The organism is Streptomyces sp. 12E (assembly GCF_055633275.1).
In genome coordinates this window covers 6,899,700-6,955,732 of sequence record NZ_JBVNCJ010000001.1, presented here as the reverse complement: position 1 = coordinate 6,955,732, position 56,033 = coordinate 6,899,700, and the positions used below count along the sequence as shown (strand labels likewise).

The 56,033-nt window shown below is 70.0% G+C and carries 50 protein-coding genes and 8 pseudogenes (1 of these 58 only partly in view); 35 read left to right on the top strand and 23 right to left on the bottom strand.

Annotated features, from left to right (window positions below):
- Positions 1-414 precede the first annotated feature (414 nt).
- On the top strand, positions 415-894 hold the full coding sequence (locus ACZ8ZB_RS31980; protein WP_470741060.1) for an SsgA family sporulation/cell division regulator: 480 nt from the start codon (positions 415-417) through the stop codon (positions 892-894).
- Here the strand turns inward: ACZ8ZB_RS31980 and ACZ8ZB_RS31975 are convergent.
- A complete protein-coding gene (locus tag ACZ8ZB_RS31975) occupies positions 891-1,043 on the bottom strand; it encodes a hypothetical protein (RefSeq protein WP_470741059.1) in 153 nt (50 codons plus the stop codon). The genes ACZ8ZB_RS31980 and ACZ8ZB_RS31975 overlap by 4 nt on opposite strands.
- A gap of 486 nt (positions 1,044-1,529) precedes the next feature.
- Here ACZ8ZB_RS31975 and ACZ8ZB_RS31970 point away from each other — a divergent pair, with 486 nt between their 5' ends.
- From ACZ8ZB_RS31970 to ACZ8ZB_RS31950, 5 genes are all read left to right on the top strand, one after another.
- Positions 1,530-1,808, top strand: coding sequence for a hypothetical protein (locus ACZ8ZB_RS31970; protein WP_437076893.1), 279 nt, complete (start codon positions 1,530-1,532; stop codon positions 1,806-1,808).
- A 75-nt stretch (positions 1,809-1,883) separates the two neighbouring features.
- The gene (locus ACZ8ZB_RS31965; RefSeq protein ID WP_437004275.1) at positions 1,884-2,495 is read left to right on the top strand and encodes a cysteine hydrolase family protein; all 612 of its coding nucleotides are present in this window, start codon (positions 1,884-1,886) and stop codon (positions 2,493-2,495) included.
- 86 nt (positions 2,496-2,581) lie between these two features.
- Positions 2,582-4,267: an FAD-dependent oxidoreductase gene (locus tag ACZ8ZB_RS31960; RefSeq protein ID WP_470741058.1), complete on the top strand. Its 1,686-nt coding sequence runs from the start codon at positions 2,582-2,584 to the stop codon at positions 4,265-4,267.
- Between the two features lie 345 nt (positions 4,268-4,612).
- The gene (locus tag ACZ8ZB_RS31955) at positions 4,613-5,377 is read left to right on the top strand and encodes an MBL fold metallo-hydrolase (protein ID WP_470741057.1); all 765 of its coding nucleotides are present in this window, start codon (positions 4,613-4,615) and stop codon (positions 5,375-5,377) included.
- A 165-nt stretch (positions 5,378-5,542) separates the two neighbouring features.
- A complete protein-coding gene (locus ACZ8ZB_RS31950) occupies positions 5,543-6,379 on the top strand; it encodes an alpha/beta fold hydrolase (protein ID WP_470741056.1) in 837 nt (278 codons plus the stop codon).
- 33 nt (positions 6,380-6,412) lie between these two features.
- Here ACZ8ZB_RS31950 and ACZ8ZB_RS31945 read toward each other — a convergent pair whose 3' ends face one another.
- Positions 6,413-6,769: a winged helix-turn-helix transcriptional regulator gene (locus tag ACZ8ZB_RS31945; protein ID WP_470741055.1), complete on the bottom strand. Its 357-nt coding sequence runs from the start codon at positions 6,767-6,769 to the stop codon at positions 6,413-6,415.
- A gap of 140 nt (positions 6,770-6,909) precedes the next feature.
- Between ACZ8ZB_RS31945 and ACZ8ZB_RS31940 the strand changes: the two genes are divergently transcribed.
- Both ACZ8ZB_RS31940 and ACZ8ZB_RS31935 read left to right on the top strand, forming a co-directional pair.
- On the top strand, positions 6,910-7,941 hold the full coding sequence (locus ACZ8ZB_RS31940) for a zinc-binding alcohol dehydrogenase family protein (RefSeq protein ID WP_470741054.1): 1,032 nt from the start codon (positions 6,910-6,912) through the stop codon (positions 7,939-7,941).
- Between the two features lie 224 nt (positions 7,942-8,165).
- Positions 8,166-9,017 (top strand): MBL fold metallo-hydrolase, encoded by an 852-nt coding sequence (locus ACZ8ZB_RS31935; protein ID WP_470741053.1) that lies wholly within the window; start codon positions 8,166-8,168, stop codon positions 9,015-9,017.
- Positions 9,018-9,032: 15 nt separating this feature from the next.
- Here the strand turns inward: ACZ8ZB_RS31935 and ACZ8ZB_RS31930 are convergent, their stop codons facing one another.
- Entirely contained in the window at positions 9,033-11,822 is a 2,790-nt protein-coding gene (locus ACZ8ZB_RS31930) for an ATP-binding protein (RefSeq protein WP_470741052.1), read from the bottom strand.
- A gap of 408 nt (positions 11,823-12,230) precedes the next feature.
- On the opposite strand from ACZ8ZB_RS31930, the pseudogene ACZ8ZB_RS31925 reads away from it, so the two are divergent.
- Positions 12,231-13,655: pseudogene (locus ACZ8ZB_RS31925) on the top strand (AfsR/SARP family transcriptional regulator); the annotation flags it as partial.
- Positions 13,656-15,203: 1,548 nt separating this feature from the next.
- Here the strand turns inward: ACZ8ZB_RS31925 and ACZ8ZB_RS31920 are convergent.
- Complete coding sequence (locus ACZ8ZB_RS31920; RefSeq protein WP_470741636.1) at positions 15,204-16,619, bottom strand: sugar porter family MFS transporter; 1,416 nt, start codon at positions 16,617-16,619, stop codon at positions 15,204-15,206.
- 287 nt (positions 16,620-16,906) lie between these two features.
- On the opposite strand from ACZ8ZB_RS31920, the gene ACZ8ZB_RS31915 reads away from it, so the two are divergent.
- The 3 genes from ACZ8ZB_RS31915 to ACZ8ZB_RS31905 all read left to right on the top strand — a co-directional run bounded on the left by ACZ8ZB_RS31915 (position 16,907) and on the right by ACZ8ZB_RS31905 (position 18,894).
- Positions 16,907-17,371 carry an SsgA family sporulation/cell division regulator gene (locus ACZ8ZB_RS31915; RefSeq protein WP_157951246.1) on the top strand — a complete coding sequence of 155 codons (465 nt, stop codon included), beginning with the start codon at positions 16,907-16,909 and terminating at the stop codon, positions 17,369-17,371.
- Positions 17,372-17,561: 190 nt separating this feature from the next.
- A complete protein-coding gene (locus ACZ8ZB_RS31910) occupies positions 17,562-18,224 on the top strand; it encodes a response regulator transcription factor (RefSeq protein ID WP_470741051.1) in 663 nt (220 codons plus the stop codon).
- 106 nt (positions 18,225-18,330) lie between these two features.
- Complete coding sequence (locus ACZ8ZB_RS31905) at positions 18,331-18,894, top strand: GNAT family N-acetyltransferase (protein ID WP_470741050.1); 564 nt, start codon at positions 18,331-18,333, stop codon at positions 18,892-18,894.
- Positions 18,895-18,913: 19 nt separating this feature from the next.
- On the opposite strand, the gene ACZ8ZB_RS31900 is transcribed toward ACZ8ZB_RS31905, so the two are convergent.
- Together ACZ8ZB_RS31900 and ACZ8ZB_RS31895 are read right to left on the bottom strand one after the other, a co-directional pair.
- On the bottom strand, positions 18,914-21,673 hold the full coding sequence (locus ACZ8ZB_RS31900; protein ID WP_470741049.1) for an AAA family ATPase: 2,760 nt from the start codon (positions 21,671-21,673) through the stop codon (positions 18,914-18,916).
- 211 nt (positions 21,674-21,884) lie between these two features.
- Positions 21,885-22,460, bottom strand: a complete 576-nt coding sequence (locus ACZ8ZB_RS31895; protein WP_470741048.1) for a TetR/AcrR family transcriptional regulator — start codon at positions 22,458-22,460, stop codon at positions 21,885-21,887.
- Positions 22,461-22,941: 481 nt separating this feature from the next.
- Here ACZ8ZB_RS31895 and ACZ8ZB_RS31890 point away from each other — a divergent pair, with 481 nt between their 5' ends.
- From ACZ8ZB_RS31890 to ACZ8ZB_RS31860, 7 genes and pseudogenes are all read left to right on the top strand, one after another.
- Complete coding sequence (locus ACZ8ZB_RS31890; RefSeq protein ID WP_470741047.1) at positions 22,942-23,418, top strand: SLAC1 family transporter; 477 nt, start codon at positions 22,942-22,944, stop codon at positions 23,416-23,418.
- Between the two features lie 9 nt (positions 23,419-23,427).
- On the top strand, positions 23,428-23,583 hold the full coding sequence (locus ACZ8ZB_RS31885; protein WP_470741046.1) for a hypothetical protein: 156 nt from the start codon (positions 23,428-23,430) through the stop codon (positions 23,581-23,583).
- Between the two features lie 303 nt (positions 23,584-23,886).
- Complete coding sequence (locus ACZ8ZB_RS31880; protein WP_470741045.1) at positions 23,887-24,438, top strand: hypothetical protein; 552 nt, start codon at positions 23,887-23,889, stop codon at positions 24,436-24,438.
- A gap of 110 nt (positions 24,439-24,548) precedes the next feature.
- Positions 24,549-24,788, top strand: a pseudogene (locus ACZ8ZB_RS31875) (integrase core domain-containing protein); the annotation flags it as partial.
- Positions 24,785-25,453 carry a RecB family exonuclease gene (locus tag ACZ8ZB_RS31870; RefSeq protein ID WP_470741044.1) on the top strand — a complete coding sequence of 223 codons (669 nt, stop codon included), beginning with the start codon at positions 24,785-24,787 and terminating at the stop codon, positions 25,451-25,453. The pseudogene ACZ8ZB_RS31875 and the gene ACZ8ZB_RS31870, both read left to right, overlap by 4 nt.
- A 262-nt stretch (positions 25,454-25,715) precedes the next feature.
- Positions 25,716-26,080: pseudogene (locus ACZ8ZB_RS31865) on the top strand (transposase); the annotation flags it as partial.
- Positions 26,081-26,135: 55 nt separating this feature from the next.
- Positions 26,136-26,825, top strand: a complete 690-nt coding sequence (locus ACZ8ZB_RS31860; protein ID WP_470741043.1) for a hypothetical protein — start codon at positions 26,136-26,138, stop codon at positions 26,823-26,825.
- A gap of 64 nt (positions 26,826-26,889) precedes the next feature.
- Here the strand turns inward: ACZ8ZB_RS31860 and ACZ8ZB_RS31855 are convergent, their stop codons facing one another.
- Positions 26,890-27,030, bottom strand: a complete 141-nt coding sequence (locus tag ACZ8ZB_RS31855) for a hypothetical protein (protein WP_470741042.1) — start codon at positions 27,028-27,030, stop codon at positions 26,890-26,892.
- 387 nt (positions 27,031-27,417) lie between these two features.
- Between ACZ8ZB_RS31855 and ACZ8ZB_RS31850 the strand changes: the two genes are divergently transcribed.
- The gene (locus tag ACZ8ZB_RS31850) at positions 27,418-27,609 is read left to right on the top strand and encodes a metal-sensing transcriptional repressor (protein ID WP_470741041.1); all 192 of its coding nucleotides are present in this window, start codon (positions 27,418-27,420) and stop codon (positions 27,607-27,609) included.
- 45 nt (positions 27,610-27,654) lie between these two features.
- Here the strand turns inward: ACZ8ZB_RS31850 and ACZ8ZB_RS31845 are convergent, their stop codons facing one another.
- Genes ACZ8ZB_RS31845 through ACZ8ZB_RS31835 form a run of 3 tightly spaced genes read right to left on the bottom strand, consistent with a single transcriptional unit; the run spans position 27,655 to position 29,484 of the window.
- A complete protein-coding gene (locus ACZ8ZB_RS31845) occupies positions 27,655-28,050 on the bottom strand; it encodes a ubiquitination-like system serine protease family protein (protein WP_470741635.1) in 396 nt (131 codons plus the stop codon).
- Positions 28,051-28,052: 2 nt separating this feature from the next.
- Positions 28,053-29,234: a ThiF family adenylyltransferase gene (locus ACZ8ZB_RS31840; RefSeq protein ID WP_470741040.1), complete on the bottom strand. Its 1,182-nt coding sequence runs from the start codon at positions 29,232-29,234 to the stop codon at positions 28,053-28,055.
- The gene (locus ACZ8ZB_RS31835; protein ID WP_470741039.1) at positions 29,209-29,484 is read right to left on the bottom strand and encodes a multiubiquitin domain-containing protein; all 276 of its coding nucleotides are present in this window, start codon (positions 29,482-29,484) and stop codon (positions 29,209-29,211) included. The genes ACZ8ZB_RS31840 and ACZ8ZB_RS31835 overlap by 26 nt, the downstream gene beginning before the upstream one ends.
- Before the next feature lie 129 nt (positions 29,485-29,613).
- On the opposite strand from ACZ8ZB_RS31835, the gene ACZ8ZB_RS31830 reads away from it, so the two are divergent.
- A complete protein-coding gene (locus ACZ8ZB_RS31830) occupies positions 29,614-30,462 on the top strand; it encodes a hypothetical protein (protein WP_354758730.1) in 849 nt (282 codons plus the stop codon).
- Between the two features lie 24 nt (positions 30,463-30,486).
- Positions 30,487-31,083, top strand: coding sequence for a MarR family transcriptional regulator (locus ACZ8ZB_RS31825; RefSeq protein ID WP_470741038.1), 597 nt, complete (start codon positions 30,487-30,489; stop codon positions 31,081-31,083).
- Positions 31,084-31,513: 430 nt separating this feature from the next.
- Here the strand turns inward: ACZ8ZB_RS31825 and ACZ8ZB_RS31820 are convergent, their stop codons facing one another.
- Positions 31,514-31,957, bottom strand: a complete 444-nt coding sequence (locus ACZ8ZB_RS31820) for a GNAT family N-acetyltransferase (RefSeq protein ID WP_470741037.1) — start codon at positions 31,955-31,957, stop codon at positions 31,514-31,516.
- Positions 31,958-32,007: 50 nt separating this feature from the next.
- Here ACZ8ZB_RS31820 and ACZ8ZB_RS31815 point away from each other — a divergent pair.
- Positions 32,008-32,870 (top strand): IS5 family transposase gene (locus ACZ8ZB_RS31815; protein ID WP_107115281.1). Its coding sequence is split into 2 segments (ribosomal slippage): positions 32,008-32,364 and positions 32,367-32,870, totalling 861 coding nucleotides; the frame shifts between segments, so codons are not numbered across the junction.
- Between the two features lie 124 nt (positions 32,871-32,994).
- On the opposite strand, the gene ACZ8ZB_RS31810 is transcribed toward ACZ8ZB_RS31815, so the two are convergent.
- Complete coding sequence (locus ACZ8ZB_RS31810; RefSeq protein ID WP_470741036.1) at positions 32,995-34,260, bottom strand: IS701 family transposase; 1,266 nt, start codon at positions 34,258-34,260, stop codon at positions 32,995-32,997.
- A 111-nt stretch (positions 34,261-34,371) separates the two neighbouring features.
- On the opposite strand from ACZ8ZB_RS31810, the pseudogene ACZ8ZB_RS31805 reads away from it, so the two are divergent.
- Positions 34,372-35,234: pseudogene (locus tag ACZ8ZB_RS31805) on the top strand (IS5 family transposase).
- Between the two features lie 39 nt (positions 35,235-35,273).
- Here the strand turns inward: ACZ8ZB_RS31805 and ACZ8ZB_RS31800 are convergent.
- Positions 35,274-36,002, bottom strand: coding sequence for an SAVMC3_10250 family protein (locus ACZ8ZB_RS31800; protein WP_470741035.1), 729 nt, complete (start codon positions 36,000-36,002; stop codon positions 35,274-35,276).
- A gap of 133 nt (positions 36,003-36,135) precedes the next feature.
- Between ACZ8ZB_RS31800 and ACZ8ZB_RS31795 the strand changes: the two genes are divergently transcribed.
- The gene (locus ACZ8ZB_RS31795; RefSeq protein ID WP_470741034.1) at positions 36,136-36,555 is read left to right on the top strand and encodes a hypothetical protein; all 420 of its coding nucleotides are present in this window, start codon (positions 36,136-36,138) and stop codon (positions 36,553-36,555) included.
- On the opposite strand, the gene ACZ8ZB_RS31790 is transcribed toward ACZ8ZB_RS31795, so the two are convergent.
- Positions 36,545-37,788 (bottom strand): IS3 family transposase gene (locus ACZ8ZB_RS31790; protein WP_470741033.1). Its coding sequence is split into 2 segments (ribosomal slippage): positions 36,545-37,506 and positions 37,506-37,788, totalling 1,245 coding nucleotides; the frame shifts between segments, so codons are not numbered across the junction. The genes ACZ8ZB_RS31795 and ACZ8ZB_RS31790 overlap by 11 nt on opposite strands.
- A 91-nt stretch (positions 37,789-37,879) precedes the next feature.
- On the opposite strand from ACZ8ZB_RS31790, the gene ACZ8ZB_RS31785 reads away from it, so the two are divergent.
- The 5 genes and pseudogenes from ACZ8ZB_RS31785 (at position 37,880) to ACZ8ZB_RS31765 (ending at position 42,841) form a co-directional block, all read left to right on the top strand.
- The gene (locus ACZ8ZB_RS31785; RefSeq protein WP_470741032.1) at positions 37,880-39,268 is read left to right on the top strand and encodes a hypothetical protein; all 1,389 of its coding nucleotides are present in this window, start codon (positions 37,880-37,882) and stop codon (positions 39,266-39,268) included.
- Positions 39,269-39,370: 102 nt separating this feature from the next.
- Complete coding sequence (locus ACZ8ZB_RS31780; RefSeq protein ID WP_470741031.1) at positions 39,371-39,667, top strand: protein kinase domain-containing protein; 297 nt, start codon at positions 39,371-39,373, stop codon at positions 39,665-39,667.
- 25 nt (positions 39,668-39,692) lie between these two features.
- A protein-coding gene (locus ACZ8ZB_RS31775) for an IS5 family transposase (RefSeq protein WP_470740441.1) occupies positions 39,693-40,510 on the top strand; the annotation gives its coding sequence in 2 pieces (ribosomal slippage) (positions 39,693-40,040 and positions 40,043-40,510; 816 coding nt in all).
- 10 nt (positions 40,511-40,520) lie between these two features.
- Positions 40,521-41,348 (top strand): annotated as a pseudogene (locus ACZ8ZB_RS31770) (serine/threonine-protein kinase); the annotation flags it as partial.
- 291 nt (positions 41,349-41,639) lie between these two features.
- Positions 41,640-42,841 (top strand): annotated as a pseudogene (locus tag ACZ8ZB_RS31765) (IS110 family RNA-guided transposase).
- Between the two features lie 26 nt (positions 42,842-42,867).
- Here ACZ8ZB_RS31765 and ACZ8ZB_RS31760 read toward each other — a convergent pair.
- The 4 genes from ACZ8ZB_RS31760 to ACZ8ZB_RS31745 all read right to left on the bottom strand — a co-directional run bounded on the left by ACZ8ZB_RS31760 (position 42,868) and on the right by ACZ8ZB_RS31745 (position 47,816).
- Positions 42,868-43,101, bottom strand: a complete 234-nt coding sequence (locus tag ACZ8ZB_RS31760) for a hypothetical protein (RefSeq protein WP_470741030.1) — start codon at positions 43,099-43,101, stop codon at positions 42,868-42,870.
- 1,393 nt (positions 43,102-44,494) lie between these two features.
- Positions 44,495-45,400, bottom strand: coding sequence for a tyrosine-type recombinase/integrase (locus ACZ8ZB_RS31755; RefSeq protein ID WP_470741029.1), 906 nt, complete (start codon positions 45,398-45,400; stop codon positions 44,495-44,497).
- Between the two features lie 322 nt (positions 45,401-45,722).
- The gene (locus ACZ8ZB_RS31750) at positions 45,723-45,893 is read right to left on the bottom strand and encodes a helix-turn-helix domain-containing protein (protein WP_442648474.1); all 171 of its coding nucleotides are present in this window, start codon (positions 45,891-45,893) and stop codon (positions 45,723-45,725) included.
- Positions 45,894-46,844: 951 nt separating this feature from the next.
- The gene (locus ACZ8ZB_RS31745; RefSeq protein WP_470741028.1) at positions 46,845-47,816 is read right to left on the bottom strand and encodes a pirin family protein; all 972 of its coding nucleotides are present in this window, start codon (positions 47,814-47,816) and stop codon (positions 46,845-46,847) included.
- Between the two features lie 184 nt (positions 47,817-48,000).
- Between ACZ8ZB_RS31745 and ACZ8ZB_RS31740 the strand changes: the two genes are divergently transcribed.
- Positions 48,001-48,834, top strand: coding sequence for a pentapeptide repeat-containing protein (locus ACZ8ZB_RS31740; protein ID WP_470741027.1), 834 nt, complete (start codon positions 48,001-48,003; stop codon positions 48,832-48,834).
- 225 nt (positions 48,835-49,059) lie between these two features.
- Here the strand turns inward: ACZ8ZB_RS31740 and ACZ8ZB_RS31735 are convergent, their stop codons facing one another.
- Both ACZ8ZB_RS31735 and ACZ8ZB_RS31730 read right to left on the bottom strand, forming a co-directional pair.
- Positions 49,060-49,473: an SRPBCC family protein gene (locus ACZ8ZB_RS31735; protein ID WP_470741026.1), complete on the bottom strand. Its 414-nt coding sequence runs from the start codon at positions 49,471-49,473 to the stop codon at positions 49,060-49,062.
- Between the two features lie 73 nt (positions 49,474-49,546).
- On the bottom strand, positions 49,547-49,741 hold the full coding sequence (locus tag ACZ8ZB_RS31730) for a DUF2795 domain-containing protein (protein WP_470741025.1): 195 nt from the start codon (positions 49,739-49,741) through the stop codon (positions 49,547-49,549).
- 204 nt (positions 49,742-49,945) lie between these two features.
- On the opposite strand from ACZ8ZB_RS31730, the gene ACZ8ZB_RS31725 reads away from it, so the two are divergent.
- A complete protein-coding gene (locus ACZ8ZB_RS31725; protein WP_470741024.1) occupies positions 49,946-50,605 on the top strand; it encodes a lysophospholipid acyltransferase family protein in 660 nt (219 codons plus the stop codon).
- Positions 50,606-50,612: 7 nt separating this feature from the next.
- Here the strand turns inward: ACZ8ZB_RS31725 and ACZ8ZB_RS31720 are convergent, their stop codons facing one another.
- Positions 50,613-51,056: a DNA-binding protein gene (locus ACZ8ZB_RS31720; protein ID WP_470741023.1), complete on the bottom strand. Its 444-nt coding sequence runs from the start codon at positions 51,054-51,056 to the stop codon at positions 50,613-50,615.
- Positions 51,057-51,198: 142 nt separating this feature from the next.
- Between ACZ8ZB_RS31720 and ACZ8ZB_RS31715 the strand changes: the two are divergent.
- From ACZ8ZB_RS31715 to ACZ8ZB_RS31705, 3 genes and pseudogenes are all read left to right on the top strand, one after another.
- A pseudogene (locus tag ACZ8ZB_RS31715) lies at positions 51,199-51,630 on the top strand (SRPBCC domain-containing protein); the annotation flags it as partial.
- Positions 51,631-51,728: 98 nt separating this feature from the next.
- Complete coding sequence (locus ACZ8ZB_RS31710; RefSeq protein ID WP_470741022.1) at positions 51,729-53,207, top strand: glutamate-cysteine ligase family protein; 1,479 nt, start codon at positions 51,729-51,731, stop codon at positions 53,205-53,207.
- Positions 53,208-53,471: 264 nt separating this feature from the next.
- A pseudogene (locus ACZ8ZB_RS31705) lies at positions 53,472-53,876 on the top strand (AIR synthase-related protein); the annotation flags it as partial.
- Positions 53,877-53,925: 49 nt separating this feature from the next.
- Here the strand turns inward: ACZ8ZB_RS31705 and ACZ8ZB_RS31700 are convergent.
- Both ACZ8ZB_RS31700 and ACZ8ZB_RS31695 read right to left on the bottom strand, forming a co-directional pair.
- Positions 53,926-54,648 carry an FAD binding domain-containing protein gene (locus ACZ8ZB_RS31700; RefSeq protein ID WP_470741021.1) on the bottom strand — a complete coding sequence of 241 codons (723 nt, stop codon included), beginning with the start codon at positions 54,646-54,648 and terminating at the stop codon, positions 53,926-53,928.
- Between the two features lie 134 nt (positions 54,649-54,782).
- A protein-coding gene (locus tag ACZ8ZB_RS31695) for a WGR domain-containing protein (RefSeq protein ID WP_470741020.1) crosses the window boundary here: on the bottom strand, positions 54,783-56,033 show its 3' portion. 201 nt of this gene lie beyond the right edge of the window; only the last 1,251 of its 1,452 coding nucleotides appear in the window; its start codon lies off the right edge, out of view — the gene reads right to left on this strand; it ends in the stop codon at positions 54,783-54,785.

Sequence of the window (56,033 nt, the reverse complement as noted above, 5' to 3'; positions counted from 1 at the left end):
GAGGCTGTTCACGTGTTCCCCTGACATCGGGTTGCGCGCGCGAGGGGCACGGCTCGGGCTGGGCCCCTGTCGCGCCGGTGCGGATCGGATCTCGCCGTCCGGGTGCCGGCCCGCGGGCCGCCGCAGTGGGCGGGCCGGGGCCCGGGAGCCGGACCGGCGGTCGCCTCCGTCGCCGCCACGGCGGGCGGGGCGGGACGACGGGCCGGGGCGTCACGGACGCCGCCGATGGCCAAGATTAGCCCCTTGCCCGCCGGCCCGGCCCGGCCCCCGCGTGCGTCACGGGACCGGTGTTCGCACCGATTCATCCGCAGTCGTTCTACCGATGCGCGGCCGGGCGGGGGTTGCCCAGGATGAAGGACGTGAACACGCGCACCTGACCGAAAAGCGCGCACCCGACGGGAGAGAGAGCACCCGATGAGCGACAGAAGTGCCTTCGCCGGCTCCGGGACCCGGGACGGCCGTGTTCCGCCGGTCCTCGTCACGGCGGTCCGGCGGCTGTTCGTCCCCACGGGTCCCGACACGTTGCGCTGCCGCCTGCGCTACACCCTGGACGACCCCTACGCCGTCGCCCTGGACCTCTTCGTGGACCCGGTGACCGACCTGCGCGTGACCTGGGTCGTGTCCCGGGAACTGCTGGACCGGGGAACGCGGGGCGCCAGCGGGGTCGGCGACTTCCGGGTCCGGCCGGTCGGCGACCGGTACGGGACGGCCGGTGCCCTCCGTCTCACCCTTCTGCGTCCCGAGGGCCGGGTGTGCCTGGAGACCAGGCTGAGCGGTGTTCGGCGGTGGCTGGATGCCACGTACGCCCTGGTACCGGCCGGCCACGAGAGCCGGCTGCTCGACTGGGACGCCCTGGAAGCCTCTCTCCTGGGGCGCGGCGGACGGTCGGCCTAGTTGTTGTGGACCACTCGGTAACTGACCACGGGCAGCGGGAACTCCGCGCTGTGCAGGCTGCCGACGATGAAGTACGAGTCGCCGCTCTGTCCCGGCAAGCCGGTACGGCAGCCCGGGTTGTAGTAGGCGTACAAGTCGGAGGCCGACACGTCCACGGCGGATAGGGCGGCGCGGAGAGGTTGTGGCACGAGGTGTCGTCGAGGTCCACGATGGTCTGCGTGCCCGTCAGGCCGGAGCTCGTGTAGAGGGAGATGCCCCAAGGGAAGGCGGCCGCCGAGGCCGACTGGCCGGTCGCGGTGAGACCGGCCAGGGTGGCCGCCCCGAGGGCGGCCTTCGCGAGGACGTGGCGGGTACGGCTTCGCGTCATGGGGCCACCTTGCTGTCGGGCTGCCAGGGAAGAAGGCGGCCTGGGCGTTCCGTGGACGTGTGCCCAGGCCGTGTCCATCGGGTCAACTCACACGTGTGTACATAAAGGGGATTGAGACATGTGCCCGTGCCGAGGGGCATGGGTCCGGTCCGGAACGTCGGTCGATCGACCGAAGCGCGGTGATTCGCCCCCCGGGTTCACTCGGTCCCTGATCACCGACGCGGCTGCCCCAGGTACGGGGTGGCCGACAGCCAGACGGGAGCCTTCCGTGCCCGCCCCCTCCGCCTTCTCCGCGCTGCCGCCCGACGGCCCCGGCCGCCGTGCCATCCCGCGCCGCTTCTCCACCGCCCGTCAGCAGCTCGCCGCCATGGGCGGCATCACCCTGCTCACGGTCCTCGCGGCCACGGCCAACGCCACGGCCCCGGCCGCCTCGACGGCTCCCCCGGCACAGCACCGGGCCCGCTTCCAGGTGTCGCGTGGTGCGGAGACGTACAGCGTGGGACCGGTCGGCAGTCAAACAACCGATGCCGCTCCCGCCGCCCGCTGACACGCTGGCGGCGGCAGGCCCCCAGGTCCGCCCGTCCGCACCGCCGCGGTGCGGCAGAACGAAAGGAACAGCCACATGACCAGTACATCCGCCCCGACCGGTCTCGTCCTGATCGACACCGTCAACGAGGTCTTCGCCGAAGGAGGCAAGGGCTACCCGGGCTTCAAGGCGGAGTTCGAGCGGATCGGCACCCTGGACAACCTCAGGCGGCTGCTGGCCGGCTTCCGGGACAAGGGCTACCCCGCCTTCTTCTCGCCGATGTCCTACACCGACGAGGAGTACGACAACTGGAAGCACCGCTCCGGCATCCACCACATGATGTTCGACAACCGCATGTTCGAGGCGGACAGCTGGGGCGCCGAGTTCCACCCCGACCTCCGGCCCGGCCCCGGTGACGTGACGATTGCCCCGCACAAGAACCTCGACGTCTTCGCCACCACCGACCTCGACATCCAGCTCAAGCGCCGCGGCATCGAGCACATCGCCGTGGCGGGCATGATCGGGACGATGTGTGTGGAGTCCACCGCCCGCAGCGCCATGGAGCGGGGCTACCGGGTGACCCTCGTCAAGGACGCCACCGCGCCCGACGGCGGCGCCGACTCCTACGAGCAGATGGTGAACCGTTACGCGCTCATCGCCCACGACGTGCTCACCACCGAGGAACTGCTGTCCCGCGCCGACTTCTGAGGCACGGACGCGTCCGTCCCCTGACCGGCCCCACCTCCCCGACAGCACGAGCAAGGCGCGCGACGCGCGTCGAAGGGATCACCTCCATGGCGACCTCCTTTCCCGAGATCGGCGACCGACCCGAGGACCTCGTCGGCCTGGCCTCGGTCCGGCTGACCGAGGAGCAGCTCGCCCGTGCGGTCCGGTACGCGGAGCCGGAGGAGGTCGCCGCCGGACAGGTGCTGTTCGACGTCGGGGACGACTGCGGTGACCTCCTCCTGTGCGGCAGCGCCCGGCTGGAGGCGGTGCGGCCGTCCCCGGCGCCGGGCCGGGACGAGGTCCTGCTGCGGTACGGTCCCGGTCAGTTCGTCGGTGAGCTCGGGCTACTCACCGGTCAGCGCCGGCACCTTCGGGTACGGGTGCGCAGGCCGGGCACCGTGCACCGGGTGGCCGCCGAGTCGTTCCGGCTGCTGATGGCGCGGGAGACCGAGCTGTCGGACCTGTTTCTGCGCTCCTTCCTGGCCCGGCGGCGGCTGCTGCGGCAGGCGACCGCCCAGACGCTGCGGATGGTGGGCGACCCGGATTCGGCCGCAGGCCTGCGGCTGCGCACCTTCCTGTCCCGCCAAGGCGTCGCTCACTCCTGGGTGCCGGACGGCTCGGCGGAGGGAACGGCCCTGCTCGGGGCCGCCGGACTGACCGCGGCCGACCTGCCGGTCGCCTCGATCGGGGCCGAGGTGCTGACGGGCGTCACCCCCGGCGCGCTCAGCGAGCGCCTGAACCTCTCCTTCCGCGACACCGGCGGCGGTACGGCCGACCTGACCGTGGTGGGCGCGGGGCCCGCCGGGCTGGCGGCCGCCGTGCACGGGGCCTCCGAGGGGCTGGAGACGTTGCTGCTCGACGCGGTCGCCACCGGCGGCCAGGCCGCCACCAGCGCGCGCATCGAGAACTACCTCGGCTTCCCGTTCGGGCTGAGCGGCGCGGACCTCACCGCGCGCGCCGCCGTGCAGGCCCTGAAGTTCGGCGCCAGGATCGCCAGTCCGTGCACGGTCGTCGCGCTGGAGCCGGGCACCCGGGAGCACGTGGTCACCCTTTCCGACGGGGCACGGATCCGGACCCGGGCCGTGGTCCTCGCCACCGGCGCCGCCTACCGCGCCCTGCCCGTCGACCGGTGGAGCGAGCTGACCGGGCGCGGCATCCACTACTCGGCCACGGACATGGAGGCGCAGATGGTGGCCGGAGCCCCGGTCGCCGTCGTCGGTGGGGCGAACTCGGCGGGACAGGCGGCGCTGCACCTCGCGCGCCACGCGCGGACGGTCACCCTGGTGGTGCGCGGTGCCGACCTGGGGTCCCGTATGTCCGCCTACCTGGTGGACCGCATCCTCGGAGACCCGCGCATCACGGTCCTGACGGGCACCGAGGTGTCGGCGCTGCACGGTGCCGAGCGGCTGGAGGCGGTGACGCTGGCCCGGCACGGCGGCCCGGTGCGCCGGATCTCCTGCGCCGGCCTGTTCTGCTTCATCGGCGCGGAGCCGGCCACCGACTGGCTGAGGGGGGTGGCGCTGGACGACAACGGGTTCGTCCGCACCGACCTCGCGCTGTCGAACACGGACCTGGGGCCCCGATGGCGGGACGCGGGGCGTGCGCCGCTGCCCTACGAGACGAGCGTGCCGGGTGTGTTCGCCGCGGGTGACGTGCGGACCGCGTCGCTGAAGCGGGTGGCCGCCGCCGCCGGCGACGGTGCGAGCGCCGTCCGGTCGGTGCACCAGTACCTGGCCCTGTCCGCCCGGGTCTGACCGGTCACCGGCGCGCCACCCCGGAGCGCCTGCGTGCCTCGCGCAGCAGGTTGTTGTGTACGGCGCAGGAACTTCGCGGCCTGGCACTCCCGTGCGTCGACCGCCTGGTCGAGGCGGTCCTCGGAGGAAGACATGGTGCTCCCGGTGAGAACCGTACTGCCATGGGTGGGCAGCGAGAAACGTGTTTCGCTTTGATCTTGTCACCGGAAGTATGGCAAGCTCCGGGCCTTTGATACATATGCTGATACATATGCGCCCTACGCACACGTGCCGGCTTTCCGGACCGCGTGCCCGCCGGCCGTGGTCGTGCGGTGTGCGTGCGGTGCGCCGACAGGAGGAGGGCTCATGCCCGACATCCCGCTCAGTGAGAGCATCGTCCGCGTCGACGACCGGGTGTTACTGGTTTTGGGGAGCAACACCAACTGGGTGATCGTCAAGGAGGGCGACGCGGCCCTTCTCATCGACACCGGTTATCCCGGTGACCACGACCGGGTCGTCGCCTCGCTCGGCGCCGTGGGCGTCCGGCCGGGCGGTCTCACGGCGATCCTCGTCACCCACGCGCACAACGACCACATCGGCGCGGCCGAGCGGCTGCGCACCGCGCACGGCGTCCCCGTCCTCATGCACGAGCGTGAAGTGCCTCACGCGCGGCGCGAGTTCCTGCGGCAGGTGTCGGTCGGCGCGGTGCTCGCCAACGCCTGGCGCCCCGGCGTGGTGCCGTGGGCGGTGCACGCCATCCGCTCGGGGGGTACGGCACACGTGCCGGTGGCCGAACCCCGGGCGTTCGGCACGACGGGCGCCCTCGACCTGCCCGGCGCGCCGGTGCCCGTGCACACACCGGGGCACACCGGCGGCCACTGCGCGTACCACCTCCCCTCGCTGGGCATCGTGGTCAGCGGGGACGCGCTGGTCACGGCCCATCCGACGTCCCGGAAGACCGGTCCGCAACTGCTGCCGGGCATGTTCCACGCCGATGTGCCCACCGCCCTCGACGCCCTGTCGGCGCTGGAGTCACTGGACGCCGACACAGTCCTGCCCGGCCACGGGCCCCTGCACCGTGGTTCCGTCCGCGACGCGGTGGCACGGGCCCGTGAGCAGGCCGGGCGGTAGGGACGTCCCCTCCTCAAGGCGCCGCCCACTAAGTGTCCACAAGGCGGCTCCATGCTGGTGGTACGGCCGGCGGGAGGGCGTTCTCCGCCCCGGCCCGGCCGTCCGCCGGCGCACCTGACCGCCCGGCCCCACGGCCGGGCACCACCCGAACCGACAGGAGATTCCGTGTCCGCCTACCTGGCCGATCAGGCCGAGACCCAGTACGTGACGGGGCCGCGCGGCGAACGCTTCGCCTACCGCCGCTTCGGACGGGCCGGCACCCGGCCGCTAATCCTGCACATGCGTCTGCGCGGGACGATCGACCACTGGGACCCGGCGCTGCTGGACCTGCTCGCGGCCGAGCGGGAGGTCGTCGTCTTCGACAACCGCGGCACCAACTTCTCCACCGGTGAGCCGCCGTCCACCGTGGAGGGCCTGGTCGACGGCTCCCTGGCCTTCATCGGCGCCCTGGGGCTGGAGGACATCGACGTCCTGGGCTGGTCGATGGGTGGCATCGTCGCCCAGGGCGTGGCCCTGACCGCGCCCGGTCTGGTGAACCGGCTCGTGGTGGCCGGCAGTTCGCCCGGCGGCGTGCCCGACCTGCCGACACCGCCGGCGCGCGTCGCGCAGATCACCGGCAAGGGAGCCAACGACGACGAGGACTTCCTCTACCTGTTCTACCCGGACACGGAGAAGGCGCGGGCTGCCGGACTGGCCTCCCTGCGCCGCCTGGACCGGCGGCTGAGGGAGTCGAAGGCCGTGGTGGGTCCCGAGGCGTTCCGCGGCCAGATCGCGGCCATCGGCGGTTTCCGCGGGTACTGGGACCGGCAGGCCGAGCTCACCCTCCCGGTGCTGGCCGCCAACGGCGCCCACGACGTGATGATCCACGCCTACGCCACGTACGCGATGTCCCAGCGGCTGCCGGACGCCAAGGTCGTCCTCTACAGCGACGCCGGGCACGGATTCCTCTTCCAGCACCCGGAGGACTTCGCCCGCGAGGTCAACGATTTCCTGGGCCGCTGACCGGCAGCCGGGTACCCGGGCCGCGGGCAGCCGTCAGGCGATCTCGTCCATGTGGTCCTCCACCCAGCCGCGCAGCTGCCCCAGGGGCTGCGCCACGCTGCGCCCGAGCGCGGTCAGTTCGTACTCGACGTGCAGGGGCACCGCGGGGTAGACGGTCCGCTTCACGAAGCCCCGGTCCTCCAGGCGGCGCAGCGTGGCGGTGAGCACCTTGGGGCTCACCCCTTCGAGTCGCTTCTGCAGGGCGCCGAAGCGCTGCGGCCCCTCCTCCATGGCGCCGATGGCCAGCGCCGACCACTTGTTGGCCAGGAGATCGAGGACCTCTCGGCACGGGCACTGGGCGGCGTACACGTCGTGATGGTCGTGCCGCTGGGACTCGCAGAGTGTCACCATAGGGTCCCCCTTTCCTGAATTACCTCTCCCACCAGCTTACTTCCCTTAGGGAAGTAGTATCCCTTGCAGGTTACTACCTCCTCAGAGCTACGTTACGGGCACAGCGGAAGTCCGCTGTGACATCACCAGGAGGAACAGTCATGAGCCAGCTCCCCGAGACCATGCCGGCCGTCGCCTACCGCAAGAGCCTGCCGGTGGACGACGCGGAGAGTCTCCTCGACACGACCCTGCCGGTGCCGCAGCCAGGGCCGCGCGACCTGCTCGTGCGGGTCGAGGCCGTCGCGGTCAACCCGGTCGACTACAAGATCCGGCAGAGCAACGACCCGGGCGGCGAGCCCAAGGTCCTCGGCTGGGACGCGGCGGGCACGGTCGTCGCCGTCGGCGCCGAGGTTGAGTCCTTCCAGGTCGGCGACGAGGTGTTCTACGCGGGCGCCCTCGACCGGCCCGGCGCCAACTCCCTGTTCCACACGGTGGACGAGCGCATCGTCGGTCACAAGCCCACCTCGCTCTCCTTCGCGGAGGCCGCCGCCCTGCCGCTGACCTCGCTGACCGCCTGGGAAGGCCTGTTCGAACACCTCGGGCTGCACACCGACGCCCTGAAGCAGTCGGGCACCCTGCTGGTCACCGCCGCCGCGGGCGGTGTCGGCGCCATGGTCTCCCAGCTGGCCCGCGCCCTGACCAGCCTGACGGTGATCGGCACGGCGTCCCGCCCCGAGACCGTCGAGTTCGCCCGGCGGATGGGCGCCGCGCACATCGTCGACCACCGCCGGCCCCTCGCCCCGCAGGTGCACGAAGTGGCCCCGGATGGCGTGGACTTCGTCTTCGGCACCACCGGTACGGAGCAGAACCTGGCCGCCTACGCCGACATCGTCAGGCCCTTCGGCCGGATCGTGGCCATCGACGACTTCGGCCCGGTCGAGATCGGACTGCTGAAGTCGAAGAGCATCTCCTTCCACTGGGAGTTCATGTTCACCCGCTCGCTGCACCGGACCGCCGACCAGGCCGAGCAGGGCCGCATCCTGGACCAGATCGCCCGGCTGGTGGACGCCGACATCCTCACCACCACGGCCACCACCGACCTCGGGAAGATCACCGCGGAGAATCTGCGGGAGGCGCACCGCGTCCTGGAGTCCGGCAGGGCCATCGGCAAGATCACGATGACCGGCTTCTGACCGTCCCGAGGCCGCCCTGGGCACCACGGGGAGGGCGAGGACTCGGGACTCCACAGTCCTTCCACTTCTGGTGCCTAGGGTGGCCGAGGCGGCGCACCCGCGCCGTATCCCCCCGACCGCCGCCCCGTGTGCGGCCGTCGGGGACGACCCGGTCACCGCACCGTGCGCCGTCGGCGGACCGGCACGCGCGGCCACGCCGGTCCGCTACGAACGGAGCCAACGCCATGCTGACGATCGACGTCTTCACCAGTGACTACAAGCCCATCGCCGCCACGGCACCGGGCTGGGACAGCGGCGTGGGCGCGACCTGGCCGGCCAGTACGGCGACGCTCGTCCACGGCCGGCGGGAGGCCGTGCTCGTCGACGCGCTCATCACCGTCGCCGAGGCACACCGCCTCACCGACTTCGTCCGCGCCACCGGCAAGGTCCTCACGACCGTCTACGTCACCCATGGCCACGCCGACCACTTCCTCGGCCTGCCGGTCGTGCTGGACGCCTTCCCGGAGGCCGTCGCGGTGGCGCTGCCCGAGGTCGTGCCGCACGCCGAGGAGCAGCTCACCGGGCCGGTCCTGGCGTACTGGGAGTCGCTGTTCCCCGGGGCTCTGCCGGCCGTGCCCGTGGCGCCCCGGGCGCTGACGGGGGACGTCATCGAGCTGGAAGGGCACGAGCTGAGGCCGGTACGGGTCGGGCAGAGCGACACCGATCCGTCGACCGTGCTGCACGTCCCGGACCTCGACGCCGTGGTGGGCGGCGACGTCGCCTACAACGGCATCCACATGTGGCTGGCGCAGACCGACAGCCGGGCGCGCGAGCGCTGGCTCGGGGCCCTGGACACGCTGGAGGCGCTCCGGCCGGCCCGGCTGGTCGCCGGCCACCAGCCCCCCGGCGCCGACGACCGGGACGCCGCCTCCGTCATCGCCTCCTCCCGCCGCTACCTGACCGACTTCGAGGCGGCGGTGGAAGCCGGCGCCGGTGCCCGCGACGTGGTCCGGGCGATGAACCGGGCGCATGGGGACCGCGGCAACCCGTACACCCTGTACGTCTCCGCGGCCGCCCAGTTCCCGTCGCGGGACTGACCTCCCGCGACGTCCTCAGGGCGTCCCCGTGTCACCGAGCGCGTCGCGCAGCTGCGCCCGGTTGGTGATGCCCAGTTTCGGATACGTCTGGTACAGGTGGAAGCCGATGGTGCGGGCGGAGAGCAGCAGCCGCTCCCCTATCTGCCGGTTGGTCAGGCCGGTGGCCGCCAGCCTGGCGATCTGCAACTGCTGGGGCGTGAGCCGATCGATCCCCCGCGAGGCACCGTCGCCCCCGCGGACGGTGACACCGCAGGCCCGCAGTTCGGCGGAGGCCCGCTCCTCCCACGGCCGCGCGTTCAGCTGTTCGAAGACGGTGAGTGCCCGGGACAGCTCCGTGCGGGCCTCTCCCGTACGCCGTCTGCGCCGCAGCCACTGCCCGTACTCCAGCTGGACGACCGCCCGCTCGAAGGGCCACTGCTCCGCGGCGGGGTCGCCGAGCGCGGCCTCGAACAGCTCCGCCGCCCGCTCGTCGTCGGCGAGGACGGCCTCGGCACGGCGGGTGAGCAGCAGCAGCCGCGGGGACATCCGGCCGTCCAGCCGCCGCCGCGCCGCGGCCAGCACCTCCGCCGCGTCCCGCCGCTTGCCGACCCGCACGGCCGCCGCGGCGAGATCGCCGAGCGCGTAGTAGGACGCGTGGTAGTGCACGGGGCTCGGTTCGGGTCCCACCGTGAACAGTCCGCGCAGCAGTTCGTACTCCAGTGGGTGGTTGCCCTCCACTCCGGCCACGAGCGCGCGGACCCAGCGGGCGCGGACCCAGAGGGCGCGGCCCTGGGCCGGGTCCACCCCGGCCACGGCCCGGTCGATCATCTCCCTGGCCTCGTCGGCCCGGCCGCGCAGCGCCAGCAGGGCCGAGGTGACGTACATCGCGGCGCGGCCCGCCATGTCGAGGCCGTTCTCGGCGGCGACCCGCCGGGCGTCCTCGGCGCAGGACCAGGCGGCCTCCCAGGCGCCGGCCTCGAACTGGGCCAGTGCCAGCGCCTGCCCGAGGGTGGCGTTGGACCCGGCCGTGGTCACGGCGTTGAGCCGTTCCATCGCCTCGCCGAGCAGCCGGACCGCGACGGTGGTGTCGTCCAGGATCCACGCGCCGGCGCCCAGCACGGTCAGTTGCTCGGCGTCCCGCTCGGACCGCGCCAGACAGTTCCGGAGGACCGCGAGCAGCCCCTCGCGGTCCCCGTGGGGGTCGCAGCAGGCGCGGGTCCAGAGCTGGTCGTGGTCGTTGCCCACGTCGACGGGGATGCGCGCCAGGAGCCGGAGCATGCGCTGCCGGTAGGTCTCGTCGCCGGTGTTGTAGGCGATGATGGCGGCGTGCCCGAGGGCGACCAGCGCCGCGTCCGGCGCCCGGTCCACCGTCTCGTCCGCCAGTGGCAGCAGGTGGGACAGCGCGGCCTTCTGCCGGGTGGTGGCGGCGAGCGCCCAGCCCGTCCACAGGGTGGCCGCCCGGAGCATCGCCTGGTCGTCGGTGGCCGCCGCGACCCCGCCCGCCAGCTTCTCCACCCACAGGGGCTCACCCGCGTTCATCGCCAGGTCGCAGGCGTCCAGCAGCCGCCGGGCCCGCGCCTGACCGTCCGGGCTCAGTTCCGCGGCCCGCTCCAGGGCCGCGGCGGCCACCCGGTAACCGCCGCGTCGCCGTGCGCGCCCCGCCGTCCGCACCAGCGCCGCCGCGATGTCCTCGTCGGGGACCAGGGTGGCGGCGGCCCGGTGCCAGGCCTGCCGGTCAGGATCGTCGCTCAGCAAGTCGGCGAGTGCCAGGTGCGCCTGCCGGCGTTCCCCGAAGGAGGCCGATCCGTAGACGGCCGACCGCACCAGCGGGTGCCGGAAGACGACCCGACCGCTCTCCACCCGCACCAGGCCGGCCTGCTCCGCCACCGACCACGCGTCCGGCCCTCCGGAGGCGGAGGCGGCCAGGAGGGCGGCCGGCATGTCCGGGGCGTCCGCGGCGGCCGCGTACAGCAGGAACCGGCGGGTCTGCGGCGGCAGCCCTGCCAGCCGCTCGGCGAACACGCTCTCCAGGCGTTCGGTGAGCGGGAGGGCGCCGGCCGGTCCGCCGGGCCGGGGCAACGGGGACCCGGCGCCGGCACGGGCCAGTTCCACCAGCGCCAGCGGATTGCCGTCGGCCTGCCGCAGGACGCGCTCGCGCAGCGGGCCGCGCGGGGCGTGGGGCTGGGCGTCGAGCACCCGCTCGGCCGCCCGGTCATCCAGTGGCCGTAGCGGCAGGCGCGCGAGGTCCGTCCCGAACTGCCGGGGCACGGTGTCGCCCCGTACGCCCATCAGCAGGGTCACCGGCTCACCGGTCACCCGGCGCGCGACGAAGGCCAGCGCGTCCAGGGAACAGGCATCGGTCCACTGCGCGTCGTCGGCGACGAGGAGCACCGGCCGCCGGGCGGCGGCATCGGACAGCAGGGTGAGCGCGGCGAGGTTGATCAGGAGCCGCTCGGGACGGTCGTCGGCCGCCGGCGGCGCGTTCTCGGCGCGTCCGAAGGCGCCCAGCAGCGCACGGCGCTGGGCGTCCGGCAGGCCGGCCGCCTCCGGCAGCAGGGGGGCCAGCATCTGGTGCAGCGCGGCGAAGGCGAGTTCCCGCTCGCCTTCGTGCCCAGTGCACCGCAGTACGCGTCTGCCGTGCGCCGCGGCCTCCTGGGCCGCCGCGTCGAGGAGGGTGCTCTTGCCGGTCCCGGCCTCCCCGAGGAGGACCAGGGACGGGGGCCCTTCCCGCCGGGGAGTGAGGACGAAGTCTCGCAGACGGGACAGTTCGGCGTCGCGGCCGAAGATCTCCGTCTTCGGCGGGGCCTGCTCGCCGCCGGTCACCATGGCTCCTCCCAGCCGCGTCCCGGAAGACTCGAAGATCGTTAAGGGCGCGACACTATCAAGTTGTTTCCTACGGTTCGCCACCACTCGACAACCTTCGATGCATACGCGAGGAACGTCCCCCCGCACCTCGGGCGGCCGGGAGCGCGGGGCCGGGACACGGCCGGAGAACCGGTGGGCCTCCCGGGCCGGCGGCAGACCAGTCAGGTTACTTATACAACCGCTGTCCGACCGACCTATGTTCGCACCTGAGGCCGGGGAAGCCGTGCGCCCGCCGGGCGCGGACGACGGGATCCGCGGCAGTGGCGGACCATTTGACACGAATCAAACTGACCGGCCATATTCGCATCACCACGCTCGCGTTCACAGCACTGCCCGGCACGGCCGTCTCCACCCGGTCGAACAGCGACTGTGCACCAGCCGACGTCCGAGGGGAGACCATCGTTGCCCAGGCCCCATCCCGTGACGGGCGATCCGCGTGTCCGCTTCTCGGTCCTCGGCCCGGTCCGGGTCTGGCGCGGCGACGACGAACTGCCGGTCCGCCCGAAGCAGCAACGGCTCGTCCTGGCGGCGCTGCTCGCGCGCGAGGGCCGGCCGGTCCCTCTGGCCGAGTTCATCGAGCTGCTGTGGGAGGGCCGGCCGCCGGTCAGTGCCGCGAACGCGGTGCACCGGTACATCGGTGCCCTGCGCCGGCTGCTGGAACCGGATCTCCCCGCCAGGTCGGCGGGGCAGTGGCTCACCCGGCAGGCCGGCGGCTACCGCCTCCGGGTCGACGCGGACAGCCTCGACCTGCTGCGGTTCAGGGACCTTGCCGACCGGGCCCGCAAGGCAGGCAGGGCCGGCGAACCGGCCGCGGCCGTGGACCTCTACGTCACCGCCCTCGGGCTGTGGCAGGACCGCTGCGCCGCGGGTCTCGAACCCGTCGGCCGGAGCCATCCCACGTTCGTGATGCTGGAGCACGAATACGTGTCCGTGGTCTGCGAGGCGGCCGAGACGGCCGTCCGCTGCGGGCGCGCGTCGGCCGTCCTGACCCCGCTGCGCCAAGCCGTGGAGCGCCATCCGCTGGACGAGGCCCTGGTCGTGCACCTGCTGCCCGCCCTCGCCGACGACGGAAAGCAGGCCGAGGCCGTCTCCCTCTACCAGGACGTCCGCCACCGTCTGGCGGAGGAACTGGGGGTCGACCCCGGCCGCGAACTGTCTGCGGCGTACGAACACCTCCTGCGGGGGCGGGCGGCCACGGAGGCCGGGGCGGGCGGTCACGACGACGGCACGGGCCGGAACGACCGGCCGGCACAACGGCCCGCCGCCGCTCCCCTGACTCCCTCGCAGCTCCCGGCCGACCTGGCCTGCTTCACCGGCCGCCGGGAGGCGGTGCGGCAGGCGGTCGCGATGGCGGGGGAACGCGGCGGTGCCCTGCGCGTCATCGCCATCGACGGCATCCCCGGCGTCGGCAAGACCGCTCTGGCCGTGCACGTGGCGCACCGCGCCGTGCCCGACTTCCCCGACGGACAGCTCTACGTCGACCTGCGGGGCTTCACCCCCAACGGTGATCCGGCCGACCCCCATGAGGTCCTCGCCGGGTTCCTGGGCGCCTTCGACGTCCCCCGGCAGCGGATGCCGGACACCCTGGACGCACGCGCCGCGCTGTACCGCAGCGTCCTGGCCGGTCGCCGGGTGCTGGTGGTCCTGGACAACGCCTGGAGCGCCGAGCAGATCGCACCGCTGCTGCCCGGCACGCCGGAGTGCATGGTCATCGTGACCAGCCGGGCCCGGCTGACCGGGCTGGCCGCCTCGCACGGCGCCCGGCTGACGACGCTGGAGGCGCTCTCCGCCGACGAGGCCGCGGCGGCCTTCGTCGAGCGAGTCAAGGGGGTCAGGACGGACGTGGACGACGCCTCGGTGCGGCGGATCGTCGACCGCTGCGGCAGGCTTCCCCTGGCCGTGGCCATCGTCGCCGCCCGCGCCGCCTCGTACCCGGAGCACCCGCTGCCGCAGATCGCGGCGGAACTGGCCCGCGCGGGCCGGAGCCTGGAGGGCTTCAGCGACGACCACCTCGACAACGACGTGCGCGCCGTCTTCTCGTGGTCCTACCGCACGCTGTCGGAACCGGCCGCCCGCCTCTTCCGGCTCCTGCCGCTGCACCCGGGCGACGATGCGAGCGTGAGCGCCCTGGCGAGCCTCGCGGGCACCACCCTGCCGGACACCGCCGCGGCCGCCGGCGAGCTGGTACGCGCTCGGCTGCTGACGGTACTACGACGCGACCGGTACCGGTTCCACGACCTGATCCTCGCCTACGCAAGCGAGCTGGGCGGATCCGACGGCGCGGCGCGCACGGCCGCGCTGTCCCGGCTGCACGACCACTACCGGCAGACGGTGAGCGCGGCCAACCGGCTGCTGCGGTCCAGGGTGTACGAGCCCGAGCCGCCCCCGCCGCTGGACGGCGTCCAGGTCGAGTCCCTGTCCGACGAGGCCGCCGCCATGGCCTGGTTCGGCGCCGAACGGCCGGTCCTCAACACCCTCGTGCAGGAGATGGCGGCACGTGGTGACGCCCGTGCCGCGTGGGAGACGGCCGTGTCGATGCAGCTCTTCCAGCAGCGGCTCGGCCTGTGGCAGGAGTGGGCGGCCGGCATGGGCGGCGCGTTGGTGGCGTCCCGGCGGGCGGGGGACACCGAGGGGATCGCGCGGACGTGCCGGGGGCTGGCGGGTGCCCTGCTCTTCCGGGGCGACACCGACGCCGCGCTACCCCTCCTGCACGAGGCGGAACGCGAGTTCGCGGGCCTCGGCATGACCCTCGAACTCGTGCACACCCTCCGCAACATCGGCTCCGTGTACATAGCCCGGGGCAGCTCCGCGCAGGCTCTCGCACACCTGAACCGGGCCCTGCGCCTGCTGCGCGTCCATCGCCATCCGTACCTGGAGGCGACCACCCTGGTGTGGGCGGGCGAGGCACACCTGGACCTGGGGAACGCGGACCGGGCCCTGGAGCTGGCCGAGGAATCGCTCGGCATCTCCCGGCCCCTACGCCTGGTCGACGGAGAGGGACCCGCTCTGGGCGTGGTGAGCAAGGTGCACCGGCGGCGCGGGGACCTCGGGGCGGCGATCGTGGCCCGGCTGCGCGCCATCGAACTCGCCCGCCGCCAGGGCCATGTGAGCGGAGCGGCGGAGGACCTGCTGCTCCTCGGGGACCTGCACCTGGAAGCCGGCGCCCCGGAGGCGGCACGCCGCGCGTGGCACGAGGTGCTGGAGCTGACGGACGATCCGGACTCGCCGGTCGCCGCCACGGCCCGGGAACGGCTGGCCCGGACGCCGCCCTGGCAGGGACCGCGGCCCCGTCCCGGGCCGGTCCGCACGGGTGGGCGGAGCACGGAACGGCCGGGGCCCGCCTCAGCCGCCGCCCAGCCTGGTGCCCTTGGTCTCGGTGACCGCGAAGGCCACGAAGAAGGCCGAGAGCAGGGCGAAGGCAGCGTAGATCACGTACCCGGCCGACAGGTTCCACTCGGAGAGCGCCGGGAACGACTCGCTCACCGCCCAGTTGGCGATCCAGTTGAAGGCCGTGGCCACCGAGATCGCCGCCGCGCGGATGCGCAGCGGGAACATCTCACCCACCATGACCCACAGCACCACACCCCAGGACGCCGCGAAGAAGAACACGAAGGTGTGCGCGGCGACGAGCGCGACGCCCGCCTGGAGGTCCGGAAGACCGATGTCGTCACCGCTGCCGGTGGTGCCGGAGAAGGCCCACGCCGCGAACGCCAGGGAGACGGCCATGCCCAGGGAGCCGGCCAGGGCCAGCGGCCGGCGGCCCACCCGGTCGATGAGCAGCATGGCGACGGCCGTGCCCACGATGTTGATGATGGACGTGGACAGGCTGATCAGCAGCGACCCGGACTGGTCGATGCCGACGGACTGCCACAGCACGGACGAGTAGTAGAAGATCACGTTGATACCGACCAGCTGCTGGAAAACCGCGAGGCCGATGCCCGCCCACACCACCGGCAGCAGCCCGGCGCGTCCGCCGAACAGGTCACGGACACGGGACTTGTGGGTGCCGCGGAGCGAGCAGGCGATCTCGGCCAGCCGGGCGTCCGCGTCGGTGTCCGGGCCCTCGATGTCCCGCACCGCCCGTCCGGCCTCCGTGAGCCGGCCCCGGGCCACGAGGTGGTGCGGGGACTCGGGGATGCGGGTGGACAGTACGAAGTACAGGACCGCGGGGACGAAGGCCGCGAGCAGCATCCACTGCCAGGCGTCGAGGGGGCCGAGCGCGCCCTCGCTGCGCCCGCCGGCGCTCTGGGCGATGGCCCAGTTGACGAGCTGGGAGGCGGTGATGCCGAGAACGATGGCGGCCTGCTGGAAGGAAGCGAGCCGGCCCCGGTACTCCAGTGGCGCGACCTCCGCGATGTAGGTGGGCCCGATCAGGGAGGCCAGGCCGATGGCGATGCCTCCCACGAAACGCCAGGCGCCCAGGTCCCAGGCGGAGAACGGCAGGGCGGAGCCGACGGCGGACACGGCGAAAAGGACGGCAGCCACCCGCATGACGCGGAGCCGTCCGACGCGCTCGGCCAGCCGGCCCGCGACGGCCGCGCCCAGTGCCGAGCCGAGGAGGGCCACGGCGACGATGGTGCCGGTCCGTCCCGCGCCCACGCCGAAGTGGTGCTGGATGCCGGTGACCGCGCCGTTGATGACGGCACTGTCGTAACCGAACAGGAAGCCGCCGAGGGCGGCCACGGCGGCGATGAACGTGACGCGGCCCAGTCGCGCGGCGGGCGGTACCGCGACCGGCGGCGGAGGAGAGGAGACCATGGGTGACGAGCCTTTCGCTCAGGAGGTGGGGAGCCGGCGTCGGCGGTGGGACGCGGACGGCGTCCGGCCTCCCAGCCTGGGCGACCCGCGGTTCGCCGTGATCCGTCACATGACTGCGAAGGGACCACCGCGTCCCGCCGGGGCACACACCCGGTACGCACCGCCCCCGGGACGACGCTTCACACGTGTGCCGGCAGCCCGGACGGGCAGTCTTTCAACCGATGCGCCCCCGGCCTGCGCACCGGAGGATGACGTCCGTCATCAGCACACCGAAGGGCGGAGACCGCATGGGCACACAGGAGTCGGGGAACGAGCGCGGAAGGACCGCCGGCGGTTTCCGCCCCGTCCACCGCATGCGGGTACGCCGCCTGTTCACGGAGAGCGGGCCGGCCTGGCAGACCTGTTCCCTGCGCTACGACCCGGACGCCCCGTACTCCGTGCTGGTCGCCCTGCACCAGCTGTGGCGGGCCCCGGTCCGGTGGGAACTGTCCCGGGACCTGCTGGCGCAGGCCGCCCATGGTCCCAGAGGGGCGGGGACCTACCGGATCTGGCCGTCGCGGCGCTCCTTCGCGTCCTCGCGGCCCAGGCTGTACTTCAGTTTCCAGACGCCGGCGGAGCTCGTCACTTTCGAGGCGGACCGGGCCGAGGTCTTGAACTGGCTGGACGGAACGTTCGCACGGGTGCCCAGGGGCACCGAGTCGGACCGGCTGGACTGGGACACGCTGGAGGGGAAGCTGCTGGGCCGGCCGTGAGCGAGGCGGCCTTGCAGACTCACACGTGTGATCCTCTCGGGACATGCCACATATCATCGGGGTGTTAGTCGTATGACAGATGGCTAGTGTGCATCGGTCGCCTAAGGTGCGATCGTCCGGAGACGCCACCGACACCGGTGCCCCCGGTCACGCGATCACTCGACTATGTCAACAACGCGGTGATGGGCAGATGAACACGAACTTGGCGCACCCCTGGGGGCCGGCGCACTCACGACCTGGTGACGCGTCGCCGCTGACACTCGCCTCGACGGGCGATGACACCGACGCCGCGGAGGATGCCGCGGCGTTCCTCTCCACGGTGGAGGGCGTGCGGCTGGTGGCTTGGGCGGACCGGGACGACGCACGCGTCGCCGTCGTGTTCGCCGACGCGGCCGGAGACCGGGCCCTGCACCTGGTCGGCGAGGCCGCTGGCGCCCCGGGCCGACCGGTCCTGCTGGTGGTGGGCTCCATCGACGAGGACACGCTCTGGCGAGCGGTCTCCCTCTGCGTCACCGGAGTGCTGCTGCGGGACCGGCTCCACCCCGCCCAACTGGTGCAGGCTGTGTGGAACGCGCTGCGCGGCGAGCCGCCGATGTCCCCCTCTCTCGTGTTCACGCTGCTGGATCGCATGCGGGCGGTCCGGGCACAGTGCGCGCGGGCCGCCGGGCTGTCCCCCCGTGAGGTGAGCGTGCTGCGCATCCTGGCGGAGGGCATGACCACGTCGGAGGTAGCCCAGCGGCTCAACTACTTGGAACGGACCATCAAAGGCGTGCTGCACGACGTCATCACGCGACTCGGCCTGCGCAACCGCACGCAGGCCGTGGCGTACGCGATCCGCAGCGGTGTGATCTGACATAGGGGGCCGCTCACCGGCGCGCACCGCCTTGCGCAGCGGCGGGGGGCTGGTCCCGTCCCCCGCCCCCGAGCGACTGGAGCACGACGTGTCCCCCTCCGCCCCCGTGACCTGTCAGGTACCGTCCGGCCGGGCCTTCACCTTCTCGACCCCCCGCGGTTCCGTCACCACACGCCCGGCCGCGATCAACGACCACGAGGCCGTCGGTGCCATGCACACGCGCTCCAGTCTGGAGTCCCGCTACAACCGTTACCAGAGCGCCCGTGGTGGCCCCAGCCGACGTGAGTGGTCCGCCCTCGTCCGCCCCGGCACCGGGGAGAGCTACGTCTCCCGGCCGGACACCGAGCCGCTGCGGGTCGTCTCCGTCTGCCACCTGCTGCACACGCCCACCGAGGGCGTCGGCGAACTCGGCATCCTCGTGGAGGACGCCTGGCAGGACCTCGGTCTGGGGACGGCCCTGGTACGGCACGTCCTGGACCGGTCCCGGTGCCTGGGCCTGCACACGGTGCTGGTGATGACCGACTGGTCCAACCACCGCATGCGGGCCATCTGCCGCACACTCGGCTCCCGCACCCTGCGCGTCGACGGGAACATCCTCGAACTGGCCCTGCCAGCGGCCCCGTCGACGACGGGGCCGTGCACGCGCGGACGCGGTCGCCGGGCTCGATGAGCCGTCCCGCCCCCCTGTGTCACCGACTGCGCTGCGGTGTCCCCCACGGCGTGCCGCAGGACTCGTCGTAGGCGTCCAGAGCGTCTCGGAGCGCGGCGCGCGAGGTGACGCCGAGCTTGGGGAAGACCCGGTAGAGATGCGCGCCGGCGGTGCGGGGCGAGATGTTGAGCTGGCGGCCGATCTCCTTGTTCGACAGCCCGCTGGCGGCGAGTTCGGCGATACGGCGTTCCTGCGCGCTCATCGCGACGCCGTTCCCCGAGTTGGGCATCCCGACACCCACACCGGCGGCCCGCAGTTCGTTGCGGGCCCGCTGGGCCCACAGCGGTGCCTTCAGCCGCTGCTCGAACAGTTCCATGGCGGTGCTCAGGTGGACCCGGGCAGCCGTGTACTCCCGGCGACGGCGCAGCCATTCGCCGTACAGCAGGCGCAGACGGGCGTAGTCGTACGTCCACAGGTCGGCGTCCGGCAGTGCCAGCGCGGCCTCGTAGAGGGGGCCCGCCTCGTCGTCGGGGGCGGCGACGGCGGTGGCCAGGGCGAGGATGACCGCCAAGTGGGGGGAGACGGTGTCCAGCCGGGCCCGCTGTCCCGCCGCCACGTGTGCCCGGGCCTCGGCAGTGCGGCCGGTCCGCATCGCGGACTCGACGAGGTCCACGAACACCCGCTGGTAGTGGGGGAAGTGGGAGGGCAGTTCGCCCGGCGGGGTGACGGCGACCGCCTGCTGATACGCCTCCTCGAAGTCGCCCCGGCCGATCGCGGCGCGGGCCCGCGTCTCCGGTACGGCCGCCAGCAGGAGCTGCATGCGCCGGGGCTGTGCCCAGGCGATGATGGTGTCACAGTGCTTGCGCAGCGCCTGCTCGTCGCCGCGCCCGGAGGCGACCATGGCCAGGGCGTAGGTGAGGATGACGTGGATGAGCTGGTAGTCGTGTTCCGTGGCGTCCGCGATGCCCCGGGAGGCGATGGCCTCGGTCTTGTCCCATTCGCCCCGCATGAACGCTTCGTGGGTCCGTGCCACCGGCCCGAAGCGCAGGCTGTCGTACCGGGCGGGCCCGATGCGCTCCCGCCACTGGGCGTCGTAGAAGGTGAAGCAGTCGATGTACATCGCCGTGTAGATGAGCCAGTTGACGCGCCACAGGGAGGTGGTGGGCGACAGGGTGCCGGCCACTCGTTCCAGTCGTTCGCGGACGCCGTGCGCGGTGCGCGCGGGGTCGGCCACGGCGTCGAAGCACATGCGGGCGGCCTCGGACATCCTGTCGCGCACCTCGTACACCCCGGGCCACAACTCCGCGCGCCCGCCCCAGACAGCGGCGTTGAGCAGGACGTAGAAGGCGTCGTCCGACACCTCCGGGTCCTCGGCGGACTCGCTCGTGGAGGCCGTCCGCATGAAGGGCAGCAGAATGCGGAAGACCGCGTCCACGTCACCCTCGCGGTGGAACTGCACGTACGCCGCGGTCGTGGCGGCCCGGAACGACTCCGTGCTGTGCGCGGTGGCCAGTTCGTGCGCCGTCTCCAGCAGGCCGCCGATGCCGGCCGCGAACGCGGCCTCGTCCACGCGGCGGGACCGTTCCGCGGGGTCCTGGCTCAGTTCGGCCGCCCGGCGGAAGGCCGCGGCGGCCTCCGCCGCACCGCCGCGGGCCAGGGCCCGCTGGGCGGCCCGGGTCAGCTCCACGGCGACGGCCTCGTCCGGTGCGTCGGCGGCGTGCGCCAGGTGCCACGCCCGGCGCTCCGGGTCGGTCTTGTGCGCCTCGGCCAGGGCCCGGTGCGCCGCCCGGCGCCGTCCTCCCGGCGACATGTGGACGACGCAGGAACGCGCCAGGGGGTGCCGGAAGGCGATCTGCTCGGCGAGGTGGTCGAGGCGGACCAGCCCGGCACGCACACAGGTCTCCAGCATGCCGTCGTCCCACTTCTCGCCGGCCTGGGTCGACGCGGCGAAGATGTCCCGCAGATTGCCCCGGCGCTCTCCGGCGAGGGCAGTCAGGAGCAGTGCGAAACGTGCCTGGGGGGTGAGCGCGCGGATACGGTCGGCGAAGACGCTCTCCAGCCTGCTGCTGAGCGGCAGCATCATCGGGAGGGACTCCTCGCCGTCCCGCTGCGCCTCGGTGAGCTGGGTCGGCAGTTCCACCAGGGCCAGCGGGTTGCCTTCCGCCTCGTCCAGCAGGCGTCGGCGGGTCGACTCCGCGAGGCCGGGGTGGTTGCTGTCCAGCAGCGTCAGGGCGTCCGCCGCCGGCAGCGGGCCAACGGGCAGGACACGCAGGCCCGTCGCGTCGAAGGCTCCGCCCGATCCGCTGCGGCCGGCCATGACGAAGGCCGCCCGGCAGCCGGTGAGCCTGCGGGTGATGAACGTCAGGACCTCGGCGCTGGAGCGGTCGATCCAGTGCACGTCGTCGACCACCACCGACAGGGGCCGGCGCCGGGCGGCAACCTGGATCAGCGCCAGGGCGGCCGCCGAGATGGCGAAACGTCCCGGCGCCGCCCCCTCCCGGACGGAAAGCACCTGCTCCAGCACGCCGCTCTGGAAGTCCGACAGTTCTGTCACGTGCTCGAACAGGGGGTGGAGCAGTTGGTGCAGAGACGAGAACGCCAGTTCCTGCTCGCTCTCGACGCCGACCACGTGCAACAGGCGCAGCCCGCGCTCTTTCGCCCTGTCCGCCACGGCTTCCAGCAAGGCGCTCTTGCCGACTCCGGGGTCGCCCTGGAGCAGTAGGGCCGCCCCCTCGTTCTCCGTGTCCGCCAGCACCGCTTCCAGCGCGCTGAGTTCGGACGCACGGCCTACCAAAGACACCGTTCCTCCCGCGCCGGCGGGCGTCTTCCCCGCCGACACGCCATTGTGGGAGGGCTCGGGATCACGGCGCATCTGTCAGTCGACTGGCGACTCCCACCGGTCCGGACGGTGGGGGGCACCTCGCGGTCACACGTACCCGCACGTTCCCAGGTTCAGCCGGAGTACGACCAGAAGCCGCCGAACGGTGCCCGATGGGGCAGTCGGCGGGGACTCAGCGTGTGAGGACGCCGAGAGCCAGGTCCAGTGACCGCATGGAGGCGTCGGCGTCCCCGGTGGCCTTGCCCCGCAGGGCACCGCCCTCGAAGGCGTCGATGAGGAAGGCCGCCAGGTCGCGGGCGGGCTCCGAGGAGGTGATCTCCCCTGCCTCGCGCCCTTGCTCGATGATGTCGGCCAAGGCGTCGGTCCATTCGCTGAGGCTGCCGCGAACGGCCGAGCCGACCTCGTCGCCCGCCGTCGGCGTCTCACTAGCCATGGTGACCAACAGGCAGCCGAACTCCACACCGGTACCCCTGGTCCGGGCCGCCTGCCCGGCGAAGTGGGTCCGCAGCCGCTCCACCGCCGGGCGGCCGTCGGCCGCCTCCAACATGGTGAAATCCGTACCGTCGCCGTAGCGGCGGACGATCTCCGCGGCCAGCTCCTGCTTGCTCTTGAAGTGGTTGTAAAACGATCCCTTCGGCACCCCTGCCGCGCTGGTGATGTCCTGCACGCTCGCGCCGTTGAAACCTTGGCGACGGAACACGGTCTCCGCGTGTTCGATCAGCTTTCCTTTAACGCTCACCTGGGGCATCTATTCAATATGGCCGGTCGGCTTGGCTTCGTCAAGACTCCCGTCGCCGAGCGGCGGGTGACACCCGCTTGACCACTAATACGACCGGTCATATTGTCTGATCATCGATCGGCCGAACGCTGTCGCCGCCACCCGGAAAGGACGTGATCATGGCCAGTGACACTTCCGCCCGCCCCAGACTTGCGCTGAACACCCTCGGTGTCGCGCTGGGTCTGGCCGGGCTGACGGGGACGTGAAGCGCGGCAGGCGATCTCCGCGGAGCGCCCGGCGCGGTCGGTGACGCGCTGTGGACGGCAGCGGCCGGGGCATGGCTCCTGATCCTCGCGCGTTACCTCGTGGCCGCCGGTCCCCACGGCGTCGCCGAGGACCTGCGCCACCCGGCCACCGGCCCGTTCGCCGTTCTGGCACCCGTCGTCGGTTCGCTCCTCGGCGCCCGGCTGGCGCAGGAGCAGCCCGCGCTGGGCCCTTCCTGGTTTGGTCCATGCTGGTGCTCAGCGCGGCGTTCGGCGCCTGGTTCGTGGCCACACTGCTCACCGTGCCGCGCGAGGCGAGGGCCTTGCACGGCGCCTATCTGCTGCCGACCGTGGCGGCGTCGTTGATCTCGGCGCAGTCGGTCGCCGCCACCGGCCACCGGAGGGTCGCCACCGCGCTGTTCGCCGCGGGTGTCCTCTTCCGGCTGCTGATCGGCGGGCTGCTGCTGGTGCGGTTCGCCACCGGGCCCGCCGTTCCGGAGCAGTTGCTGCCGACGCTCGCGATGTTCTCCGCGCCGCCCGCCGTCGCCGGCAACGCCTGGCGGGCGATCGCCGGTCCCGGCCGGGACGAGGGCCAGCTCACCCTGTTCGGCGCCCTGGCGGCCCTCCTGCTGCCGCACCTCTTCCTGCTCACCAGGTACCTGCGGATGAGGTTCACCCTCGGCTTCTGGGCGTTCACTTTCACCCTCGCCGCCAGCGCGACCTAGGGGGTGCGCATGCTGTCCCTGTCGCCGTCGACCTGGCACACCGCCCTGAGCTGGACGGTCGTCGGAACCGCCACCGCGCTGATCGGCGCCGTGGCCGCCCGCTCCCTCGCGTTCCTCCCCCGGCCGCGCCGTCTTGCCCGTCCCGGACGCGTCCAGCACACCTGACCGACCCGTGTCACCTACACGTGGGTGCGTCCCCCACGGACCGCTCCCTCTCGCAACAACCTGAGGCCACGACCTCCAGCCGGACCACGCGGCCTCCGCGCTACGGCGGCCCGGCCCGCACGGTCGTAGCCCGTCGCGTACCCCTGACATGTGACATGTGCGCCCACAGAAGGGCCCCGGCGGGCCATGATGGTCGTGACAGGTGAGCATGTCCGGAGTGTCACCCGCGCAGACACCTGCCCACGTGTGCTCCCGAGGTGGGTAGCATGCGCACCACCGTCCTTAACGAGGGAGTGAAACGTCGTGACCAGCCAGTCGACAGCCACCGTCCGATCGCGGCTGGTGGAGCAAGCCGCGTCGGACCTGGAGGAGAACCGCCGTCAGCAGCGTGAACTGACCGAGCGGATGGCGGTATTGCAGCAGGAGGAAGCCCTCCTGACGGACATCCTGGACCTCGCCCGGCGTTACGAGGGCATCGCGGACCGGTCCCCGCTCCCCGAGCAACTGCGGGACGAGTCGGTCACCGCGAAGACCAAGCGGACGACCGGAGGCACGGCTTCGCGACGCTCCGGCGGGGCCGCCGCTCCGGTGGGTGGGAGGACGAAGACCGGTGCGAAGAGGAAGACGCAGCGGCCCCTCCTCGGCGACCTGCTGCTGGAGCTGCTCGGCCGGCACGACGCCCCCTGCGCAGCCGCGGACCTGCGCGACGAGCTGCTGGAGGCGCACCCGGATCGCAACCCGACGCCGCAGGTGGTGCGGAACACCCTGGAGTCGCTGGTCGCCAAGGGCCGCATCCGCCGCCACAAGGAGCAGCGTTCCGTCATGTACACCGTCGTGCCGGAGGCGAAGAGCTGAGGAGCGGGCCACGGCTCCGGCGCATACCATGAACGGGATTCCCCACCAGGCGACCGGACCTCCCGCTCCACATGAGTAGAGGCGCGTCACTTGACCGCCACCGGATGGCCGGCTCGATAGGAAGAGTCGGGGCGGCCGGCGACAACGCGGCCTTGGAGTCCTTCTTCAGCCTGCTGCAGAAGAACGTCCTCGACCGCCGGACCTGGACCACTCGCGAGGAACTCCGGATCGCGATCGTGACCTGGATCGAGCGGACCTATCACCGCCGCCGCAGACAAGTCGCACTCGGCCGACTGACCCCCGTCGAATTCGAAACCGTCATGACCACACCGGCCCTCCACGCCGCGTGACCGAACCTGTCACCCAAACCTGCAGCAGACCCGAACTCGGGTACGGCAAGTCGCTCCATGACGTGATGGTGGAGGTACACAAGCGCGCCGTGAAGGGCGACATCGTCGATACGACGGAGGTGGAGGCGCTCGTTGACCGGCACCTGCACGTTCCGTTCGCACCGGAGCCGCTCAAGGAACAGCTGCGCAACGCAGCCATCCGCTCTGTCCACCGTTACCTCCGCGAGAACGGCTCGCGACTGTCCCTCACCGAGCACTCCGAGCAGCCCGTGGAGGTGCACCTCACGCCAGGGGTGACGGTCAGCGGGCGAATCGACCTGATCCGCCGGATCGCCACCGGTGAGCAGTCGATCGTGGACTTCAAGTCCAAGGAACGCGCCCAGGCTGACGCTGTCACCCGCGATCAACTACACATCTACGTCGCGGGGTACGAGGAACTGAGCGGCAAGCGCGCCGACCTCGTCGAGGTCCTGAACCTCGACGAGGGCAGCCGCAGCAGCCGCGAGGAGGTCAACGACACCCTGTTGAAGGAGATCTCCGGCAAGGTCGCCAAGGCCGGGGACCAACTCCGCCGCAACGACATGCCCCGCAAGACCTCCTGGTGCAGCACCTGCGCCGCCTGTGACTTCGCCGCGATCTGCCGGGACCGACCCGGCGCTCCATAGCGCCGCCCAGCCACATCAGCCCGTCGGACCGCGGCGTTGTGCGCTACCAGCGCCACGGTCCAACCTCCGCACCGCCAGTCCAACCAGTGAGATCGTCCCCACCATAACCTCAGCAAGACGCGGCCGAGGGCGCCGGGAGCTGGTCTGCGGTGCCGCCGCCGAAGGTGGAGCCGGAGATACCGGCGCAGGATACACAGCGCCTTCGTCCCATCGCCGTCCACGGCCTGGGCCAGGTCGGCGATGGAGGCGGGCGTGTCCTGACGGTATCTCCGCCGTCAGCCTCCACGACAGCCAGGCCCTCATCCCGCTGGTCCGCGGCGTCCCGCCCATCCGCTCCCGCCGTGGCCCGCGGCGCAGGCAGCCCGGGAAACTGCACGGTGAGAAGGGCTACAACTATCGCCACCTGCGCCGATGGCTCGCTTTCCGCGGCATCCGGCACCGCCTCGCCCGCAAGGACATCGAGTCATCCCGACGCCTGGGCCGGCACCGCTGAGTGGTAGAGCGGATCGTGTCCTGGCTGTCTGGCTGCCGACGCCTGCACCGCCGCACGAGCGCAAGCCGGAACACTTCCTCGCCTTCACAGCCATCGCCGCGACCCTCATATGTCACCGCAGACTCACCAAGTGAAATGACATCCAAGAACGGTATCGACCCAACGTGGAGATGACGTAGCCTCTTGTCCGTGAGCGACCGTCTTCCGAGCGACCCTGTTGCGGAGCAGTACAGCAGCCTACTGGTGGCGACCAACCTGCTGTCCGTCGGCGTCGATCGAAGCCGTGTGGGCCTTCTGCATTCAGCCGCCGTTCGTCTGCGCGAATTGATGGACGTGCCCTGGCTCATCGTCGGGCCGATGGCCAACTCCAGCCTGCCAGAAGGTCTGGACATGGCTCGCTTCCTTCTCCGTACCGCGGAAGAAGCCTCCGGCTTCCCGTGCAGCACTTCCGGCCTGCTACACAGACCGGAGTCAACGCTGGCCGCCAGCGCCTCGGCAATGGCCGGCGGCCACCACCGGCTCTCGGAACTGAAGTCCGTGATTCACCACGCCGCAGGCTCCGGTAAGACAGCAACGATAGCGCTGACGCTCGTCGACCTGCTGACTCAGCGGATGGGCCGCCTCAACGGCCACGGACACCGTCCCACAGCGGCTGAAGTCGGGGACATCGCCAACGCCGCACGGGCCATCTCAGATCTGTTGCTGGTTCTCACGCAACGCCTTCTCACCGGCTGCGTCGGGTTTCTCGGAGAAGTCGTCGCTGTCCCGCCCACCGCGTCTTCACCGTGCGGTCTCCTGCGACTGGCCGCCCCACGAGTACCCCGGGCTCCGGGATCGCCACAGGTTTCCGGCCCAACTGGATTCGCCCTCGCCGCATAGCCTTACGCGAGGGTGCCAAGACCCTCGTGAGGTTGATCGTGCAGTTGTCCCCCTGGCTAATTCTTTACCTGCTGCTGTTGCCTATTGCAATCTGGTGGTACGGCGTCCGTGCGCGTCGGCTCTCACGGTGCTTCAGGTCGTGGGTGTCGCGTTCGAAGTTGAGGTTCCTCGCCTCACTCCGGCGCAGGTTGTTGAGCCTGCTCACGGAGCCTTCGACGAGCGAGCCCAACGACGTGGAGGAAGCCCGGAAAATTCCAATTCGGCCGCGGTCTTGATCCGACAACGTCTCACCCATGGGAAAGGTGCCTCCTCCCGGGCGGAGGTACCTCTCCTCGCGCAATTGCTACTTCACCGGCCAGTCGCCGACAGGGCACTGGCATCTGCCCAGTGGCTTCGCGTACGGCCTCGTCATGAGTACAGGCAAAGACGTCGCGGTCGGTGCAGCCGAGAGCGCGCCGGCCGGTTACCAAGCGGATGGCGCAGCGGGTGTCTGGCACGGGGTCACGCCTCGGGGTGTTCGCGGGCGGACTTCAGGATCAGGTTCCAGACTGCGCGGGAGTACGTCTTCTCCGTCTGCGCCTGGAGGGCCTTGATGCGGTCGGGCTGCATCAACGTCCTCGCCCAGGTCGCCGCCGCCAACGCCGCACTCCAGTCCTGCGCTCTCGCTCTGCTGAAGGAGCACCTCAACAGCTGCTTCATAGAGGCAATGGTGGAGGGCAGCGAGCAGGCCCAGGCAAAGGTCAGCAAGGCGTCCCAGGCCATCGCCCGGCTCGTACGGGCCTGACCACCGAAGTTCCGGGCCCCGGCGGATCGACCGCCGGGGCTCGGACTATTGCCGTAGCCACCGCTGCACGAACTGTCGGAAGCGAGCGATGAGTGGCCAGCGCCTGCCCTCGGATTGTCCTTGGCCGGACTGGCCGGTGCCAGTGCGTGCCGCTTCGATCTGTCTCGGTGTCCACCGTTCGGCCCACTGGGCGGTGTTAGCGCGGATCCAGTAGTGCGATCGGCAAGGGTAGCTCCAGTTCCCAATGGAAGGGCTGAGGCTGATGGAATCACCGTCGAACGTGAGGCTCCAGTCGGTCGGGCTGAGCGGGGTCACGACCTTGTTGCCGCACCCGCAGCAGCACAGGTGAACCACCGTTGTGAAGGGAAGGGACACGTAGAGGACGCCGAGTTTCAGCTTTTCGGGGATGTAGTGGACGAACTCGTGGGTGAGCCGTACCACTCTCACGGGGTGTCCTCGTTGGTCAGGACGTTGCCGTCGATCTGGTACACGCTGTGGAACTCCTGCTCAAGGTCCAGGTAGAACCCGCACAGTTTTTTCCACTTGATCACGGCCAGCGTTGCGTTGAGGGCGTTGAGGTCGGCGATCTGGATGTTGTGCTGGTAGTCGTTGGGGCCGACACCGTCTGCCGCCGGGATGCGCTGGTGGTCGTGCGCGTGCTTACGCCTGGCCGGAGTGCTGGTGGTGACCCTTACCAGGCCGGACAGTTGTCCGTCAGTCTCGTACACGCCCATCCCCACGTCGATGAACGCCACCTGGTGCCGTTCGAGTTCCTCAACGATCCGTCGACGCGCGGTATTGTCGTCTACCGACAAAAAGACAAAGTCCGCTGTACGAAGCGTCTCGGCGTTGGTCTCGTCCACGTATACGGGGTGTGTGATGACGCCGGGGTGCATCCGACCGTAGACGGCAGCGAAGTGCTCGGCCTTGTTGGGGGTTTTTTCAAGTTCTTCGCGTGAGACAGCGCCAGGCGAGCGGAAGGCGTTATGCTGCAGGAACTTGTCACCGTCGTAGAGGTGGATCTCCGCCACGGGCGTCTTCGCGACAAGGTCGAGGATGTAGCTCCCGGTCCCTCCCAACCCCACGATGACAACACGCAGGCCGTGCAGGCGGCGTGAAACAGTTGCGATGCCGGCCCTACTGGAGGCGGTGTCCGTGTATCGGAACACCGAATCCTCGGCAGCGTCGTCGAGGACGGGGAATGTCGTCGCGGTGGCCTCGGGGTCCAGCTGCTGGGCCTCGGAGGCCAAGATGGCGGCGTAGGTCGTCATCTTGGCGTAGTAGTCCGGGTAACCGGACGCCGGCTTGCTCGAGAAGGTGAGGTCAACCTCGACCCCGAGCGCCGGGGTCTGCCGCCCGCGGCTGTTGATGAGGGCTTCGAGCGGCTGTCCCAGGTGGTTGCAGGGCTCGGCGCCGCTAAACATGACGACGTGCGTGCCCGGGGTCACGGTCACGTCACCCGCCAGAGACAGCTCCGAAACGAGAACTCCGTAGCGGACCCGTCGCTGGGTGTCCACGTATGGCACGTGGTGCATCAGCAGGAGTCCGGACCGGACCTCGATCTCGTATCCCTCTTCCTGCAGGCGGCGCAGGTCCGGGCTACGACTTGTCAGTTGCGGTGACACTGAAGACCGTCCTGTTCTTGATCTGCACGCTGGTGCCTGCTGTGAGCGTGCCCTCGGCCGGCTTCTGGTCGGCATGCCGGAAGCTGATCGTGACGAGGACGTAAGGGCCGGTGGGCACCGGGTTGAAGGCGAAAGCGACGACCTCCTCGAAGGAGAGGGTGTCCGTGGACACGGTCCGCTCCTGCCCGTTGACGATGATCTTGTAGGTGCGTGGGCGCGCCATCTCGCTCGGGGTGTCGGGGTGACTCACGGCCAGCTCCTTCCTCTTCGTTTTCATTGACGACAGTGAAAACGTAGCACGAGAGGGGCTGAAGGTACATGGTTCCGCCCGCGTAGGTGACCTCGCGCCAGATCCCTGCGACTGGCATGCTGTTCAGCCGTGCTACTGGAACTCGCCGGACGTCACCCGCTGCTGCGCGACAGCCTTGCCATTCACAGCACCGACGACGGCCGAATCGTCCTGGACGCCCGGCGCCTGCTGTTCGCCAGCCCGCTCGACCTGACAGCTACGGCCGCCGCCGCACACACCCATGTAGCCGTGGATGCACACGCGACCCTGCTGCTCCCCGACTCCAAGGACGTCACCGCCTACGTGCAGCGGATGGACCTGCTCAAAGCCCTGCCGCCAGGCACGCACGTCGAGGGGAAGGTCCCCGAGGACATTCGCAGCGACTGCTCGGCCACCCTGCTCGAAGTCGCGGCCCTGCGCCCCGACACCGCCGACACCATCAGCGAACGACTCGGACGAGTTGCCACCCAGCATCTCGGACCACGCGACGGACGCCGTGTCTTCAAAGGCATCGGCGAACTGATCGACAACGCCATCAGCCACGGCGCCAGCACCTGTGGTGCGTTCATCGCCGCGCAGGCATACAGCGGCAAAACCACCGGCTATCGGCGTCTGGAGATAGCCGTATGCGACACCGGCATCGGAGTCCTTACCCACCTGCGCCGTAACCCGGAACATGCCCATATGACGACCAGCGCCCAAGCCCTTGAGCACGCTGTGCGGCCCGGGGTCAGCGGCACCCGCGACATGCGCGGCAACGGCCTCCCCGACCTGCTGGCCGGCACGAGCGACACCGCCGCCACCCGCCTCATCCTGCGCAGCGGCGACGGCCTGCTGCGCGCCGGTCGCCTTCGCCGCGCAGCGGTCACTCGCGGCATCTCCACACGAACCCCTGTGCAGGGAACATGGTCCTGGCTGAGAGTCTCGTATCGCCCATGACCGACCTGTGCTTCAATGAATGAAATGAAACCGCAGAAACGCGAGACGCTGCTCGCCTACTCCGTGAAAGAGCACGGCACGTTTCTCGCCACCAGGGTGAAGGGTGCCGATGCTCGCCGAGCTCTGGAAGAGCAACTCACGGCCGCTACTCGCACCCCCCTGCTGACCATCGACTTCAGCGGCGTGGAAGCGATGACCAACAGCTTCGTGGACGAGTTCCTCGGCAAGTTCTATCTCCAGCTGGCTGCCGGAGACGTCAGTGCGGACGGCGTCCAGCTGGTCGGCCTGGACGAGGAGACCCGCGAGGGAGTCGCTGTCTGCCTGGCGCGCCGTAAACAGGTCGCTCTCGACGGCGACACCCACGAACTGCTGGGTGACGCTTCGATACTTGCTGGCACTTATGCCGAAGCACGCCGGTTGACTGACTTCCGGGCCACCGAGCTGGCTGAGGCGCTCGGCATCTCGTTGCCGAATGCCAACAACCGACTCAAACGCCTGGTCGAGGCAGGTGCCTTGTACCGGGAGCGTTCTGCTGGACCCGAGCGTGGCGGGAAGGAGTTTACCTACCGTCTACCCTCGGCCGGAGACGGGCGAGGGGACGCAAAGCGAGCCAAGAAGTAATTCAGGCAGCTCCCTGCTGGTCTGGTCCGCAGCGTCGGACCGCCGTCACAGACCCAGAGAGAACACGACCTGCCAAAAGAGACAACCGCTGCCCGGTCCAGGGCCGGGCAGCGGTCGTCTCTGTGGTCTTTTGCGCGTTGTGCTGCAGGCCGCGGGCCGGCTGAGCAACTACGCGCGGACCCGTTTGTCCTGCGCGATCGGATCTGCACCGGCGCCAGGGAGCGTGGAGGAGGCCGACGGTAACTGGCCACCGTCGCCGGAAAGGCCACAAGGCCCCAGGTCAACCCGGACCGTCGTGTGCATGGTCGGCGGCCAAGCCCGCGTGAATCTTGGGGTATTGTAACAGCAGCCGCAACACTTCCGGCGTACATGTCTTGAGCGGGCAGGTCTACTGCTGCCCGAGGCACGCGGCCTCGGACAGTCGGCAGGACTAAACTGCTATCGGTTGGCGCACCATGTCACCGTAGTAGCTGCCTGGCGTTTCACCGGGTTCAGGAACGTAAGTAAATCCGAGCTTGAGCCACACCTCGTACAGCTCCCGATCCCACGCAGACAAGATGATCTCCTGATCGGGCACCCGAGCAAACAACTCATCGATCAAGGCGCGTGCCACTCCCGTTCGTCGAAACTCGGGAGAAACGTGGAGCTCATAAAGCCTGACGTAGCCGGGATCGCCGCCTGTCGCGCGCCGCAAGCTGGAGTGCAGCCATCCCATACGCACGCCTTGGTCGGGATCCTCTGCGATCAGGGCGTGCAGCGCCTCCGCGAGGGAGGCGGCACTCTCCTGCTTCTCGACGGTGACCGTCCAGCCCTCGGTGTTGTTGCTCATCCATTCGACGTCGGCTGGATGAGCGTCACGAACCCTGATCTTCATGCGTCCTAGGGTCCGTCTTCAAAGATCATCAGATCGTGGATCATGGTGGGGTGGTACGTCGTCATGAACTCACTGACCAGGAGTGGGAGTTGCTCGCTCCGCTGATACCGCGGGCCGCGACGGGCCGGCCGCGGGTGTCGGACCGGCAGGTCATCAACGGGATGGTCTACAAGATCCGCACCGGCATCTCGTGGCGTGACCTGCCCGAACGCTACGGGCCTTGGCAGACGGTCTACACCCGCTTCCGCCGCTACGCGATCGACGGGGTGTTCACCCGGGCCCTGCAGCAGATCCAGGCCCGGGCCGACGCCGCCGGTGACATCGACTGGCTGGTCCAGATCGACTCCACCATCGTCCGCGCCCACCAGCACGCCGCCGCCACCGGCCGAAAAGGGGGAATCAGCGGCCGGACGAACCGGACGATCACGCCCTCGGCCGATCCCGGGGCGGACTGACCACCAAGGTCCACCTCGCCTGCGACGGCAAGGGCCGTCCTCTGGCCCTCCTCGTCACGCCGGGCCAGCGCCATGACAGTGTCTGCGCACGCATCCTGCTCGAACGCATCCGCGTTCCCCGCAGCAGCCTCGGCCGGCCACGCTGCCGACCCGACCAGGTCATCGCGGACAAGGCCTACAGCTCCCGTGGTTTCCGCGCCTACCTGCGGCGACGCGGCATCGCGCACACCATTCCCGAGAAGGCCGACCAGCGGCGACACCGACTGCGGCGCGGGAGCCGCGGCGGTCGACCGCCAGGGTTCGACCGGGAGACTTACCGCCGGCGCAACCTCGTCGAGCGCTGCTTCAACCGGCTCAAGGGCTTCCGCGGCATCGCGACCAGATACGACAAGACCGCCACCTCATACGAGGCAGCGGTCAGTCTCGCGTCGCTTCTGCTCTGGGCAAGATCCGTTTGAAGACGGACCCTAGTAGGGCTTGGTCAGGTTCGTATAGGTGTGGGTATTTCGCGGTGGCAGGTGGGGCAGGCGCCGGTCCAGGTGGCGAGGAGTGTCTGGAGCTCGCGGACGACTTGGTAGAGGCTCAGGCCGGCGCCGGATCTTTTGGGTCCCGCGTCAGTCGTTGCAGGGTGCAAAAGGCATGGGCGGTGGAGACGAGGGTGACGTGGTGGTGCCATCCGGCCCAGGTGCGACCCTCGAAGTGGGCCAGGCCCAAGGCCTGTTTCATCTCGCGGTAGTCATGTTCGATGCGCCAGCGGAGCTTGGCCAGCCGCACCAGGGTGGCCAGCGGCATGCCGGAGGGCAGGCTGGAGAGCCAGAACTGCACCGGTTCGCTCTCACCGGCGGGCCACTCGGCCAGCAGCCACCGCTCGGGCAGCTCCGGATCATCGACGGCCCTGCGGACGCCGCGTCCGGCCGGGCGGATGCGCAGGGCGACGAAGCGCGAGTACATGCGCTTGACGCCACTGCGGCCCTTGCCCGGCCGGGATCCCTCCCGCCAGGACACCGGCCGGGCCGCCGCCTTCCCGGCCGCGATGACCAGGTCCTTCACGGTCTGCGCAGGCTCGGGGTACTGCATCTTCGGCGGCCGGCCGGTGCCCGCATAGACCGGCTTCACGGGCCGGGCCTCGGCCGGATGCGCGGTGTGACGGAAGGAAATCCCGACCACGTAGGGCAGGGCCCGTTCCTCCAGGCCGAGGCGGAAGGCTGCCGCATCGCCGTAGCCGGCGTCCGCGACCACCAACGGAACGTCAAGGCCCCACGAGCGGGTCTCGTCGATCATGTCCAGAGCCAGCTGCCACTTCTCCACATGCCCCACATGATCGGGAATCCCGCAGCGAGTACGGCGGGCGACCTTGACCGCATCGGCCTCCGGCGAGGCCGGGTCCCAGGAGGCCGGCACGAACAGCCGCCAGTCGATCGCGGCCGAGGCACGGTCGGTGGCCAGGTGCACCGAGACGCCCACCTGGCAGTTGGTGACCTTGCCCGCGGTGCCGGTGTACTGCCGCGACACACACGCCGAGGCATCCCCGTCCTTCAGGAAACCGGTGTCGTCCACGATCAGTGCTTCCGGACCGATCACCTCGTGCATCCGCCAGGCCAGCCGGGCCCGCACATGCGCCGCATCCCACGGACTAGAGGTGATGAAGTGCGCCAGCGCCTGCCGGTTGCCGTCCTCACCGAGCCGGGCCGCCATCGGCTCCACCGACTTGCGTCTGCCGTCCAGCAGCAGCCCGCGCACATACGCCTGCCCCCACCGCCGCTGATCCGCCCGGAAGAACCCGTCGAACAACTCCGCCGCGAACGCCTCCAGGTCCTCCCGGACCCCGGCCAACTCCTCAGGTGTCACACCAGCCCAACGACACCGACGAACAAGCAGACACGCCACTTACGAGTGAAGATGACCAAGCCCTACTAGGGTCCGTCTTCAAAGATCATCCGGGTGGTAGATCATGGTGGGGTGGTACGTCGTCATGAACTCACTGACCAGGAGTGGGAGTTGCTCGCTCCGCTGATACCGCGGGCCGCGACGGGGCGGCCGCGTGTGTCGGACCGGCAGGTCGTCAACGGGATGGTCTACAAGATCCGTACCGGGATCTCCTGGCGTGACCTGCCGGAACGCTACGGACCGTGGCAGACCGTGTAGACCCGCTTCCGCCGCTACGCCCTGGACGGGGTGTTCACTCAAGCCTTGCAGCAGATCCAGGCCCACGCCGACGCGGCCGGCGACATCGACTGGCTGGTCCAGATCGACTCCACCATCGTCCGCGCCCACCAGCACGCCGCCACCACCGGTCGAAAAGGGGGAATCAGCGGCCGGACAAACCGGACGATCACGCCCTCGGTCGATCCCGAGGCGGACTGACCACCAAAATCCACCTTGCCTGCGACGGCCGCGGCCGCCCCCTCGCGATCCTGCTGACCCCAGGCCAACGCCACGACAGCATCTGCGCACGCCCCCTCCTCGAACGCATTCACGTCCCGCGCACCGGTCCTGGCCGACCTCGCTGCAGACCCGACCAGGTCATCGCCGACAAGGCCTACAGCTCTCGCGGCTTCCGCGCCTACCTGCGCAAACGCGGCATCGCACACACCATCCCGGAAAAGACCGACCAGCAGCGCCACCGGCTGAACCGGGGCCGCCGTGGCGGCAGACCACCCGGGTTCGACCGGGAGGCCTACCGTCGGCGCAACATCGTCGAGCGCTGCTTCAACCGGCTCAAGGGCTTCCGCGGGATCGCGACCAGATACGACAAGACCGCCACCTCCTACGAGGCAGCGGTCAGTCTCGCGTCGTTTCTGCTCTGGGCAAGATCCATTTGAAGACGGACCCTAGTGGCGTTGTCGCCCGAACGTATAGGTTCACTCGATGGCAACTGCCGCGTACTCCACAACGAGAGGACTTGCGACCAGGCATCGGGAGGTGGTGTCAGTGCTGGGAAGAAGCCCTGTGACACGCGCATACCCGGTCATCACTGTGGATGTGTCGATGCCGGTGTCTTCCTCGTCCAGGGCATGCAGCAATGCCTGAACACCCCGCCTGTGCAGGTCGGCGGCTGTCGGCTGGTCCTCGGGCAGCGGCTCACGGTGCCTGGTGAGTTCCTGGACGACCTGTCCGGCTCGGGTGACGAAGGACGCGCCCAAACTGGATGCGGAGTTCACCACCTCGAGCTCGGGGCCGTCCACCGGCATCGGCGTCCAGCCCCGCAAATGCCGGGCCGATCCGTGCATCAGCAGTCGACAGTCCCCGGCTGTCGCGGGGTTCGCGTGCTGTTCCCGCGCCGAGTCCACGAACAGCACGAGGTCCTGGTGGGCGCCGCTGAGCGTCACGCACCGTAGCGGGGCTTCGAACTGTACCCACTGGCCGGGACGCAGCTCTGGTGCGGTGTACCACTCCGCAACGATCTCCAAGTGTCGGTACACCTGCTGCAGGTGCCGCTGCTGCCCGAGCTCACCGTCCGCAGATGGCGTGTCTATGTCGATGCCGCCGAGCGGTGTGGTCAGGCGAAGAGCACTCGTGCGCGGCACACGTCGGGGCGCAGCCACGAACTGCCGCAGTTTCCCCTTTGATAGGTAAGCGATCTCACGCAAGGCTCGTCCCCGTCCGTGTGCTGGCTTCGACGGGTCATACTGCCACTGCGCGCCCCTTCGTCACCGGCGGTCGGTAACCAATCAACGCACATTTTAGGCCAGTTGAGAGTGCAAAGTACGTACGCACTCAATAATGGGCGAGAACGTCAGGGCCGCGATGACCATGGGGGACGTCATGGAGGACCGGAGCGAGACGGGCTCAGCCCTGGACCGGATCACCGAACGGCTGGAGGGTGTAGGAGAAGAACAGGTTCGTCATGGCGGAAGGTTGAATGCCTTCGAGGTCGGTCTGCACGGCGTACGCGCCGATGTAGTCCAACTACGGGAAGGCATCACCGACGTCCAACAGAAGGTAACGGGACTCGAGAGCGCAGTCAGCGACACCCGACAGGTCTTGGACACCTTCATCGAGCAGTACGGCCGCGACCGCGAGGTAGCCCGGGCGCAAGCCGAGCTGGCCCGTCTGACCACCGTTTTTCACGCGGACTTCGCCCAGCGCAAGCAGACCCGCACCCTGAAGCGCTCCGGGATCGGTGGAGGCTCTATGCGTTGACTCCAGCGGCCGGTTGGGGCTGGTGTTGAGCGTAGTGGTTGGTCTCGTGTTCGTGGGGCGGGATGCTCCCGATGGCGGTATGGAGGCGCTGGTTGTTGAACCAGTCGACCCATTCCGCGGTGCCGAGCTCGACGTCGGCTAGGCCGTGCCAGGGCCTGCGGGGCTTGATCAGCTCCGTCTTGAACAGGCCGATCTGGGACTCCATGAGCGCGTTGTCCAGGGCGTCGCCGACGGTGCCGATCGAGGCATCGATGCCGGCCTCGAGCAGGTGGGCGGTGAACGCGAAGGACGTGTACTGACTACCCGCGTCCGAGTGATGAACGAGCCCGGGACCCGCGGGAGTTCCGGCCCGGTCGCGGCGCCATAAGGCCATGTCGAGGGCGTCGAGGACGAGCTTGGCCCGCTTGCTGGTGGCGGCCGACCAGCCGACGATCGCCCGGGAGAACACGTCCACGACGAAGGCGACGTAGACGATGCCGGACCAGGTGGCGACATAGGTGAAGTCGGCTACCCAGCGTTCGTTCGGACGGGACGCGGTGAAGTCACGTCTGAGCAGGTCACAGGCCCGCTCATGGCCGTCGTCGCGGATGGTGGTGCGGATCTTCTTTCCGCGTCGGGCACCTTCGAGACCGAGGTCGCGCATCAGCCGGGCGACCGTGCAGCGGGCCACGGATATGCCTTCGCGGTGCAGCTGCCGCCAAACCTTCCGCACTCCGTAAACGCCGAAGTTGTCGGCGTGGACGCGGCTGATCTGCGTTTTCAGCTCCGTATCGCGGAGCGACCGCGGGCTGGGGGTGCGGTTCTTGGCGGCGTAGTAGGTGCTCGTCGCGATCTTCAGTCCATGGCTGGTCAGGACTTTGCAGATCGGCTCGACTCCGAACACCTGCCGGTGGGCGTCGATGAACGCTACGAGCGCTTCGACGGCCGGTCGAGCTCGGCCGCGAAGAAAGCTGAGGCCGCCTTGAGAATCTCATTTGCCCGGCGCAGCTCGGCGTTCTCGGCCCGCAGCCGCTTGATCTCCGCGGCCTCCTCGGACGTCACTCCGGGACGCCGGCCGGTGTCGACTTCAGCCTTGCGGACCCACGTCCGCACCGTCTCAGGGGAACCGATGCCCAGCTTCGCGGCGACCGCCTTCATCGCGGCCCACTCAGTTGGGTAGTTGGGGCGGACCTCCGTGACCATGCGTACCGCACGCTCACGAAGCTCGGCAGGGTAAGGGGACGGACGGGCCATGACTCGATCCTCTCAGGGAATCGAGCCTCCATCAGACCCGGAGCGCTTCACCCTGGCCCGCGGGCTGGTACACACCCTTACCGCACACGCTGTGCGCAGGAACTTGGTCAACAAAAGCACGGTACGGTCCTGCGTCGAAGAACGGCTGCTCCTCGAACCGACCTACTGGCTCGCCCCGGCGATCATGGCGGTGGCTGCCAACTTCCGTGACGAAACCGCGCCGGGCGAGCGCGCCCAGGCGCACGCCTGCACCCTGGACGCGGCCAAAGCCAATCTGTTCTTCGCCCTGACTGCTTCCCGCCTCGGAAACGAGGCCGAGGCAGCTGCGTGGATGGACACCTACCTCCAGTCGCTCAATCCTGAGGAACTCGGTCAGGACTTCTGTGTCGTCCTGGACGCCATCGCAAGCAACGAGCTAGGGGAAGACGCGCTGAGTTACACCCGGCAGGCCATGGCGGGCTGGAACCAGAGCATGCACCACCCATTCGCCGGCGGCGCTCAATGGGGAACCCGGCTGCGCAACCTGCGCCGACAGATGTCCGACAAGGAGTACACGGCACTGCGTGAGACATGCACGGAGCAGTGGAACGACCTCAAGTACGGTTGGGAACTCGCTACCGTGCCCGACAGAGCCCTCGCCTACCTCCGCCTCACTTTCCCCGACGGCCCGGATGGAGTCGACCGGCCTGTCAGCGACGGCCGCCACGTCGAAACCGCCCTCGAACGCCTCATCAACCAGCTCGAACCCGACGAGGCACACCTGCATGAGCAAATGCGTCAGCTCGAACGCATCATCGAACACGGGGGAGACCTGGAAGCAGCCGCACAGGCACACGAGTCGCCGCTGGGCCCGGAAACCGAGCCGGTGCCCTTCATGACGCTCCTCGACCAGGCCATCTTCGCCCCGGACACCGCATCGCTGGGCACTCCGGCCCGCCACATGGCCCTCCGCGCCATCTGGCCGAGCCTGGAGAATGCCGCCGACCGAGTCGTCGCAGAATCACGGAATCACCTCCCCAACAAAATCACCCTGAGCATCGCGGGCTACTCGTGGACTCTGCCAACGCACCCACAGCAGACCGTGGAACCGGGCCCGCTCATTGACGACCTGGCCGCGCGCCTAGAGCAAGAGACGCAGGCGCGGTCGGACGCTGTGGTGCGCCGCTGGCCCCGTGTCTGCGTCGCCCTGCTGTTCGGAATCGTCACCGGGACGCTTGTAGTGCCGTTTCTCGACGGCACATCGCAGTATCTGTTCCTCCTTCTCACCTTCATTACTGTCGTATGGGTTTTATGGGAAGTATGCGGTGTTTCCATACGGAAGAGGCATGTGCGTGAGCAGGGTGACCAAATGCGCCATGCCGCCGTCGCAACGCTGGCAAGGGCACTGCGGCAACGGGAGGACTTCTTCACAAAATGGCACGAGGGCATGCAGGACCGGGAAGCCCTCACCCGCTGGGGCGGGCACTCCGAGCAGCACTGACCGCCGGCGAGGCGACCGGTCAAGCAGGAGGAGCGAGTAGTGAAAACTTCATCGCTGATCGGTGGGCGTTACAGGCGAAGGGGTGAGCCCACCAGTGGCGCCATGGGAGATGTGTGGATTGCTGAGGACACGAAGCTGGACCGCATCGTGGCCATGAAGTTCCTCGCTCACCGCCGTCTCATGCAACAGGGTGCCCCCACGGATTTTGCCGAGTCGACCGCGAAAATGTTCCAGCGGGAAGCCCGGGCCATGGCTCGGATAAATAATTCACGCGTCGCCCACCTCTACGACAGTGACGAACACGAGGGCGACGTCTACATCGTCATGGAGTATGTCGAGGGAGAATCTCTCGCCGAGCACCTCAGGACCGGGCCTAAGAGGGTGTCTCACGTGGTGTGAGGTGGATGCGGCATGATGTTTTGCCATGGGTGTTGGTTTGTCGCAGCGGTTGGTTCCTGACGAACTCTGGTCGCTCGTCGCACCGTTGCTGCCTCCCTTCGCTTCCCGTCCGCAGGGAGGCGGTACGGCTCCGGTTGATGAGCGGGCCGTGTTCACGGCTGTGGTGTACGTGCTGACCAGCGGCTGTGCCTGGCGGCATCTGCCGGAGACGTTCGGCGTCTCGCCGGCCACCGCGCACCGCCGGTTTTCCGCATGGACCAGGGACGGGCTGTGGCGGCGGCTGCACCAGGCCGTTCTGGACGAGCTCGGCGTCCGCGGCGAGGTGGACTGGACCTCGGCCATCGTGGACGCGGCCTCCGTCCGCGCGAAAAGGGGGGATCGCTGACCGGGCGCAATCCGGTCGACCGGGGCAAGAGGGGCAGCAAGCTCCACGTCCTGTCCGACGCCCAGGGCCTCCCTCTCGCTCTTGGCGTCTCCGGCGCGAACGTCCATGACAGCCAGGCGCTGCTGCCGCTGGTCCTGGGCATCCCCGCCATCCGCTCCCGGCGCGGTCCGCGAAGGCGCCGCCCCGGCAGACTCCGCGCGGACAAGGCGTACCACTCCGCCGACAGGCTGAAGTGGCTGCGCGAGCGGGGCATCGTCCCGCGCATCGCCAGGCCCGGCATCGAGTCCAGCGAACGGCTCGGCCGGCACCGCTGGAAGATCGAACGGTCGATCTCGTGGCTTTTCGGCTACCGCCGCCTGACCGTCCGATACGAGCGAAAGGGCAGCCACTTCCTGGCCTTCCTCGGACTCGCGGCGACCCTGACCTGCTACAAGAAGCTCGCAAAACTCACCACGTGAGACACCCTCTAAGCTTCCGCTCGAGCGCACCGTGCGCTGGACACGCCAGATCTGCGAAGGCCTCGGCGCTGCACACGATGCCAAAGTCATCCACCGCGACATCAAACCCGACAACATCATGATCACTCGAAAGGGAGACGTGAAGCTTGTCGACTTCGGGCTGGCCTATTTAGCCGGTATCACCCAGACTCACACCGTTGCTGGCACCCCCCTATACAAGGCACCCGAGCGGTGGCACGGCGACACCGGAAGCGAACGCAGCGACCTGTACTCCGTCGGCTGCGTCCTGTACGAGATGCTGACGGGGCACCCGCCCTTCGGCAGCCCTCACGACGACCCGATGACCGTGGGCCGGATGCACCAGGACGAGACGCCGGCGTTTCCGAGCGACCACCGCCCTGGCATTCCCGCCCAGTTCGACAGCCTCGTCCGGATTCTCTTGGCGAAGGACCCAGCCGACCGTCCCAAGAACGCCCGCGCGGCTGAACGCGCGGTGATCGAACTGTCGCATCTTTTGGACGCAACAGACGACACCATCGAACGCTCCGAAGTACCCGACACGCCCGGCAGTAGCACCAGCCTCTCGCAGCACATCGAGGCACTGGACTTGCGTATCTTCGAACTGGAAATCCTGCACGACCGTAGCGACCAACCGCTGATCGACGCTCGCACCGAACACGCCGAACTCACTGGCCAGTCAGGTGACATCCGCGGAGCAGCCGCTCTGTACGACCGACTCGCCCGTGACTGCCAGGAGTTCTTCGGCCCCTACGACGTCCGTACTCTAGACGCTTTCGAAGGACTCGCCCGGTGGAACGGCGCAACGCGAGCAAGTTGAGGAGCAGGATGTGGATCTTGGCGCCGGGTTCGCCCCGGTCGAGCCAATTCGACCATATGAGCTGCCCCCTTACCTTTTTTCTTGGCTCCGCGATGGGGCTACCGGCATGACTTCCTCCCTTGTTGTTCATGATCCGGCAGGTGGTGTCACCGGGTCCGGAGGCATCGACGGACCGCTGATGAGGGGCTTGAGTGCCGGCTTCACCCCGAGCCGGAAGAGCTCTCCGTAACGTGGATGTGGCAGCTCGGTGCCCTGGCAGGCCGGACGAAAGCGTGATGGAGGGGCCTGCACGTGATCGACACCGGCGACATCGACGTCTTCCTCAGCCCGGACGTAGGCAAGGGCGGACACCACGCCACCGCCGTCACCCCGTCCAGGAAGAAAGCCTTCGACAAGCAGCTGCCCAACACCGAACCGAAGCTCCGCGAGCTGTTCGCGAAGCTGCAGGCCAAGCACGGAACGGTGCTGGTCGTGGTCGACCAGCCGGCCTCGATCGGCGCCCTGCCACTGGCCATCGCGCGGGACATGGGCTGCCCGGTCGCCTATCTGCCGGGGCTGACGATGCGGCGGATCGCCGACCTCTATCCGGGCGAGGCGAAGACGGACGCGAAGGACGCGTTCATCATCGCGGACGCGGCCCGGGCGATGCCGCACACGCTGCGGGCGATCGACGGCGAGGACGAGACGATCACCGAGCTGGAGATGATCGTCGGCTTCGACGACGACCTGGCCGGCGAGGCGACGAGGGTCGCGAACCGGCTGCACGGCATGCTGACCCAGATCCATCCGTCGCTGGAACGGGTGCTGGGTCCGCGGCTGCAGCACCCGGCCGTCCTCACGCTGCTCGAACAGTTCGGCTCCCCTGCCCAGATCCGCACGGCCGGCCGGCGGCGCCTGGTAACCCTGCTGCGGCCGAAGGCGCCGAGGATGGCCGAGCGGCTGGTCGAGGAGATCTTCGCCGCGCTGGACGAGCAGACCGTGACGGTCCCGGGGACCGAGGCGGCCGCGTTGATAGTCCCGAGTCTGGCCGGATCGTCGACGGCCGTCCTTGACCAGCGGAAGCTGCTGGCCGGGCGGATAGAGGAACTGCTGGAGGCCCACCCTCTTGCGAAGGTCCTGGCGTCGATGCCGGGCGTCGGCGTCAGGACCGGAGCCCGGATGCTGATCGAGGTCGGCGACGGCAGCACCTTCCCGACCGCCGGCCACCTCGCCGCCTACGCCGGACTCGCCCCGGCAACCCGCAGCTCGGGATCCTCAATCCGGGTGAGCAACCGTCCCGGAGGGGAAACAAGCAGCTCAAGAGAGCTTTCTTCCTCTCCGCGTTCGCCGCCCTGGGCGACCAGGCCTCGCGGGCCTACTACGACAAGAAGATCACCCAGGGCAAACACCACACACAGGCCCTGCTCTGCCTCGCCAGACGCCGGGCCGACGTCCTCTTCGCCATGCTCCGCGACGGAACCTTCTACGAACCCCGGACATCCGGAGCGATGTGAAGGCAGCCAATCCCGTCAGCGAACGCCTACATCTGGTGGACCTCCGCGGAGAACCCTTCTGCCAGTACGGAGTTCAGGTGCTCCGCATGCGCACCCAGCCATTGGCGAGCGCCAGAGAACTGTGCCGTCAGTTCGACGAGCGCGTAGTCCTCGGAACCATCCGTCGACTCGCCACAGACACAGCAACGCAGGCGCTCGCTCACCACGCCCGTCCACTCCGGCTCGTCCCCGCCCACTGCCACCGCCTCATCAGCATCCACGGGGCACATCGTTCCAGACGGCCTGAAACAGCACCCATCCGCCTTGACCAAAGAGATAGGGGCACCCCCCTTCGCCTGCCCCAAGACACAGTCGACCAGAGCAGCGGACCAGTCGAGGCGCAACATCCCCTGCCCGGGCTCCATGCGCGCCGCGCCGGGGGACAAAGGAACTTCGCCCTGGAATCCGCCACCGACGAGGTGGCGCATGCCATCGGCATGCACCCGCTGAATTCCATCTGCGTAGCCCGCAGGTCTGCCTCCAAACGCCCCCGTACACGCGAGAGCGGCAGGCAGTCCGAGGCGCTGCCACGACAGCGGATGGACTTCCTGCTGCTGACGCCGGATTGCTCCCGCATCGTCCTTAGGTCGACGGGGTTCAACACTACGGCCGGTCGAACCGGCCCAACGAGAAGGGGCGGGTCACGCAAACCGTGGTGCCGCGCATGTATGGGAAGAGGGTCGCCAAGGACCGCCGACTCAGGCTCGGCGGGTACGGGGACTTCTCCATCCCCCTCCTTACACGACACCAGAAGGCGACGCTGTGACACGGGGACCTGCCCTGGCCCGACAGGTGGCAGCGCTGCCAAAACCCCGGTGGGTTTCGCAGGCGTGACACAGCGCTGGGTGGGATCACCAAGGGCAAGGTGCGAAGGCAGGGGCCTTTTGTGACGGTGGAGTTGGACCGGGTCGGGCAGACGGGGTTCGACAGGATCATCGCAGCGCTGGTGCACCGCTTGTATCTTGTATGACGTGTCCGCGTGCGGAGGTGGTTCACGGGTGCGGCGGGGACCAGGGCATCGGTATCAAGGCCACGCACGGGCCCGGGTGCGGATCTTCGTCCAGTTGCAGTACTACCTGAACGGTTCCCCTGCCACGGCGCACACTCACGTCAAGCATGCTTGGACAGTCCACCAGGGGTGACCTGCTCAACCAGCGACCTGCTGGCCAAGGCCCACAAGACGCCGACATCCGGCACAGCCCGTTTCGGGACCTGGGCACGCCCATGCCGGTCTCGCGCGTGACCTTCGCTGCCGCAAGGCCGATACTGCCGACAGCAGGGATCCCGACCAAGCCGCACCCGACCGTCCGACGGACCTGACGAGCCGTCACCGAAGTCAGCATCAGTACCGCCAGAACCCGCTCCAAGCCGTCACGGAGCGCCAAGATCGAAAACCGCTCCCACCCACTCTGACCAGCAAAGACGCAGGTCACTGACTGGCCTGCCAGGCTTCCCAGGAGGTACCCATGAGGATGCTGATCAACATCCTGCAGACGACTGACAGACGGCCTGCATAGAGTGCGCATGGACATGACGGCGCGCCACCGTCAGGCCATCTTGCCGCCTCACTGCCCAATCGAGAATCCTCGATGAGGATCCGCTCCCCCGAACCTGCTATGCAGTGAGTTGATAATTGAGGATGGTTGCGGCGGTGCTGAGGCTGCCGGGCATGAGGTGTCGATAGGTCTTGAAGGTGACGTCGATGTTCTTGTGGCCCATCCATTCGGCGACGTCGGTGATGGGAATGTTGTGGGTGAGGCAGTTGGAAGCGAAGAAGTGCCGCAGGCTGTAGATCACCATTCCCTCGGGGATGTCGGCGTCGCCGGCCATCTTGATGCGCCGCCATTGGTTGTTGAGGTAGTAGTACGGGAACGGCAGAGACGGGTTCTGGGGGTGGCGTAGGAGGTAGCCGTCGACGGTGCCGTGTGTGTCGGCGTACCACTCGATGGTGTTCTTGACGCGGGCGGGCAGGGGTACGTCGCGGTATTCGCCGGTCTTGCGGTGTTTGAGGCGGGCGTAGTGGCCGGTGGTCTGGTTGACCTGTTCGGTGATGCGGTAGACGTGGTCGGCGACGATGTTGCGCAGGTTGACGGCGGCGGCCTCGCCGTTGCGCATGCCGCAGCCGCTCATCAGGTCGGTGATCAGCCGGAAGCGGTCGTCACCCGCCACACGTATCTGCTGCAGTTGCTCAGGTGAGGGGATGACCGCGCGCTTCGGGTCGTACTGTGGCGGTTTCACGCCCGCCAAGGGGTGATCCTCGAAGAGGCCGAGGCGGTTGGCGTCCAGGAGGATCGCTTTGAGTTTGTCGAAGGCGTTGGCCTGGGTGGCCAGCCCGACTCCGGCGCGTTCCATGGACTGGATGAAGCTGTCGACGACCTTGTGGTCGAAGGTGTTCATCCGCCGGCTGCCCAGCAGCGGCAGCATGTGGTGCTCCAGGAGGGAGTCCAGGTGCCGCACCGAGGCCGGACCGAGGTCACGCTGGCCGGCCTTCCACTCGGCCGCATACTCAGAGAATCGCATCGCCCCGTAGGCCGAGATCCGCTCCGCCTTCGTCCGGCCCTGAGGGCCCGTCTGCTTCCGGGCGTTGTAGACCTCCGTCAAACGCCCGATGGCCCGCTCCTGGGTCGCGAACCCCGACTCCTCCACCTGTCGCCCCGCTGCCGACCGGTAGCGGATTTTGTAAGAGTGCGGACACTTCGACCACCGCGACCGCGGATGCTCACACTCCTTGAAAAACGAACCCATCCCACGAACCAACAAACGAGACACAGAAGAGAACGTCCGATCGTGCTGCGATAATGATCTAACGGCAAGTCGAGTCGTTTCCTAGACTCGGAATTCCTTATGAGGCACGCTGCTGTTTTACCCAGGCATCCACTTCAGACGCTCTAAAGCGAATCTTGGCATTCTCCCCTCCTCCGAAGCGATACGGAACGAGCCCCGAGCGGCTAGCGTTTCTGTAAACCCATGAAGCTGACACGTTCAGGTATTCAGCCACTTCCCGCACGCTCATGAACTGCATCGGAAAATATCCTCCTAAACCAGGTTGCACACTGCCGCTCTCGTTGTGCTTCGCGGCTCTCATGTGCTGCTGATGCAATTCTCCGGCGGATCGCCGGTTTGGCTAACCGGCGATCTCACGCTATGTTGCGCGTTCCGGAGGCACCCAGACCCAGTTGCGCTGTACTACGGCAAGGAGTGTCGGGCCCGGAGACTGTCGCCAGTCGACTTCTTGGGAACCGACTCGACACTGGCCGTGCAAGGTGGCAAGGCGGTCCCGGCGGGCGGCCCACCCGCAACAGGCGGCATCAAGCAAAGTCCGTGCTCAGCAGACCCCCGAACGGTGCAGTCCACCGGTGGCTCGTACCTCATGGGACGGGGTCGGCAACAACCAGAGGTGACACGGAACAGGCCCTTGAGACGATCCAGGCTGCCCATTGAGCGAGTCAGCCACTGGCTTCGCACCCGGCAGCGACTCGCTGATCGTATGCGAATGTTGCAGCCCATCGGGGACTGATGGACACCATCGCTTCCGAGGCAAGCCTGTAACTCAAGCGTCCTGACCCAGAAGTCAGGGTTGGGTGCCTACTCGCCCAGCACGCCGCTTGTCGGGTTTCCACAAGCGGCTACTCCCCCTACACACGTGGATGGCCTCACACGACGGATCCAACACTCCAGCGCCCGCGTCAGCGGAGAGTTACGGCGCCGAGAACGCCCCGTGAGGTACACAAGCAGAGAGCGCACCGCGTCAGCCGATAACTGATGAGCCGTCAGTAAAGTCAGCAAAAGGTCAGCAAGTGTTCGGCTAGAGCTGCCCACAGACGCCCATACATTGGGAATCGCAGGCAGCTTCAGAGGCACGTATGCGGCTGGAGCCGACGCGGGCGCCGCAGGATTCGCGCGTTGCCGGGCAGGCGCAGCAGCGATCCTGTCCTGTCGGCGTACGGAGCCCCGTATCCGCAGGTCAGCGCACCCTTCCTCGCGGCTTCAAGGGCGCGTTCGGCAGCTCCGGCGCGGGCAGTGGAGCCCCGTCGTACCCCTGTACCTCGCCGAAACGTGACCCCTTCATCCAGTCCTCGCGAGCCTGTACGATCTCGTCATGTGACCGTCCGATGAAGTTCCACCACATGACGATCTGCTCCTCGAAGGGCGGTCCGCCCAGGAGCAGCAGGCGGGCCGGCCCGCTCGCCCGGTTGGCCAGGGCGAGGGCGGTGCGCCCGGGGGGCGCGTAGCCGAGTTCGGCCGGCTTCAGGGGCGTGTCGGCGAGGAGGACGTCACCGGTGTCGACGAGGACCCCGTGTTCGAAGCCGGGGTCCACGTCGAGGGTCACCCGGGCGCCCGGTTCCAGGGTGATCTCGGCGCCGAGCAGCGGGGTGAAGGTGCGCACCGGTGAGGTGTCGCCGGCGAGCGTGCCCAGGAAGACGCGCGCCTCGCCGCCGTCCAGCGCGACCGGGGCGGGAACGTGGTGCTGGAAGTCCCTGGCCGCGTCGCGGTGTTCGCCGGGCAGCGCCACCCACAGCTGCGCGCCGTGCAGGATCCGGGTGCTGCTGGTGGAGACCTCGGAGTGACTGATGCCGTGGCCGCCGGTCATGAGGTTGAGTTCGCCGGGCCGGACGTGGGCGTGGCTGCCGAGGCTGTCGCGGTGCTCGATCTCGCCGCTGAACAGCCAGCTGACCGTCTGCAGGCCGGTGTGCGGGTGCGGGGGTACGCGCATGCCGCCGGACTCGGCGATGTCGTCGGGGCCGTAGTGGTCGGCGAAGCACCAGGCTCCGATGAGGGTGCGCGCCCGCTGGGGCAGCGTCCGCCGCACCCGCATGGCCCGGGGGCCGCCGAGGGGTACGTCCCTCGGGGTGAGGACCTCGACGCCCGGCGGGGGCGGCCCGTCGGCGTCCGCGCCGCAGACCGTCTCCGTCGGGTGCGTCTCCGTGTTGCTCATGCGCTGGTCCCTCCACCACCCATGAAAGCTCTGCTTTCAACTTCACTGCCGACGACAGGCCGGACATCCCAATGATCGCGCGAGAAGGACGAGGACGGGCCTCGTGGACCCGTCTGCGAGAATGAGGACCGGTCCCCGGCTTCCGCGGACGCGCGGAACCCCCCGCACGACTGGAGTACGCACGGTGTCGCCACAGCACGAAGCCCCCCTCTCGTCCGGGGGCCGCACGGACCTCCGGGCCGACTGCACCGCCTGCTTCGGCCTGTGCTGCGTGGCCCTGCCCTTCGCCCGCTCCGCCGACTTCGCCGTCGACAAACCGGCCGGCCGGCCGTGCTCGAACCTCCGGCAGGACTTCCGCTGCGGCATCCACACGCGGCTGCGCGACGAGGGCTACCCGGGCTGCACCGTCTTCGACTGCTTCGGCGCCGGGCAGAAGGTGTCACAGGTCACCTTCGGTGGCACCGACTGGCGCCGGGCGCCGGAGTCGGCGCGCTCCATGTTCGAGGTCTTCCCCGTGATGCGGCAGCTGCACGAGCTGCTCCACTACGTCACCGAGGCCCTCGGGCTGGCGGCGGCCCGTCCCGTCCACAAGGAGCTGCGCAAGGCGCTGGCCCGGATCGACGGCCTGACCCGCGGCAGCGCCGAGTCGATCACCGCCCTGGACGTGAACGCGCTGCGCGGCGAGGTCAACCCGCTGCTGCTGCGGGCGAGCGAACTCGCCCGCGCCCGGGTCCCGGGCCGCAGGAGGAACCACCGCGGAGCGGATCTGATCGGCGCGAACCTGTCCGGCGCCGACCTGCGCGGGGCGAGTCTGCGCGGCGCCCTCCTCGTCGCCGCCGACCTCGGCGGGGCGGACCTGCGCGACGCCGATCTGATCGGTGCCGACCTGCGTGACGCGAACCTGCGCGGCGCCGACCTCACCGGCTCGCTCTTCCTCACCCAGGCGCAGCTGACCGCGGCCCGGGGCGACGCGGCCACCGCACTGCCTCCCGCCCTCAGCCGTCCCGCCCACTGGTAGGCGCGGGCCCCGGTGCCGTGGACGCGGACGACGAAGGTCCCGTCCCCGGCCGCAGCCCCTCTCGGCCCCGGTGGGGCCGAGGCCTCGCGCAGGACGTCCCGCAGGACCCGCCGGGGGTCGAGGCGGAGGGTGTGCGGCCTTGCGTCGGCCCCGAGTGCGGTGTCCCAGCGGTGCCCGGGGGTGGGTTCACCGCTCATGGCGGGGTGGCCCCGGACGGGCGGTCGGTCAGCCGGCGGCGTTGTCGACGCGGAGCCGTACCTGTTCCTCCAGGCGCCGGAGGCTGGTGTCCAGGGCGTCGCCGACGGCCTTCTCGCCCGGGTCGTGGCTGTCGTCGAAGAAGGACAGGTGCACCGTGACCTCGCTGGCGCCGCTGCCGATGCCGGCGACCTGCAGCCAGCCGGCGTAGCCGCCCTGCTCGCGCGTGCCCCATTCGAGCCGCATCTGGTCCCGCTGGGCACGGAAGAGGGCGGAGGTGTCCTCGTCTGAGCTGTCCTCGTGCACGGTGACGGCGGGCAGTTCCTCGGCGCGCACGTGCAGGTCCTCGGGCAGCCAGTCGCCCATCTGGCCGATGTTGGCCGCCTGGTCGAAGACGTGCTCGGGCGAGGCGGGCATCGTGTGTGAACGCTCGTACTCGGTCATCTCGGTACCGTTCCTCGATTCGGTTGGCCGGCGGGGGCCGGGGCCGCCGTGCGGACGGCCCCGGGGCACGGTGCTATTCGTTGCCGAAGACCGCCTTCTGCACCTCGTCGGGTCCGTCGAACCGCTTGGCGCCGGTCCGCGTCAGCTTCTGGACGAGGTGGTCGTCCGCGCCGTTGTTCTTCGCCACCGAGACGAGGTCGTCCTGGCTGGCGGGGTAGTCGGCGCCCTTGAGGGCCTTCTGCAGGTCGATCGGGCTGAGGTCGGCCATGACAGCCTCCCGTGGTGGGGCGGCGCGGCGTGTCCGCGCGAGGACCTGGCGGGTACCCCGGGCGTCCGGAGGTGATTCAGCCGTGGTCCCGGCCCTGAACCGAGTAGGCGGCGCCGCCGGTCCGAGTACGCGTACTCAGGCGCGGGGAGCCCGCCGCACCCGAAGCTGACCGGCAGGAATTCCCGTCCGCCGGAAGGACCTCCCTTGCTCAGCCGTGCCGCCGCCGTCCTGCTGCCCTTGTTCGGGCGGCTCACCGTCACCCGTGAGACCGACGGGCCGTTCCCCGCGGGCAGCGTCTTCGTCGCCAACCACGATTCACCGGCCGATCCGGTGCTCGTGCTGGCCGCCCTGCGCGGGGTGGGCGTGACACCGGTCGTCCTGGCGACGGCGGGGCTGTGGCGGGTGCCGGTGCTGGGGCGCGTCCTGTCGAAGGGCGGGCACGTCCCCGTGCACCGGGGGTCGGCCCGTGCGGCGGACGCGCTGGAGGCCGCGGCGGAGGCGGTGCGGTCGGGGCGTCATGTGCTCATCTACGCGGAGGGGGGCCTGCCGTCGCGCCGGGACGCGGGGTGTGCCGCGCCCCGGCCGTTCCGTACCGGTCTGGCGCGGCTCTCGGCCGCCACCGGCGCCGCGGTCGTCCCCGTGGGGCAGGCGGGGGCCCGGCGGCTGTCCTCCGGGCCGGTCGCGAAGCAACTGGCCGGTGTGCTCACCGCTCCGGTGCGCCGTCCGCGTCTCCACGTCCACATCGGCCGTCCGGTGCACCTGCCGCCCGGGACGGCGCCCGGCACACGGACGGCGCACCGGGCGGTGAGCGCTGCCTGGCGGCGGGCCGCCCGGGCCGTGGGCGAGCCGGTCCACGAGGGCTGACGAACGGTCACCGGTCGTCCGCGTCGGTGCGGCCGGCCAGGCGTTCGTAGCGTTGCCGGGCGGCCTGCGGGCTGCGCAGGCCGAGGCCGAAGGCGATCTCGGGCCAGGTCATGCCGCGTCCGCGCGCCATCTGCAGGAGGCCGACCTCCAGTTCGTCCATCTCCGCGCGGGCGCGGGGTACGAGGCTCAGCGCGGCGGTGATGTCCGCGCGGTCCACCTCGGGTTCGCCGTCCTCGGGCAGCGCGGCGCCGCTGAGCAGGAAGGCCACGAGTCTGACCGCCTCGTGCGGGCCGATCACACCGGGGTGGACCTGGCGGCGGCGCTGTGCGTCCGTGGCCGCGTGCCGCTCGGCGATGCGGAACAGGGAGGCGTGCACCCGCTGCACGCGTGCCGCGTCGGAACTCGGCGGTGTGAAGGGGTCGTCGGGCTGTGCGGGGGTGTTCGAAGGCATGGCACGAGCATCACAGTATGAACATTATGTTGTCAACGAAAAATTCTTCCGAGGGGTGGCCGATGACTTCGCGCGCCCCCGTACGTCTGCCTGTCCGACGGACGCGCCCGACGGCCGGGACGCAAGACGGAGGGACCACGCCATGAGCACCGGGCGGACCACCACGGACAACGCCCTCCCCCACCGCCTGACCCGCACCCCGGACGCCCCCGCGGGCCGGGTGCGGCAGGCGTGGACCACTCCGGACCAGTACGCCCGGTGGGCGTACGCCGCCCCCGGCTCCGTCGAGACGGACGTACGGCCCGGCGGCGCCTGGAAGGCCGCCATGGTCACGCCGGGCGGCGAGGTCCCGCTGACCGGGTCCTGCCTCGAGGCCACCGAGACCCGCCTGCTGGTGGTGGGGACGGACACGCCCGGGAAGCCCGATCCGTCGGTGATGGCCGGGGAACTCGAGGAGGACGGCGGCCGGACGCGGACCGCGCTCCGCCGGACGTGCGACACGGCGGAGGAGCGCGACATGGCCGAACGGGGCAGCACCGTGCTCCTCGACAGCCTGACCGCCTTCCTGGCCGAGGACGCCCGACGGCGGGCCCGGCTCGCGTGGTCGGACTCGTCCACCGGTGCGACGCTGGGGTGGTCAGGTTCCCAGGACGAGAGCCCGGAGGGAGACCGATGGGACGGGACGTCCCGGCGCTCACCTTCACCCGCGAGGACCGCCGCCGCTACCGGATCAAGATGCAGGAGTGCCTCGACACGTTCGCGCAGATGCTGCGCGACTCGCGCTTCGAGGCCGAGCGGCCCCAGGTGGGGCTGGAGATCGAGCTGAACCTGGTCGACGACCGGGGCGAGCCCGCGATGCGCAACACCGATGTGCTGGAGGCGATCGCCGACCCGGCCTGGGCGACGGAGCTGGGCCGGTTCAACCTCGAGATCAACATCCCGCCGCGGCGGCTCACCGCGGGCGGCCCCGACTCCTGGGAGTCCGAGATCCGCGCCGCGCTGAACCACGCGGAGCAGCGCGGCGCGTCGATCGGCGCCCATCTGATCATGACGGGCATCCTGCCCACCCTGCGGCAGGAGGACGTCGGCGAGGGGGCGCTGTCGGAGAACCCGCGCTACCGGCTGCTCAACGACCAGATCTTCGCGGCACGCGGGGAGGACCTGTACATCGAGGTGACCGGCATCGACCGGCTGCGCGCCTACGCGGACACGATCACCCCGGAGGCCGCCTGCACCAGCACGCAGTTCCACCTCCAGGTGTCCCCGGAACAGTTCGCCGACTACTGGAACGCGGCGCAGGCGATCGCCGGGGTGCAGGTCGCGCTCGCGGCCAACTCGCCCTTCCTGTTCGGCAAGGAGCTGTGGCACGAGACCCGCATCCCGCTGTTCGAGCAGGCCACCGACACCCGTCCGCAGGAGATCAAGGTGCAGGGCGTGCGGCCCCGGGTGTGGTTCGGGGAGCGCTGGATCACCAGCGTCTTCGACCTCTTCGAGGAGAACCTGCGCTACTTCCCGGCCCTGCTCCCCCTGTGCGACGACCAGGACCCGGTGGAGACGCTGGAGCGGGGCGACGTCCCCGAGCTCGCCGAGCTGACCCTGCACAACGGGACCATCTACCGCTGGAACCGCCCGGTCTACGCCGTCGCCCACGACCGGCCGCACGTGCGGGTGGAGAACCGGGTGCTGCCCGCCGGCCCGACCGTGGCCGACACCCTCGCCAACGGCGCCTTCTACTACGGGCTGACCCGCGCCCTGGTGGAGGAGGACCGTCCGGTGTGGTCACGGATGTCCTTCTCCGCCGCCGAGGACAACCTGCGGACGGCGGCGCGGTACGGCATCGACGCCCGGCTGTACTGGCCCGGGATGGGCGAGGTGCCCGCGTCCGAACTGGTCCTGCGGCGGCTGCTGCCGCTGGCGCACCGCGGGCTGGAGCGCTCCGGCATGGACGACGCCTGGCGCGAGCCGCTGCTCGGCGTCATCGAGCAGCGCTGCGTCACGGGCCGCAACGGGGCGGTGTGGCAGAAGGAGATGTTCCATCACATCGAGGCCCTGGCGCACTGCGGCCGCCACGAGGCGCTGCGGCGCATGACGCAGCAGTACATCGACTACATGCACCTCAACGCCCCGGTCCACACCTGGCCCGTCGACTGATCCGGGCGGGCCTGCGTCAGCCCGGCCGGCGTCCGGTGTCGGAGTCGTCGGGGTCGACCCCGGTGAAGGCGGACTCGTCCTCGGTCCCGCCGGGGCGCCGGGAGCGGCCCCGGGGGCCCGTGTCCCGTTCGCCCTCCTCGTCCCGGCCCGCGTACCCCTCGCCCCGCCGGGCGTCACCGCGTGCGACGTCGCCCGGAACGGAGGTGCGCTCCTCCTCGGCGCGCGCGGCCCGCCCCGCGCGACGGCGCGTGATCCTCCGCGTGGCTCGTGGAGGCGATGCCGGCGGTCACCCCGGACCTGCACGTGCTGCGCGATCCGACCCGCGGCGGTCCGGCGGCCTCGCTCAACGGGATCGCCGTGACGTCGGAGTGCGGCGTCGTCGTCCGGGAGCGTGCCGTCCCGGTGCCGCAGCCGGTGGCCGGGGCCTGCGCGATGCTGGGTCTCGACCCGATGTACGCGGCCAACGAGGGGAAGCTCGCCGCCTTCGTGCCGCGGGAGCACGCGGACGCGGTCCTGGCCGCGATGAGGGCGCACCACCTGGGCGCCGACGCCGCCGTCGTCGGCGAAGCGGTCGCGGAGCACCCCGGCATGGTCGTCGCACGGACCGGGCTCGGGGGCGCCCGGGTGGTGGACCTGCCGATGGGCGAACAGCTTCCGCGGATCTGCTGAACGGCACGTCCGGTGCGCCACCCGGGGTGATCCGGGTGGCGCACCGCGGTCAGCGGCCGGCGGTGCGGTCCAGGACGGCGGTCACCTCGCGGCGCACCTCGTCCCGTGCCTCGGCGGGGAGCGATCCCAGGTCCGTGGCGTCCAGGGTGCGGAGCACCTCTTCGGCTCCGGTGCGACAGGGCACGGTCTCGCTGATCACCTCGTAGCCGTCCCGTACGGCGACGAGGAGGCGGCGGGCGCCGTCGCCGTCGGCGTGCACGGCGGTGGCGACGACGAGGGGCGGCGGCCCGCCCGCCTCGCCGGCCGCCTTGTAGTAGCCGCTGGCCACGGGGGCGCGCCAGCGGATGCCGAGCAGCAGAGGGCGCTTGGCCACGACTTCGGCCAGGTCGGTCTCGTAGGCGCCGTCCCGGTCCAGTACGGTCGCCCGCGCGTCCAGGACCAGCGCCGCGGGCAGCAGACAGCGCAGGGTGCTGCCCACGATGTTGCCGCCGACGGTGGCCGTCCGGCGCACCGCGCCGGTGCCCACGGTGGAGGCCGCGCGGCGCAGCGCGTCCGGCACCCGGTCGTCCACCTGGTGCAGCAGCACGGCGGCGCCCAGCGCCTCGCGTTCTATGAGGTTGGCCTGCGGGAGCCTGCGCAGGGACATGGCCTGCTCGGGGAAGCCGTCGCGTTGCCAGAGGGCCCACACGAGGGTGGCCCCGCCGACGGGCACCGCTCCTTCGGCCAGATACCGCTGAGCTTCGGACAGGGACGTGGGCAGACGCAACAGCACGACGGTCGACCTGCTTTCCTCGACGGGAGCGGGGAGCACCGCACTTCACGGAGCGATCGCGGGCACTGCATTGTCCTCGCCCGTGCGGGGGCGCACACAGGGCTCACGGGTTCGCCGAACGCGCCCGCCAAAGGTCACCGGAGCCGCCGGATCTCGCCGCGCACCCGGTAGAAGCCGCCGGCCGCCGGGTGCAGCGCGTCCACGACGTAGCGTGCGCCGGGCACCCGTATCGCCCGCGGGAACTGCACGTTCCAGGAGCCGTCGTAGCCGTCGGAGACGACGTGGACGCGCAGCCGGCCGTTGTGCTGGACGCATTCGACGACGACGGCGCCGGAGGGGGCCTGTGCGACGGTCGCCACCGCGGTCGCGGCCGTGGCCGGCGCGTAGGTCGGCAGGGCCGCGGCGAGCTTGACGTCCCGTGCGACCGGCACCGTGCCCTGCTGCGCCGCGGCGACGGCGGCCTCGCTCGCGTCCACGCACACCAGCGAGCCGTCCGTGGTCACCAGGTAGAGCCGCTCGTCGCGGTACTGCATGGACAGCGCCGATCCGCCTCCCGTGCCGAGCTTCCACAGGCGCGTGCCGTCCCGGTCGAAGCAGTAGACGGACGACGCGGCGTCGCCGGCGAAGACGAACCGTCCGCCCGGGGAGGTGGCGCAGGAGTACACGGCGCTGTCGCAGGCGTAGGTGGCCTCGACGGCGCCGGTCGTCTTCGACAGCCGCTGCACCACGCGGTGCGCCGTACCGGCGTAGACGGTGTCGTCCTCCTGCCAGCCGAACAGCACCCCGCCTCGGGTGGGGGTGTGCCACAACTCGCCGCCGCCGTCGGGCGCGTAGGCCGTGACGCCCCCGTGGTGGCCGTGGTAGACGGCCCGGTCGTCGGCGCGGACCATCCAGGCGTGCTCGCCCTGGCTGCGGCGGGTCCACTGGTGCTCGTCCTCGTGGTCGATGACGGTGAGGCGGCCGGCGCGGTCCGAGACGTTCAGCACGCCCTCGTGGATGTCCAGCCAGAAGATGTCGACGTCCGCGGCGATGTCGTAGGCGGCGAACGGCAGCTTCGAGGAGAGGTCGTAGACCCGGCCGTCGTCGCAGCCCGCGTAGATCCAGAAGTCGTCCGCGACCAGGCACTTCACACCGTCCGGCAGGCTGAAGCGGGCCAGTACCTCGCCCTCGTGGTCCAGGGTGAAGACGTCGCCGGACTGATTGCCGACCCAGCAGCGCTCGTCGTCGACGTGGATGCCGAACGCCGAGGAGCCGGTGCCGAACCGCCACAGCACGGGGGCCACGGCACGCGCGGTGGACGGGGCCGAGGCCACCTGACGGCGGGTCACCGCGCGCGGGGCCCGCTGTCCCCGCACCGCCGGCGCGTAGCCCTTGCGGACCTTCTC

What these genes read in the sequence shown, in the direction of transcription:
- ACZ8ZB_RS31965 (WP_437004275.1), top strand. Translation starts at nt 1,884, where the DNA reads ATGACCAGTACATCCGCCCCGACCGGTCTCGTCCTGATCGACACCGTC.
- ACZ8ZB_RS31755 (WP_470741029.1), bottom strand. Translation starts at nt 45,400, where the DNA reads ATGCGATTCTCTGAGTATGCGGCCGAGTGGAAGGCCGGCCAGCGTGAC.
- ACZ8ZB_RS31730 (WP_470741025.1), bottom strand. Translation starts at nt 49,741, where the DNA reads ATGGCCGACCTCAGCCCGATCGACCTGCAGAAGGCCCTCAAGGGCGCC.
- ACZ8ZB_RS31915 (WP_157951246.1), top strand. Translation starts at nt 16,907, where the DNA reads ATGGGCACACAGGAGTCGGGGAACGAGCGCGGAAGGACCGCCGGCGGT.
- ACZ8ZB_RS31945 (WP_470741055.1), bottom strand. Translation starts at nt 6,769, where the DNA reads ATGGTGACACTCTGCGAGTCCCAGCGGCACGACCATCACGACGTGTAC.
- ACZ8ZB_RS31940 (WP_470741054.1), top strand. Translation starts at nt 6,910, where the DNA reads ATGAGCCAGCTCCCCGAGACCATGCCGGCCGTCGCCTACCGCAAGAGC.
- ACZ8ZB_RS31780 (WP_470741031.1), top strand. Translation starts at nt 39,371, where the DNA reads ATGGGAGATGTGTGGATTGCTGAGGACACGAAGCTGGACCGCATCGTG.
- ACZ8ZB_RS31890 (WP_470741047.1), top strand. Translation starts at nt 22,942, where the DNA reads ATGCTGGTGCTCAGCGCGGCGTTCGGCGCCTGGTTCGTGGCCACACTG.
- ACZ8ZB_RS31895 (WP_470741048.1), bottom strand. Translation starts at nt 22,460, where the DNA reads ATGCCCCAGGTGAGCGTTAAAGGAAAGCTGATCGAACACGCGGAGACC.
- ACZ8ZB_RS31935 (WP_470741053.1), top strand. Translation starts at nt 8,166, where the DNA reads ATGCTGACGATCGACGTCTTCACCAGTGACTACAAGCCCATCGCCGCC.
- ACZ8ZB_RS31980 (WP_470741060.1), top strand. Translation starts at nt 415, where the DNA reads ATGAGCGACAGAAGTGCCTTCGCCGGCTCCGGGACCCGGGACGGCCGT.
- ACZ8ZB_RS31920 (WP_470741636.1), bottom strand. Translation starts at nt 16,619, where the DNA reads ATGGTCTCCTCTCCTCCGCCGCCGGTCGCGGTACCGCCCGCCGCGCGA.
- ACZ8ZB_RS31885 (WP_470741046.1), top strand. Translation starts at nt 23,428, where the DNA reads ATGCTGTCCCTGTCGCCGTCGACCTGGCACACCGCCCTGAGCTGGACG.
- ACZ8ZB_RS31750 (WP_442648474.1), bottom strand. Translation starts at nt 45,893, where the DNA reads ATGAGCGTGCGGGAAGTGGCTGAATACCTGAACGTGTCAGCTTCATGG.
- ACZ8ZB_RS31710 (WP_470741022.1), top strand. Translation starts at nt 51,729, where the DNA reads ATGGGACGGGACGTCCCGGCGCTCACCTTCACCCGCGAGGACCGCCGC.
- ACZ8ZB_RS31745 (WP_470741028.1), bottom strand. Translation starts at nt 47,816, where the DNA reads ATGAGCAACACGGAGACGCACCCGACGGAGACGGTCTGCGGCGCGGAC.
- ACZ8ZB_RS31735 (WP_470741026.1), bottom strand. Translation starts at nt 49,473, where the DNA reads ATGACCGAGTACGAGCGTTCACACACGATGCCCGCCTCGCCCGAGCAC.
- ACZ8ZB_RS31820 (WP_470741037.1), bottom strand. Translation starts at nt 31,957, where the DNA reads ATGAAGATCAGGGTTCGTGACGCTCATCCAGCCGACGTCGAATGGATG.
- ACZ8ZB_RS31795 (WP_470741034.1), top strand. Translation starts at nt 36,136, where the DNA reads ATGGGCGAGAACGTCAGGGCCGCGATGACCATGGGGGACGTCATGGAG.
- ACZ8ZB_RS31825 (WP_470741038.1), top strand. Translation starts at nt 30,487, where the DNA reads ATGAAACCGCAGAAACGCGAGACGCTGCTCGCCTACTCCGTGAAAGAG.
- ACZ8ZB_RS31930 (WP_470741052.1), bottom strand. Translation starts at nt 11,822, where the DNA reads ATGGTGACCGGCGGCGAGCAGGCCCCGCCGAAGACGGAGATCTTCGGC.
- ACZ8ZB_RS31720 (WP_470741023.1), bottom strand. Translation starts at nt 51,056, where the DNA reads ATGCCTTCGAACACCCCCGCACAGCCCGACGACCCCTTCACACCGCCG.
- ACZ8ZB_RS31910 (WP_470741051.1), top strand. Translation starts at nt 17,562, where the DNA reads ATGAACACGAACTTGGCGCACCCCTGGGGGCCGGCGCACTCACGACCT.
- ACZ8ZB_RS31955 (WP_470741057.1), top strand. Translation starts at nt 4,613, where the DNA reads ATGCCCGACATCCCGCTCAGTGAGAGCATCGTCCGCGTCGACGACCGG.
- ACZ8ZB_RS31850 (WP_470741041.1), top strand. Translation starts at nt 27,418, where the DNA reads ATGCGGTCGGGCTGCATCAACGTCCTCGCCCAGGTCGCCGCCGCCAAC.
- ACZ8ZB_RS31960 (WP_470741058.1), top strand. Translation starts at nt 2,582, where the DNA reads ATGGCGACCTCCTTTCCCGAGATCGGCGACCGACCCGAGGACCTCGTC.